The sequence below is a fragment of the Pseudomonas sp. yb_2 genome, from assembly GCF_043103905.1.
GTDB classification, from domain to species: domain Bacteria; phylum Pseudomonadota; class Gammaproteobacteria; order Pseudomonadales; family Pseudomonadaceae; genus Aquipseudomonas; species Aquipseudomonas alloputida.
Genome location: NZ_JBICKH010000080.1, coordinates 1 through 56126 on the forward strand (window position 1 = coordinate 1; position 56126 = coordinate 56126).

53 protein-coding genes and 2 pseudogenes (1 of these 55 running past the window's edge) are annotated in these 56126 nt (G+C 60.5%); 26 read left to right on the forward strand and 29 right to left on the reverse strand.

What is annotated here, in order from left to right:
• Positions 1–336 (forward strand): annotated as a pseudogene (locus ACF8FB_RS22260) (integrase); the annotation flags it as partial.
• Positions 333–620, forward strand: coding sequence for a hypothetical protein (locus tag ACF8FB_RS22265; RefSeq protein ID WP_081741901.1), 288 nt, complete (start codon positions 333–335; stop codon positions 618–620). The pseudogene ACF8FB_RS22260 and the gene ACF8FB_RS22265, both read left to right, overlap by 4 nt.
• A gap of 85 nt (positions 621–705) precedes the next feature.
• Here the strand turns inward: ACF8FB_RS22265 and ACF8FB_RS22270 are convergent, their stop codons facing one another.
• The 8 genes from ACF8FB_RS22270 to ACF8FB_RS22305 form a co-directional block, all read right to left on the reverse strand.
• A complete protein-coding gene (locus tag ACF8FB_RS22270; protein ID WP_027615943.1) occupies positions 706–1287 on the reverse strand; it encodes an SLATT domain-containing protein in 582 nt (193 codons plus the stop codon).
• On the reverse strand, positions 1265–2146 hold the full coding sequence (locus ACF8FB_RS22275) for a hypothetical protein (RefSeq protein WP_392512005.1): 882 nt from the start codon (positions 2144–2146) through the stop codon (positions 1265–1267). Before ACF8FB_RS22275 ends, ACF8FB_RS22270 begins: the two co-directional genes overlap by 23 nt.
• Positions 2147–2221: 75 nt before the next feature.
• A complete protein-coding gene (locus tag ACF8FB_RS22280; protein WP_392512007.1) occupies positions 2222–2770 on the reverse strand; it encodes a hypothetical protein in 549 nt (182 codons plus the stop codon).
• 37 nt (positions 2771–2807) lie between these two features.
• A complete protein-coding gene (locus tag ACF8FB_RS22285) occupies positions 2808–3485 on the reverse strand; it encodes an SLATT domain-containing protein (RefSeq protein WP_392512009.1) in 678 nt (225 codons plus the stop codon).
• A 6-nt stretch (positions 3486–3491) separates the two neighbouring features.
• On the reverse strand, positions 3492–4781 hold the full coding sequence (locus ACF8FB_RS22290) for a nucleotidyltransferase (protein ID WP_392512011.1): 1290 nt from the start codon (positions 4779–4781) through the stop codon (positions 3492–3494).
• Between the two features lie 608 nt (positions 4782–5389).
• Entirely contained in the window at positions 5390–5842 is a 453-nt protein-coding gene (locus tag ACF8FB_RS22295) for a DUF2442 domain-containing protein (protein WP_392512013.1), read from the reverse strand.
• A gap of 50 nt (positions 5843–5892) precedes the next feature.
• The gene (locus ACF8FB_RS22300; RefSeq protein WP_392512015.1) at positions 5893–6057 is read right to left on the reverse strand and encodes a DUF4160 domain-containing protein; all 165 of its coding nucleotides are present in this window, start codon (positions 6055–6057) and stop codon (positions 5893–5895) included.
• Between the two features lie 107 nt (positions 6058–6164).
• Positions 6165–7772: a diguanylate cyclase domain-containing protein gene (locus ACF8FB_RS22305; protein ID WP_392512017.1), complete on the reverse strand. Its 1608-nt coding sequence runs from the start codon at positions 7770–7772 to the stop codon at positions 6165–6167.
• 183 nt (positions 7773–7955) lie between these two features.
• On the opposite strand from ACF8FB_RS22305, the gene ACF8FB_RS22310 reads away from it, so the two are divergent.
• A complete protein-coding gene (locus tag ACF8FB_RS22310) occupies positions 7956–8162 on the forward strand; it encodes a DUF3079 domain-containing protein (RefSeq protein WP_392512019.1) in 207 nt (68 codons plus the stop codon).
• A 149-nt stretch (positions 8163–8311) separates the two neighbouring features.
• Here ACF8FB_RS22310 and ACF8FB_RS22315 read toward each other — a convergent pair whose 3' ends face one another.
• On the reverse strand, positions 8312–10609 hold the full coding sequence (locus ACF8FB_RS22315; RefSeq protein WP_392512021.1) for a TonB-dependent siderophore receptor: 2298 nt from the start codon (positions 10607–10609) through the stop codon (positions 8312–8314).
• 140 nt (positions 10610–10749) lie between these two features.
• On the opposite strand from ACF8FB_RS22315, the gene ACF8FB_RS22320 reads away from it, so the two are divergent.
• From ACF8FB_RS22320 to ACF8FB_RS22330, 3 genes are all read left to right on the forward strand, one after another.
• Positions 10750–11469: a response regulator gene (locus tag ACF8FB_RS22320; protein WP_108191480.1), complete on the forward strand. Its 720-nt coding sequence runs from the start codon at positions 10750–10752 to the stop codon at positions 11467–11469.
• A gap of 1 nt (position 11470) precedes the next feature.
• On the forward strand, positions 11471–12838 hold the full coding sequence (locus ACF8FB_RS22325) for an ATP-binding protein (protein ID WP_392512023.1): 1368 nt from the start codon (positions 11471–11473) through the stop codon (positions 12836–12838).
• A 149-nt stretch (positions 12839–12987) separates the two neighbouring features.
• Entirely contained in the window at positions 12988–14655 is a 1668-nt protein-coding gene (locus ACF8FB_RS22330) for an FMN-binding glutamate synthase family protein (RefSeq protein ID WP_392512025.1), read from the forward strand.
• 30 nt (positions 14656–14685) lie between these two features.
• Here ACF8FB_RS22330 and ACF8FB_RS22335 read toward each other — a convergent pair whose 3' ends face one another.
• Complete coding sequence (locus tag ACF8FB_RS22335) at positions 14686–16005, reverse strand: OprD family porin (protein ID WP_003255784.1); 1320 nt, start codon at positions 16003–16005, stop codon at positions 14686–14688.
• Between the two features lie 474 nt (positions 16006–16479).
• Between ACF8FB_RS22335 and ACF8FB_RS22340 the strand changes: the two genes are divergently transcribed.
• The gene (locus tag ACF8FB_RS22340; RefSeq protein ID WP_392512026.1) at positions 16480–18549 is read left to right on the forward strand and encodes a TonB-dependent receptor; all 2070 of its coding nucleotides are present in this window, start codon (positions 16480–16482) and stop codon (positions 18547–18549) included.
• 133 nt (positions 18550–18682) lie between these two features.
• Here the strand turns inward: ACF8FB_RS22340 and ACF8FB_RS22345 are convergent, their stop codons facing one another.
• Together ACF8FB_RS22345 and aguA are read right to left on the reverse strand one after the other, a co-directional pair.
• Positions 18683–18880 (reverse strand): hypothetical protein, encoded by a 198-nt coding sequence (locus tag ACF8FB_RS22345; RefSeq protein ID WP_011953221.1) that lies wholly within the window; start codon positions 18878–18880, stop codon positions 18683–18685.
• Positions 18881–19072: 192 nt separating this feature from the next.
• Positions 19073–20179, reverse strand: coding sequence for an agmatine deiminase (gene aguA, locus ACF8FB_RS22350; RefSeq protein WP_010951636.1), 1107 nt, complete (start codon positions 20177–20179; stop codon positions 19073–19075).
• 277 nt (positions 20180–20456) lie between these two features.
• Here aguA and rfbC point away from each other — a divergent pair, with 277 nt between their 5' ends.
• The 4 genes from rfbC to ACF8FB_RS22370 are packed head-to-tail and all read left to right on the forward strand — an operon-like array spanning position 20457 to position 24717.
• Complete coding sequence (gene rfbC, locus ACF8FB_RS22355; RefSeq protein WP_104960607.1) at positions 20457–21002, forward strand: dTDP-4-dehydrorhamnose 3,5-epimerase; 546 nt, start codon at positions 20457–20459, stop codon at positions 21000–21002.
• Between the two features lie 42 nt (positions 21003–21044).
• Entirely contained in the window at positions 21045–22859 is a 1815-nt protein-coding gene (locus ACF8FB_RS22360) for an ATP-binding protein (RefSeq protein WP_010951634.1), read from the forward strand.
• Positions 22856–24262, forward strand: a complete 1407-nt coding sequence (locus ACF8FB_RS22365) for a sigma-54 dependent transcriptional regulator (protein WP_010951633.1) — start codon at positions 22856–22858, stop codon at positions 24260–24262. The genes ACF8FB_RS22360 and ACF8FB_RS22365 overlap by 4 nt, the downstream gene beginning before the upstream one ends.
• On the forward strand, positions 24262–24717 hold the full coding sequence (locus tag ACF8FB_RS22370; RefSeq protein WP_392509619.1) for a YiiD C-terminal domain-containing protein: 456 nt from the start codon (positions 24262–24264) through the stop codon (positions 24715–24717). The genes ACF8FB_RS22365 and ACF8FB_RS22370 overlap by 1 nt, the downstream gene beginning before the upstream one ends.
• A 160-nt stretch (positions 24718–24877) precedes the next feature.
• Here the strand turns inward: ACF8FB_RS22370 and cysQ are convergent, their stop codons facing one another.
• Entirely contained in the window at positions 24878–25696 is an 819-nt protein-coding gene (gene cysQ, locus ACF8FB_RS22375) for a 3'(2'),5'-bisphosphate nucleotidase CysQ (RefSeq protein WP_392512029.1), read from the reverse strand.
• Complete coding sequence (gene nudE / locus ACF8FB_RS22380) at positions 25693–26259, reverse strand: ADP compounds hydrolase NudE (protein WP_003255794.1); 567 nt, start codon at positions 26257–26259, stop codon at positions 25693–25695. The genes cysQ and nudE overlap by 4 nt, the downstream gene beginning before the upstream one ends.
• A gap of 64 nt (positions 26260–26323) precedes the next feature.
• Between nudE and yrfG the strand changes: the two genes are divergently transcribed.
• Positions 26324–26986 carry a GMP/IMP nucleotidase gene (yrfG, locus tag ACF8FB_RS22385; RefSeq protein ID WP_010951630.1) on the forward strand — a complete coding sequence of 221 codons (663 nt, stop codon included), beginning with the start codon at positions 26324–26326 and terminating at the stop codon, positions 26984–26986.
• Positions 26987–27036: 50 nt separating this feature from the next.
• On the opposite strand, the gene lysM is transcribed toward yrfG, so the two are convergent.
• Positions 27037–27477, reverse strand: a complete 441-nt coding sequence (lysM, locus tag ACF8FB_RS22390; protein WP_010951629.1) for a peptidoglycan-binding protein LysM — start codon at positions 27475–27477, stop codon at positions 27037–27039.
• Between the two features lie 175 nt (positions 27478–27652).
• Between lysM and fdhD the strand changes: the two genes are divergently transcribed.
• The 3 genes from fdhD to ACF8FB_RS22405 all read left to right on the forward strand — a co-directional run bounded on the left by fdhD (position 27653) and on the right by ACF8FB_RS22405 (position 31513).
• Complete coding sequence (gene fdhD / locus ACF8FB_RS22395; protein WP_010951628.1) at positions 27653–28483, forward strand: formate dehydrogenase accessory sulfurtransferase FdhD; 831 nt, start codon at positions 27653–27655, stop codon at positions 28481–28483.
• 5 nt (positions 28484–28488) lie between these two features.
• Positions 28489–30834, forward strand: coding sequence for an FdhF/YdeP family oxidoreductase (locus ACF8FB_RS22400; RefSeq protein WP_392512031.1), 2346 nt, complete (start codon positions 28489–28491; stop codon positions 30832–30834).
• Between the two features lie 196 nt (positions 30835–31030).
• Positions 31031–31513, forward strand: coding sequence for a glycine zipper domain-containing protein (locus ACF8FB_RS22405; RefSeq protein WP_010951626.1), 483 nt, complete (start codon positions 31031–31033; stop codon positions 31511–31513).
• Positions 31514–31569: 56 nt separating this feature from the next.
• Here the strand turns inward: ACF8FB_RS22405 and ACF8FB_RS22410 are convergent, their stop codons facing one another.
• The 3 genes from ACF8FB_RS22410 to hslO all read right to left on the reverse strand — a co-directional run bounded on the left by ACF8FB_RS22410 (position 31570) and on the right by hslO (position 34779).
• Positions 31570–32010 (reverse strand): thioesterase family protein, encoded by a 441-nt coding sequence (locus ACF8FB_RS22410; protein WP_010951625.1) that lies wholly within the window; start codon positions 32008–32010, stop codon positions 31570–31572.
• A gap of 148 nt (positions 32011–32158) precedes the next feature.
• Complete coding sequence (locus ACF8FB_RS22415; protein ID WP_003255806.1) at positions 32159–33700, reverse strand: phosphoenolpyruvate carboxykinase; 1542 nt, start codon at positions 33698–33700, stop codon at positions 32159–32161.
• Between the two features lie 179 nt (positions 33701–33879).
• Entirely contained in the window at positions 33880–34779 is a 900-nt protein-coding gene (hslO, locus tag ACF8FB_RS22420; protein ID WP_010951624.1) for an Hsp33 family molecular chaperone HslO, read from the reverse strand.
• Between the two features lie 120 nt (positions 34780–34899).
• On the opposite strand from hslO, the gene ACF8FB_RS22425 reads away from it, so the two are divergent.
• Complete coding sequence (locus tag ACF8FB_RS22425) at positions 34900–35694, forward strand: phosphatase PAP2 family protein (RefSeq protein ID WP_392512033.1); 795 nt, start codon at positions 34900–34902, stop codon at positions 35692–35694.
• A 28-nt stretch (positions 35695–35722) separates the two neighbouring features.
• On the opposite strand, the gene ACF8FB_RS22430 is transcribed toward ACF8FB_RS22425, so the two are convergent.
• Positions 35723–36124: an RNA-binding S4 domain-containing protein gene (locus tag ACF8FB_RS22430; protein ID WP_392512035.1), complete on the reverse strand. Its 402-nt coding sequence runs from the start codon at positions 36122–36124 to the stop codon at positions 35723–35725.
• 109 nt (positions 36125–36233) lie between these two features.
• Between ACF8FB_RS22430 and ACF8FB_RS22435 the strand changes: the two genes are divergently transcribed.
• Complete coding sequence (locus tag ACF8FB_RS22435; RefSeq protein ID WP_004576370.1) at positions 36234–36716, forward strand: ATP-dependent zinc protease; 483 nt, start codon at positions 36234–36236, stop codon at positions 36714–36716.
• Positions 36713–37618: a 30S ribosomal protein S6--L-glutamate ligase gene (gene rimK / locus ACF8FB_RS22440; RefSeq protein WP_003255817.1), complete on the forward strand. Its 906-nt coding sequence runs from the start codon at positions 36713–36715 to the stop codon at positions 37616–37618. Before ACF8FB_RS22435 ends, rimK begins: the two co-directional genes overlap by 4 nt.
• Before the next feature lie 97 nt (positions 37619–37715).
• On the opposite strand, the gene ACF8FB_RS22445 is transcribed toward rimK, so the two are convergent.
• A complete protein-coding gene (locus ACF8FB_RS22445; RefSeq protein WP_003255819.1) occupies positions 37716–39029 on the reverse strand; it encodes an ATP-binding protein in 1314 nt (437 codons plus the stop codon).
• Between the two features lie 13 nt (positions 39030–39042).
• Entirely contained in the window at positions 39043–39783 is a 741-nt protein-coding gene (ompR, locus tag ACF8FB_RS22450) for a two-component system response regulator OmpR (RefSeq protein ID WP_003255821.1), read from the reverse strand.
• Positions 39784–40000: 217 nt separating this feature from the next.
• Between ompR and ACF8FB_RS22455 the strand changes: the two genes are divergently transcribed.
• From ACF8FB_RS22455 to ACF8FB_RS22470, 4 genes are all read left to right on the forward strand, one after another.
• On the forward strand, positions 40001–42325 hold the full coding sequence (locus ACF8FB_RS22455) for a Tex family protein (protein ID WP_049588059.1): 2325 nt from the start codon (positions 40001–40003) through the stop codon (positions 42323–42325).
• A complete protein-coding gene (locus tag ACF8FB_RS22460; RefSeq protein ID WP_010951620.1) occupies positions 42325–42708 on the forward strand; it encodes a PaaI family thioesterase in 384 nt (127 codons plus the stop codon). Before ACF8FB_RS22455 ends, ACF8FB_RS22460 begins: the two co-directional genes overlap by 1 nt.
• 138 nt (positions 42709–42846) lie before the next feature.
• Positions 42847–44439: a glutamate--cysteine ligase gene (gshA, locus tag ACF8FB_RS22465; protein ID WP_350298383.1), complete on the forward strand. Its 1593-nt coding sequence runs from the start codon at positions 42847–42849 to the stop codon at positions 44437–44439.
• Entirely contained in the window at positions 44439–45071 is a 633-nt protein-coding gene (locus tag ACF8FB_RS22470) for a TetR/AcrR family transcriptional regulator (RefSeq protein ID WP_010951618.1), read from the forward strand. The genes gshA and ACF8FB_RS22470 overlap by 1 nt, the downstream gene beginning before the upstream one ends.
• A gap of 141 nt (positions 45072–45212) precedes the next feature.
• Here the strand turns inward: ACF8FB_RS22470 and ACF8FB_RS22475 are convergent, their stop codons facing one another.
• The 8 genes from ACF8FB_RS22475 to ACF8FB_RS22510 all read right to left on the reverse strand — a co-directional run bounded on the left by ACF8FB_RS22475 (position 45213) and on the right by ACF8FB_RS22510 (position 52283).
• Complete coding sequence (locus ACF8FB_RS22475) at positions 45213–45428, reverse strand: molybdopterin-binding protein (RefSeq protein WP_003255829.1); 216 nt, start codon at positions 45426–45428, stop codon at positions 45213–45215.
• A 27-nt stretch (positions 45429–45455) separates the two neighbouring features.
• The gene (gene ssuB / locus ACF8FB_RS22480; RefSeq protein WP_392512039.1) at positions 45456–46268 is read right to left on the reverse strand and encodes an aliphatic sulfonates ABC transporter ATP-binding protein; all 813 of its coding nucleotides are present in this window, start codon (positions 46266–46268) and stop codon (positions 45456–45458) included.
• On the reverse strand, positions 46265–47062 hold the full coding sequence (gene ssuC, locus ACF8FB_RS22485) for an aliphatic sulfonate ABC transporter permease SsuC (RefSeq protein WP_392512041.1): 798 nt from the start codon (positions 47060–47062) through the stop codon (positions 46265–46267). The genes ssuB and ssuC overlap by 4 nt, the downstream gene beginning before the upstream one ends.
• 10 nt (positions 47063–47072) lie before the next feature.
• Positions 47073–48221, reverse strand: a complete 1149-nt coding sequence (gene ssuD / locus ACF8FB_RS22490; RefSeq protein ID WP_003255833.1) for an FMNH2-dependent alkanesulfonate monooxygenase — start codon at positions 48219–48221, stop codon at positions 47073–47075.
• A 59-nt stretch (positions 48222–48280) separates the two neighbouring features.
• A complete protein-coding gene (locus ACF8FB_RS22495; RefSeq protein WP_392512043.1) occupies positions 48281–49246 on the reverse strand; it encodes a sulfonate ABC transporter substrate-binding protein in 966 nt (321 codons plus the stop codon).
• 85 nt (positions 49247–49331) lie between these two features.
• Positions 49332–49925 (reverse strand): NADPH-dependent FMN reductase, encoded by a 594-nt coding sequence (gene ssuE / locus ACF8FB_RS22500; protein WP_003255835.1) that lies wholly within the window; start codon positions 49923–49925, stop codon positions 49332–49334.
• A 219-nt stretch (positions 49926–50144) separates the two neighbouring features.
• Positions 50145–50783 (reverse strand): peroxiredoxin, encoded by a 639-nt coding sequence (locus ACF8FB_RS22505; RefSeq protein WP_003255836.1) that lies wholly within the window; start codon positions 50781–50783, stop codon positions 50145–50147.
• A 165-nt stretch (positions 50784–50948) separates the two neighbouring features.
• Positions 50949–52283: an OprD family porin gene (locus ACF8FB_RS22510; RefSeq protein ID WP_010951614.1), complete on the reverse strand. Its 1335-nt coding sequence runs from the start codon at positions 52281–52283 to the stop codon at positions 50949–50951.
• 474 nt (positions 52284–52757) lie between these two features.
• Between ACF8FB_RS22510 and tauA the strand changes: the two genes are divergently transcribed.
• The 4 genes and pseudogenes from tauA to tauD all read left to right on the forward strand — a co-directional run.
• Complete coding sequence (gene tauA, locus ACF8FB_RS22515) at positions 52758–53729, forward strand: taurine ABC transporter substrate-binding protein (RefSeq protein ID WP_020191047.1); 972 nt, start codon at positions 52758–52760, stop codon at positions 53727–53729.
• A gap of 13 nt (positions 53730–53742) precedes the next feature.
• Positions 53743–54531 (forward strand): annotated as a pseudogene (tauB, locus tag ACF8FB_RS22520) (taurine ABC transporter ATP-binding subunit).
• Positions 54528–55367 carry a taurine ABC transporter permease TauC gene (gene tauC, locus ACF8FB_RS22525; protein ID WP_267825298.1) on the forward strand — a complete coding sequence of 280 codons (840 nt, stop codon included), beginning with the start codon at positions 54528–54530 and terminating at the stop codon, positions 55365–55367. The pseudogene tauB and the gene tauC overlap by 4 nt, the downstream one beginning before the upstream one ends.
• 48 nt (positions 55368–55415) lie before the next feature.
• Positions 55416–56126, forward strand: partial view of a taurine dioxygenase gene (gene tauD, locus ACF8FB_RS22530; RefSeq protein WP_392512045.1) — the 5' portion only. Its footprint extends 123 nt past the window's final position; 711 of the gene's 834 nt are visible here — the first part of the coding sequence; the start codon lies at positions 55416–55418; its stop codon lies beyond the right edge, outside the window.

Sequence of the window (56126 nt, forward strand, 5' to 3'; positions counted from 1 at the left end):
GTTCGAGGTGCTATTGAGTTTGCACGGCAAGTGTCGCCTGCAGGTAGCCGCAATCTGATTGCGCCACACGAAAGCTACCTGAGTGTTCTGCAACTAATCATCCGCCCTGCGCGGGACATCCTGCATGCACACAACCTCAAAGGCTTTCATGAGTTACGGGCGGCGTTCGCATGTGAGCGTTATGAGCAAATAACCCAACACCGCGCGCCTGTCAACAGTGGCCAGTGTTACCAGGTAGATAAGAACCTTGATAGTGAGGCCCGGAGGCAAATCAGCCACGAACTGGGACACTGTCGTATAAACGTGGTGTCGGCTTATATAGGAGGCCGAAGATGAGCAAGAATTTCGATATGGAATTATTCCTAACGAGTATTCTGACTGGTTCTCATACCACGCGTCGGCGCCACCTCAAACAAGCTAACGCTATACAAAAAGCGATTTCTGATCGATGGTATCGTGATAATCCTTGGACCTGGCAGCGAAAACACCTTGCGTGGTTTCTAAGCTACCAAGTGGGCCGGCGCGCCAAATCGACGAAATATTACTACCGCCTCACAGTAAATCTGATTACCCTTCGCTTAGGAAAACAGTGGCAGTTCAACGAACCTTCGAAGAGTTAGCAAAACCTTCTGCATTACAATTAATAGCGATTGACCTAGGCTGCCTGCAGCCATACCGAAAGAAAAATATGTTGCCAATATATTGTTATCCTTTCTTAAGTTCTTTCGGAAGAAACGCATCAATCTCCGCGTCTGAGAATGTCATATCTTCGAGTGTCTTCAACGCTTCCTGCGCCTTTTTATAAGCTTGATATGTTGTACTGGGAGCACCTGAGTAAACTGCATGCAATTGCTCCAACAGGTTATCTCTCACCTTTTGTAGAGTTTCAATGGGTTTCTCGCCCATTCGTAGATCCGTGATGAGAGAAAGATATCTTTCCCGGATAATCCAGAGATCAGCGCCTGCCTGTCGATGCTTTTGAGCAAGCTCTCCGAGGTCGTAATTTTTTGTGTAGGCGTTCAATATTAGCAGTATTGTAGAGACAACGATTCCGGCGATCGCTGAAGTTTCACCGCCACCTAACGCTGCTGCAACAAAGCCGCCGGTTGTTATAGCGGATAGGACAATCTGCCAAAACTTGATGTTGGAAAGTCGGCTCAATAGGATGTCTGCACACTTCTCATGTGTTTTATGAGAGTACACAACACGTCCATAGCACTCGCGTAATTGCCCCTCCAGGATCGCTCTTGAGTCTAGAGAGTCATTAGTCTGGGAATGAAGTTCCAAATATTTCTCTCCATTTTTGCTTCGCTGACCACTCACGCTTGGGAGTAGCAAGTTCATGTTCTATTGCCTCGCGTGCAAGATTGTAGCACCTAGTGGCTTTCCATTGAAACAATCCTTTGCCGTAAACGTGCTGCCCGCTTCCGGGCGCCTTCCAATACTCCTTGCTACTATCTTGATTTGACATGAAGTAAAAAAAGTCTCGACACATAAAGTCGTAATAAAAATACGATTTATCCTTATACTGCCAATTATCAATAAATTGATAAGCAAGCGTATCAATTAGCATACCACTAATTGGTACTTGCCACTTTCTTTTCCATGACCGCATCATTCGACAAAGTAGGACCAGATTTCCGTTGCAAACTCCATTTCTCGTCCTTATCGCAGAAATCTCTGGCTTTGGATTAGTAACCCGCCAACATCCCCCACCGTTCGCATCGGGGTAGGTAAAGCTGTCATCATCATTGATAAACGCGGGCAATACTTCGAATGTTATTCCATCAGTAAATGGGACAAGTATCACCTGACCATCGCCCCTGATACTTGTAGTAGAATATGTTTTCTCAATAGACCTCTTTACCGCCTGAAGCAGAGAGGATTGACCGTTTCCAGCATAGTTGTTGTACTGCTGATAAACTGAATATGGAAGTTGAAAAAGCACATCCAGATCACTGATACCCTGGATCGCAGTGTTTCGCCCGTACGACCCCAGATAGAGTCCGTGAGCAACATCGGACGTAGTATTCCAAAACTCTGTATTTAAACGACGAGTAATGGCCTTATAACGGCTAGGAATAGTACCTGAATCTTGCACTCTAATATTGTAACAGAAGGTGCTAAACCACTCTGCCAGTGCCATAAGAACCCCCTAATCAATACTTAAATACAACCTTTCCGGGCCACCAGCGAATAAGCCAAAATTTAAACACCCAAACTAATTACTCTTTATATTTCGAGCCAGATTGAAGGCCATGATGACATAAGACGTTGCATCTTCCTCACTTAAATTAAGCTCTTCCGCATGAGCTGCCTTGTTGCGAAGGCTTCGAAGTTTCCTGTATATATCCAGCTGCTTATCATCGATGACTTTGCACTGATGTAGGTACTCTCCCAAATTCGGGAAATTACGCACTGCTTCGCTAGGCGACTGACTCCAAAATGAACTAGCAACCTCTGCTGCCGCTGTTTCAACATCAATCCAAGCTTCCATAATTGCCGCACGCGTAGACAGGGACACCAAGTCCAATGCTTTGGAGGTAGTAGCGGATAGATCCTCTTTTTGTGGTGAATACAGAACAGGTGATTCAGTCTTTAAGGCAAGTACCTCTTGTGAAAACTCAAGCTCGAGTTCTTTATATTTAAGCTTTCTCATTAGAGGAACAAGCCCCACTAATGGTTTTCGCAATAGGCAAGCCAAAATGATTATTGCCCCAGGCCAAGCTAAAGCTTTAATTATCTCTGATATAAAGGTAAATTCGTCCATACTCTCTCGAGACCTAAGCCAGTTTTGACCACTAGAATTAACTTATACCCTCGCACAACCAGCAGAAGCCACGATCAGCAGAAGCCACGATTAATGTATAAATTCCGTACGAACCAACATTCATACAAAGCAAAAGCAGATTCGATCTAAATACTACAACCAATAGAGCCAGCACTACTACAACACACCAGAACATAAATGACAGTGGTATCTTATCCCTCAACAGCCGAAAATGCTTTTTCTCATCGACCCAATCTATCTGATATTGCCAGAAGAATTTGTAATGGGCATACCAGTCGCTAAACAAAATCTGTTTACTAATGGCAGCACTATAGTACTCATCTTTCAACACTGAAAGCCTTTCACGGTAAGGCATGAGAGGCTCGCCGCCTAGCGCTTCAACTTCTCTATACAAATCCCTTAGAGACTCGTATATACGCGTTAGTTTTATCGCCGTTATTTCATATTCTTTTTTCTTGTGGTCATAAAATGAAATATATAAGCCAATCACACCTAACACTAGCAATGACGCTGACGGGATTTTTGTTCCTAACTCATCCCAAATCAGTGCAAATATACCAATAGCCATAGAGAAAAAGCTGATAAGACCAGGAACCTTATCTACTATGTCGAATGTTGCCCAATGTTTTCTACCGCCGAAGCCAACATTATATCCAGTATCTGCGATAATCTTTAATAGAGCGTCCTTATTCATATTTGCTTACTCAATAGGGACATGAATTCTATCTTTTGCAACGACCACATTGTTTTTTACTATGTAGCACTCTACAATGTGGTCGCCAGAAAAACTAGTATGTTCTTCTATCTTCCTCAAACCAGAATCTTGGACAATCTGCCCACGAACACAATCTCTACGTTTCGCTTCATCACCTCGATTCAAGACCTTCCAATACACTTCGTAGTCACCCGCCGTGTCATTTTCCACGATGTAGAACTTCAAAGTCTTTTTGGGGCTGAGCTTGAATCTGTTCAATAGCATGTTGCGAAGTGAGTCTGGGCGATACCCATTCTGCGTTACCTCGCAGTCGATTCTAAGCTTAGCTCGAACATCAATAGAATAACTATCCTCTACGAACTCTTCTGTACGTCTATAATCCTGTTCATAAGTACTAGCCTCCGCCTTCTCCACGACAACAGCTGCAGGAAATTGGCGTCCATAGATTTTTTGCCACTTTGCATTTTCTGTATCTTTACCGTTATCTTCAATAGCCTTCAAGCATAAGTCATAGGCTTTACCTGCAGCCTTTTGAAACTTTTCTTTAACCTTAACACGTTGCCCACTTCCAAGAGCGGCATAGTACTCTTTATCAGGCTGATCTGCCAAAAACTTAAAAAAGTCCCTACTCATCCAATCATAGTAGAGATAGCTTTTTTCTTTGTAGTCATCATTCGATTTGATAAAATTATGAGCTAGTGTGTCGATTAGTAACCCGCCCATACCTACACCGTGTTTATTTTTCCATGCTCTAGCCATTTTGCAAAGTCGGCGGAGGTTATGATTATAATCCTCATTAACCGCTTTCATGGCATCCATTTCTTCACGGGGCTTTGTGGTTTTCCAGCTTCCTCCATTTCTTGTATCTGGATATAGATAACTCCCATCATCTTGTTTAAATACGGGCTGCACCTCCACATGGAAGTTTATATACAACACCCTCACCACAGGGCTATCTACGAAAATATCAGTCCTTGGATATCGGGCTTTTATAGCATTCTTTGTATCCTGCAGAAGTTTAGATTGCCCGCCATCTTTATAATCCTGCCACTTTCCAGCAGGCATAATATAGAGCATATCTAAATCAGAAATCCCCTTAATCGCTGTCCATCTACCGTAGGATCCGACCCGAAGATTATTAGCTGTACTGGATTCAGAATCCCTAAACTCTTTATTTAGCGCTAGAGTTATTTCACCATATCGACTACTGATCTGTTCATCGTTGGATACTTTTATATTATCCAAAAAGTTTTTAAATTTATCTGCAATGCTCATTTTTCATCCCTGAATTTAGGCCTTGGCCGAATGCTACTGAATGGCCATCATCGTGTCTATTTCTTTATATGCAGACGTGCAAAAGGGCTGTGTAGAGGCTAATTACTCCCTTACGAAAATCTTAAAGCTCCAAGGAATCACGGCCACCACCGCTCGGCGCGCCAATTAGAGCTTTTCTGACTCTGTATAGGTATGGCGTTGGATATTACGAGGACTGCGCTACAAACCACTGCGCCAAGATGGAATAAAGGCTGCGGGTATTTTATGAGGTACCATCACGAACCATCAGTATTAATTCATTAAAAAACAATCGGTTAGGTTACGATTCGACTCCTGGTGCCGCACCCTACGCAGTAAAAAAAAGGGCTCACCGAAAGGTGGGCCTTTTCGGCTTTCAGCTACGGCGTTCCCAAAGGTGTTCCGGCACCCCCCTCCGTGATGGTTTGCGTTCCGCCTGTTCTCCAACGTCGCGCAGAGAAGTGGATTCGCCAGTAAGTCGCGTCTGCTGTGGGAGCAGGCTTGCGCCGCGATGGGCCGCAAAGCGGCCCTGGCAATCTCAGACCGGAACAGCGAAACCTCAGCCCTCCCACAAGCGTCAGAAAGCCCTATCAGGCGGCTCTTTGCTCCAAGCTCTCCCACCCCAGGCATGCCAGCGCCAATGTGCGTGGTACCGCTTCACGACCACTGCTGTAGCGGCTGATGCTGCGGGCGCTGACTCCCAGCGCTTCAGCAGCCTGGTCGAGCGTCATCCGGTGCCGCAAGCGCCAGCGAATGAAAACTCGGGTGTTTTCATCAGGTGCGTTTTGGGCAAGCGCATCCAGTAGCAGGGTGTCCGCACCAATCTGAATATCCAGCGCTGGCCACTCCACCGACCATCCTCCGTCGCCCAATACGACGCCTTCAAACGCTTTTCGCTTGGACAGTGGCGCCAACCCAGGATACGTCTTGAGCGCATCGCTCATATCCAGGGTGAAATGCTGACCACTGGTAAAGGTAAGCTCAAGGCTGGCGCCCGATCGGGGCTGTACCCCCTTCAGACGGGGACGTTTCATCGATGCCATTTCATCCACTCCTACAAATCGGCCTGATGGGCCGCGACCCAGGCCAGGGCTTATTGCACCACTTTCGCAGGTGCCCTGCCTTGGCTAACAGTCACAGATTCCAGACTGATCACCACATCCACCCCACCGCCCGTAAGGTGAACGTGGGGTGGTAGATGATCCCTTTCCCTTGGCTCGATGTGGTACTTGTCGCGAAATCGGTATTTGGTAGACATGGCATGATCGTATCGCCAATTTGGCGATACGGTAACCGACCGGCTGTGAAGTTACCCAGAGAACTCTCACCGAAAGGTGGGTGCCGTTATGCCCGCCCGCACCCCCCTCAAACCGTCCGCAACCCCCGCCGCACCTCTTTATCGGCATACATCAACTGATCCGCCGCTTTAAGCGCGGCCTGCAGCGAAGTCGCAGCGGGATCAACACTCGTAATACCAAAACTCGCACCCGCATAATCGAACCGGCAATCGTCAAACTCGTAGCTACCAATCAGCAGCGGCACCAGCCGTCTGCGCATCGCTGCGGCAGTTTTGGCCATTTCGTCCGGGTGGACCGAAGCGGTCAAGCCGATCACAACGAACTCGTCACCACCCCAGCGCCCAAGTTCATCCGTTGCCCGCAACCCGCCCTGCAAGCGCCGGCTGCCTTCGATCAGGAACTTGTCCCCCACCTCGTGCCCGTAGGTGTCGTTGATCGCCTTGAATTCGTCGAGGTCGATAAATGCCACCAGCACCCCCTGCCCCGTTCGCTTCGCCAACGCGAAATGCCGATGCAAGGCAGCCAGGATCGCACGCCGGTTCTTTAACCCGGTCAGCGCGTCATAGTTGGCTGCATAGCGTTCTTCCTGGCGGTGCAATAGCATCTGCCCGGCCACACGGCTGGAGAGCAAGATCAAGATCAACCCGAGCGCTGCCACAGAGGCGCCGGTCCAGTAGTACTGCTGACGCATCGGCTGCAGGTGATCAAGCTTTGCCAGCGTCAGCAGCTGATATTGCGCGTCGTTCAGGGGCTGGCGATGCACCAGATAAGGGTGCCCGTCAATGAGCCATTGATTGGCCTGAGCCGCGGCTGCCACAGCGCGGATATCCATGGGCTCGCCCGGCTCTTCGTCGCCATCCAGAGGCCTGCGAATATCGGGCGGGAGCAGTGCCGCCACGTTACGCAGCATGAAGGGTTCGCTGGAAGCGGTGGTCACACGGCCCTGACGGTTCACAATCAAGGCAATGTGACGCCCTGTCAGGTAAAGGGCGATGTCCGGGGCATCGAACTTGACCGTGACAGAGCCGAGTGGCTTGCCGTCAGCATCGTCGATGCGGCTGGCTACGAAATAGGAGGGGGTTTTGTTCAGGCGGGCAATGCCGAACATTTCACCACTGCCAGTGCGCAATGCGTCGAGGAGGTAGGCCCTGCCCGTATAGATCTGGCCAACGATGCTGAATGACTCCGCCCAGTTGCTGGCCGTCACCGTATCGTGTGAGAGGTTGTTCATGTAGATACGGGCATAGTGAAGATCACTGGCCAATCTATCCATGAAATCACCCACGCTTCGCACCAGCGGGTCACGGGTGAACTTCGAAGCGCGCTCCTCACGCGTGAGTGCCGCGAAACCGGGCGGATCATGGCGATATCGGGCAGCGAGTTGGATCACCTCGCTTTGACGGGCCACCATGTTGGCCACGCTGGCCATCTCGGTGAACAGGCGGTCTACCACACGCCCCGTAATCTGAGCCTCGTATTCGGTGCCTGCCGCCAGGTTGTCGAGTTCTTCTGCTGTAAGGCGCTGCACTATCCACCCGCCCAGGCTTGCCACAAGTACCAACCAGACGACCACAACGCCCAGCGTCACCCGACGCACGATGGATGGAATGTCCCTGCGCTGCCGCCGTTGCGACGGATCGTAACTCACGCCGCGCTTACCGGTTGAATGGGGCACCAAAGCAACTCCTTTTGCGATACAGCAATGTGCATCATCGACCCTGCGATACCCCGCCAAGGCGAGGCTCGCTAGATTGTAAGACATTCACCTCAGTTGATCGCCAATGGATTGATGGCGGTCAAACGGCGGGCTGGGCGAGGGGTTTACGTTCAGAACAGGCAGCCCTGAGGGAGGATGAGCATGGCCAAGAGATTCCCCACAAACCCTCGCCACCCCGAGCGTATCTGCTGGGGTTGCGACCTGTACTGCCCTGCCAAGGCGCTAGCCTGTGGCAATGGCGCAGACCGGACCATGCATCCGGTGGAGCTGTTTGGCGAGGATTGGGATAGCTTCGAGGGCCAGTTGGAGAAGCCGGTTGATCCAGGGCAAGCGGCAGAGCCCAAGTAAGAAAGGGCCGCTTGGCGGCCCAGCGCTGGTTCTGTGGGAGCGGGCGTGCCCGCGAAGCTGGCGATGCGGTTGCAGGCACCGGCTGCGCCGGTGTTCGCGGGTGAACCCGCTCCTACAGGTACAGCGCCAGGCCTTGTGGAAGGGCTTGATCAGAACGCGGTGCTTACCGTCAACGACAGGTTACGCGGGTCGCCATAAATCGCCCCGGCATAGAACCCGTACTGGCTGTAGTAGTGCTTGTCGAACAGGTTGTTGGCGTGGAGGCTGACGCTGGTGTCGTCGGTCAGCTGGTACTTGGCCATGGCATTCCAGATGGCATAACCGGACCAGTTCACGTCAGTGGCACCATTGCTCACACCGTTAGTAGGCTGGCCAGCAGGGCTGGAGATGGCGCGGATGTTGGTCTGCGCAGTCACGCCGGCGCCCAGGGTCAGGCGGTCGAGCGGGCCGCTCAGGCGGTAGGTGGTGGAGGCCTTGAACAAGTGCGACGGGTCGCTGCGGCCGTCGCTGTCGACGCGGCGAAAGTGCAGGTAGGTGTAACCGGCGTAGACGTTCCAGTTGGGGGTCAGGGCGCCTGCGACTTCCAGGTCGATACCATCGGTTTCCTGCCCGGAGCCGGCCTTGTAGGCGCTGCCGCCAGTCGGGGTGGTCAGGTCGCCGTCCAACACGGCCTTGTTTTCCTGCTTGGTGCGGAAGTACGCCGCCGAGGCGTTCAGGCGGCCATCGAACCACTCACCCTTGATACCTGTCTCGTAGCTTTGCCCACGAATCGGCTCGACCTTGCTGCCGCTGCTGGTTTCAGACGTTTGCGGCGTGAAGATATCGGTGTAGCTGGCGTATACCGAGTAGTTGACATTGAGGTCATACACCGCGCCCAGGTAAGGGGTGACGATGCCGTTTTCTTCCTGGCTGCTGCGCTCGCCGGCTACGCTGCGGGTGACCGAGGAATAGTTGCTGGTGCGCACGCCAACGATCACCGACAATGGGTCGGTGATGCTCAGGCGGGTGGCGGCGTACATGCCCTGCAGGCGGGTGGTGGTCTTGCTGTGAAGGCCGGTGCGCGAGGCAATGAGGTCGTAGTCGTCATCCACGCCATTGTGCCAGTCGGTCACCGGGAAGCCGTTGTTGGCGCGGAACTGGCAACCCAGTGCAGGCGCGCTGGTCATGCCGTCGCCGACCATGGTGCAGGTGTACTGGGGCGACCAGCCGACGGTGCGGCTGTCGTTGTAGCCGACCATCGCCTGGTGGGTGCGGCCGAACAGCTGGAACGGGCCAGACAGGTCGATCTGCGCCGACTGCTGGGTGGTGTCGCTGGAGCTGTGCAAACCATTCAGTACTGCGCCGCTGCCGTCCTGGTCCCAATAGCCGCCGTAGCTGCCGCGCCCGGCCGAATTCACCTTGGCAAGGCCGCGATGGTTCAGGGCTTCGGTGGTGGCCTGGGCGGCTTTCAGGTCCAGGGTCCAGTCGTTGTCGAAGCGATGCTCGAGCGAACCGAACGCAGTGCGGGTGGTGTACTCGCCAAAGCTCCAGCTGGGCACCAGGTTGGTGCTGCGCGGCAAGTCGGTCTTGCTGCCGTCGCGGTACCAGATCGGGATGTTCGCGCCCCAGCCGCCACCCACAACCTTGTTGTACTCATACTGGTAACCGGCGCCCAGGGTGGTGGCGTCGTCCAGGTCGAACTCGAAATTGGCCAACGCGGCGCGGGAACGTTCGGACTGGTTGTCGCGGAACGAGTTGGCATCCTGCTGGGACATCACGAAGCGCGAACGCAGGCGGCCATCTTCGGACAGCGGCAGGTTCAAGTCAGCACCCAGACGACGCTTGTCCCAGCTGCCATAAGTGGCATAAGCGCTGCCGCCGAAGGTTTTGGTCGGTGCCTTGCGGATCAGGTTGACGGTGGCCGAGGGGTCGCCGGTGCCGCCCAGCAGGCCGTTGGCGCCGCGCACGATGTCGATGCGTTCGTACAGGTCCATGTTCAGCGCATTGCCGCTGCCACTGAAATCGGAGCCGCCCTGGGTCTGCAGGCCATCAACCTTCCAGTTGCTGATCGAGTAACCACGCGCGCGGTAGTCGGTGCGCCCACCCACCTCGGACTTGTTGGCCGTTACGCCTGGGGCGGTTTCCAATGCCTGCTCGATGGTGTGGATGTCGCGGTCATCCATCTGCTGGCGGGTGATGGTGGTAACCGATTGCGGCGTCTGCCGTGGTGTCAGTGCCAGGCCAGTGGAGCTGCGGGTGCTCTCGACCGTATAGCCCAACTGGCCGGCATCGTCGGCAGGCAGTACTGCGCTGTCTTCGATCTGTGTGGCGTCGAGTTCAAGGGCTTTACCGTCGGCAGCCACTGCACCACCGCTGATGGCGACGGCGACGCAGAAGGCCAGCGGCTTGAGGCAATTGCCACTTTGACTGAAGGGGATGAACACTGGCGTGATGCTTTGGGGATTCATTTGGGAAGGCTTCGTATTTGCAGATGATTTTTTGTTAGGATTCTAGGGATCAGCCCTCCGGGCTCCAGACCCGACATGTACGGGGATGTAATTGAACGTAACGAGCGCCGCCGGCCCTCACCTAACAGGTGTTTTTCTGCATGAGCACGACCCTGCTGGTTGTCGATGATGACGACGAGATCCGCGAACTTCTTTGTGATTACCTGACCGATGCCGGCTACAACGTGCTGGCGGCAGCAGACGGTCAACAGATGCGTGACCAGCTGGCCCGGCACAAAGTGGAGCTGGTGGTGCTCGACCTGATGCTGCCGGGTGAGGACGGCCTTAGCCTGTGCAGGCAGTTGCAGGCCACACCTGGGTTGGCAGTGATCATGCTGTCAGCCAAGGGCAGCACGCTGGACCGCATCATCGGTCTGGAAGTAGGCGCCGACGACTATCTGGCCAAGCCCTTCGAACCACGCGAACTGATCGCCCGGATCAAAGCCGTACTGCGTCGTCCGCAACGCCTGGGCACCTCTGCCGAAGAACCTATGGTGGACGCCCAGCTGTTCGCAGGCTTTCGCCTGGAACACGTCAAGCGCCTGCTCACCCGCCCGGATGGCGAGACCCTGACCCTGCCGCGCTCCGACTACCGCGTGCTGCGCGAACTGCTGGAAGCCAACAACCGAGTGGTCTCCCGTGACCAACTGACCCGCAGCGCGTTCGGCCGCGATCACCTGCCCGACGACCGTTCGGTGGACATGTGTGTCAGCCGCCTGCGCCAGCAGCTGCGCCGGGCGCCGGCGGGCACCGCGCAAATCCTGACCATCCGCAACGAAGGCTACCTGCTGAGTCTCGCCCCCCTCGCGGCCGGTGCCTGACATGCGCTGGTTTCACCGGCTATGGCCCCGCACCTTGTTTGGTCAACTGCTGCTGATCATGGTCAGTGGCACGCTGGTGATCCAGTTGATGTCGAGCAGCATCTGGTTCGATGTGCGTTTCGCTCAGGCGCTAGAGGTGCCCGTGCGACTGGTTGCTGCACGCAGCGCCCCCCTGATTGCCCAGGCCGACTGCCACGGCGGTACGCTGCAGGCGCCAGCCCACTACCAGCTTCACTGCGTCGAAAGCCTGCCTGCGCAAGAGCATGACGAGCGCCGCGGGCACAGGCGGGTCGAGCTGTTGTTGCAGCAGGCCCTGAAGTACGAGCTGGGGCATGCCCAGGACGTGCGCCTGATGAACGTGCAACTCACCGACGAACTGGGCCAGCCGATCGTCTGGCGCAGCCTGTTCGGCCTGCGCACGGCCCAGGCGCATATCCAGTTCGCGGTGCCGCTGGCCGATGGCCACTGGCTGACCGTTGCGGGCCAGGAACTGCAGGGCTGGAGCGGCGAGTCGGCCTGGGTGCTGATCAGCGATTACCTGCTGCGGGTGTATGCGCTGCGCATCGTCGCGGTGTTGCTGGTGTGCCTGGTTGCCGTGCGCCTGTGCCTGCGCCCGTTGCGGCGCCTGGCCGATGCCGCACGCGGCCTGGGCAGCAACCTCGAGCAGCCTCCCCTGGCGCTGGATGGTCCGGAGGAAGTGCGCCAGGCGGCGCAGGCGTTCAACGCGATGCAGCAGCGGCTGATTGCCATGGTCAACGACAAGGCCTACTTCCTGGCCGCCGTGTCTCATGACCTGCGCACCCCACTGACCCGCATGCGCCTGCGACTGGAGCGCTTACCCGATGACGAACACCGCCAGCGCCTGCAGCAGAACATCACGCAGATGGACAATATGATCGGTCAGGTTCTGGATTACCTGCGTGCCGGAGAGCAGCAGAACTTGCAGCAGGTGGACCTGGACCGGCTGGTGACGCGCCAGTGTGCGGACCTGGCGACTGACCAGGAACCACTGCCGGTGCACGGCCGGGTGAACAGCCTGCGGGGGGATGCCCTGCTGCTGCAGCGCTGCCTGCAGAACTTGTTGGTCAATGCGTTGCGTTATGCCAAGGATGTTTCTGTCACGCTGGAGCGGACCACCACAGGAGTGTTCATCCACATCGACGACCGTGGACCAGGCATTTCGCCAGCGCTGCTGCCGACCATCACCGACCCGTTCGTGCGCGGTGAGGGATCGCGTAACCAGGCATCCGGCGGATATGGGCTGGGGCTGAGCATTGCCCAGCGGATCGCCGCCAGCCATGGGGGTGAGCTGATATTGTCGAACCGTGAGAGCGGTGGATTGCGGGTCAGCATACTGCTGCCTGGCTAACGCGATCTTCTGTGGGAGCAGCCCCACACCATAGGACTGCGCAGGCCAGGGAATTCGCAATCAGGTAACAGACTTTTACCGATTACCCAGGTTTTCCGTCCCCTGCGTTTGCCTATCCTAGGCCCGGTCATCCTGCCTGCGATGGACCCATGAAACACTCTCTTCCCAGCCGCTACGCCTGCCTCGTACTCTGCCTTGTCTTCACTTTCGCCAGCCTGCCCCTGCTGGCCCAACACGCCTGGCTGTGGCCGGTAACGCTGATCACCGCGCTGCTCAGCCTGGTCGGTCTGAATGACCTGCGCCAAAGCCACCATGCGGTGCGACGCAACTACCCGATCCTGGGCAATATCCGTTACCTGATCGAAACCATCCGCCCGGAAATCCGCCAGTACCTGATCGAAGGTGACGACGACAAGCTGCCGTTCTCCCGCTCGCAACGCTCGCTGGTCTACGCCCGCGCCAAGAACGAAAGCGCCGAGAAAGCGTTCGGCACGCTCAACGACGCCTACAAACCTGGTTTCGAATTCATCAGCCATTCCATGGTACCGGTGGCCACGCCAGACCCTGCATCGTTCCGCATTGCCATCGGCGGGCCGCAATGCCGAATGCCCTACTCGGCCTCGATCTTCAACATCTCGGCGATGAGTTTCGGCGCCCTCAGCGCCAACGCCATCGCCGCGCTCAACCGCGGCGCGCGCATGGGCCGGTTTGCCCATGACACTGGCGAAGGCAGCATCAGCCCGTACCATCGTGAACACGGCGGCGATCTGATCTGGGAAATTGGCAGCGGCTACTTCGGCTGCCGCACCGAGGACGGTCGTTTCGATCCACAGCGCTTCGCCGAACAGGCCCGCTCGGCACAGGTGAAGATGATCGAGATCAAGCTCAGCCAGGGCGCCAAGCCTGGCCACGGCGGCATTTTACCGGGGCACAAGGTCAGCCCCGAAATTGCCGAGACCCGTGGCGTACGCGCAGGCGAGGACTGCATTTCGCCGGCGGCGCACAGCGCCTTCCGCACACCGGTCGAGCTGCTGCAGTTCGTAGCCGGCCTGCGCGAGCTTTCGGGTGGCAAGCCCGTTGGCTTCAAGTTCTGCCTGGGCCACCCTTGGGAATTCATGGGCATTGCCAAGGCCATGCTCGCCACCGGCATCACCCCTGACTTCATCGTTGTCGACGGCAAGGAAGGCGGCACCGGCGCGGCACCTCGCGAGTTCAGCGACAACATGGGCGTGCCGATGCGCGAAGGCCTGATGTTCGTGCACAACACGTTGGTCGGCCTGAACCTGCGCTCCAGCATCCGCATTGGCGCGGCGGGCAAGATCGTCAGCGCCTTCGACATTGCCAGCGTATTGGCCATCGGCGCTGACTGGGTCAATTCGGCACGCGGTTTCATGTTTGCCATTGGCTGCATTCAGTCGCAGAGCTGCCACACCAACAAGTGCCCGACCGGCGTGGCGACCCAAGACCCTCTGCGCCAGCGCGCTCTGGTGGTGCCAGACAAGGCCGAGCGGGTAGCCAGCTTCCACCGCAACACACTGCACGCTCTGGCCGAGATGCTGGCTGCCGCAGGCCTGGAGCACCCTTCGGAGCTCAAGCCCAAACACCTGGCACGGCGCGTCAGCCCCAGCGAAATCGGGTTGTTTTCAGACTTGCACACATTCCTCAAACCAGGTGAGTTACTCAGTGGCTCGATCGAAAGCGAGTTTTATGCGCGGATGTGGCGGATGGCGCGTAGCGACAGCTTTGCACCGGAGACCGTAAGCCCAGCGCCGGCTCAAACAGTAACCGTTCGCCGAAAAGAAACAGCCCCGGCATAGGCCGGGGCTGTTCGATACATCAGATCAGAATCAGAAGATGCTGATCGGGTACTCGACGAATACGCGGACTTCGTTGCCGTCGTCGTTGTAACCGTTCTGCTGCACGGCGTTGTTGGTACGCAAGAACGAGCTACGCAGCTTGATCGACAGGTCCTTGGCCGGGCCGTCCTGCACCACGTAACGGATCTGGTTGAAGATCTCGCGCTCTTTACCTTCGCCGAAGCCTTGCGGGTTGGCGACGTTGCGGGTGTTGATGTTGTCACCCACCACGTAAGCCAGCTTGTAGGTCAGGCCCGGAATGCCGTAGGCACCGAAGTCCAGGCCGTAGCCCAGTTGCCAGGAGCGCTCGTCTTCGGCGTTGAAGTCGGACCAGTACGAGTTGGCCAGGTAGATGGTGGAACCACCGTCACCCACGCCGCCGGCGTTCTGGTAGAAGCCGTAGTTGTAGCCCGTGCTGCCAGTGCTGCGCTGGTGAGCGAGGGTGAACGAGTGCGCACCGTACGCGTAGGTGGCTGCAAGACTCCAGATGGTGTTGGAGTCGCCGTTCAGGCCTGCGGCTTTTACGTACTTGTTGTTGATGTCCGACTTGTAGCCGTTGAAGTCCAGGGTCAGGGACTGGTCGCTGGCGATCGGGAAGACGTAGTTCAAGCCCAGGTAGTGCTTCTTCATCACATCTTCGTTGTCGGCGGTGTACAGCGAAGCGGTGAAGTTGTCGGTGAACTTGTAGCTGCCACCTAAGACGTTGATCGACTTCAGGCCACCACCATCACGGCGCTCGGCGCTCTTGCGCGCTTCCTGGGTGAAGCGGCCGGCGTTCAGTTCCAGGCCCTGGATCTCTTTGGAGGTGATCAGGGTGCCGGTGAAGCTTTCTGGCAGCAGACGTGCATCGTCGTACTGCAGCACTGGCAGTGCTGGCATCTGGTCACCGTACTTCAGCACGGTGTTGGAAATGCGGAATTTCACAGCAGCACCACCACGCGCCAGGTTGTGCGGCGAGCTGGCGTTGCCTTCGGCATTGGTGGTTTCGTGCGGCTTGAAGAAGTCGACGCCGCCACCACCGTTGTGGCCTTTGCCGCCATCCAGGCGCACGGCGTACAGGCCGAATGCGTCTACACCGACGCCAACGGTGCCTTGGGTGAAACCGGAGGAGAAGTTGGCGATGAACGCCTGGCCCCATTCGATCTGGTCGTCGGTGCCATGCTTCTTGTCACGGTTGATGTAGGCGTTGCGCAGAAGGACGTTGGCGTGACTGTCCTCGATGAAGCCCTTGCTGTCAGCCTGGTCATTGGCCTGAGCCTGGGTCGCGGCGATCATCGCCAGGGCGACCAGGCTGATCCTGGTTTTCAACATGTTGTTTTCCTTATTTCTTAATCAAAAACGCGCTGCAATATGACGCCAGGAACCAACGCCCCTTCGTAGGTTCGACGCTATGCGGATCCAGCCGGGTGGGCCGACCGGTAATTTCACGGCGGCCCTTGGCAGCAGCTTGGCCAATACCATGGCCAGCAGGCGTTGGCCGAATCCTAGCCGTGTGCGATTACAAATGTCAAAAAGTCGTGAAATGCAGGTTGATATAACCGAAATTACCGGCCTGTCTGGTGCATTTCCATGCAGGTTTGCGCTATCAGCGGGCAATTTATGTTGTGTAGGAAATTGCCATTTGATCGAACGGACAATTTCCTGGGAGCAGGCAGAGCGTGGCCGCAGAGGCTGTTACAAACGGACACATATGTAAAGACAAGCCTTTACAAATACCCAAGCAGGAGTAAATAGCAAGCATTACCATTCGCACCTAATTTTCAACTGTCCGGTTTGAATGTGCCCATGCTTGTACCCTGCCGTCTTTCACCCCTGACGCTTGGCCTGTCGCTGCTTTTCAGCGCCAGCCTGGCCAGTGCCGCCACCACCACACTGCCGGAGTCGTCGGTTACCGCCGACAGCGAACGCGAGAAGGACAACCCGCGGGTCAAGGAGGTGAGCACCGCAACCCGCACCTCGACGCCCGTGCGTTATGTGCCGCAGGCCATCGATACGGTGAAAACCTCCAATGTGCTGGATTACGGCAGCAACACGCTGGGCAAGGCGCTGGAGGGTATCCCCAACGTCAGCAGCGGCGCCGACACCCGTTTTGACAGCGTACGCATCCGCGGCTTCGAGGCCAGCAACGACTTCTACCTGGACGGTATCCGCGACGACAGCCAGTACATCCGCGACCTGCACAACATCGAGCGGGTCGAAGTGCTGAAGGGGCCTGCAGCGGTACTGTATGGCCGTGGCAGCCAGGGCGGCATCGTCAACAGGGTCAGCAAGGCACCGGAGCCGGGTCGCCGCTCGACCATCGAAGCGCAGGCCGGCAGCGAAGACCTGCGCAGCCTGTATGCCGACCTCAGCGCCGACCCCAGCGACACGGTCAGCCTGCGCCTGAACATGGGCAACCAGGACAACAACAGCTTTCGCGAGGGTATCGACGGCAGCCGCCAACTGTTCGCCCCGTCGATCAGCTGGCAGATCACCCCCGACCTGAACTGGCTGGTGCAGTATGAATACAGCCGCTACAACCGCACACCAGACCGCGGCATCCCGAGTGTCAACGGCCGCCCGGCAGACGTCAGCCGCAGCGCCACCTACGGCGACCATCGCGACTACATTGACGACCGCGCCCAGTCGCTGCGCTCGCGTCTGAACTACCAGCTGAACGAAACCTGGCAGCTGCGCCACACCCTGGGCCTGTTCAAACTCGACAGCGAGTTCGACAACACCTATGTCACGGGCTACAACGCCGGCACCAATACCTTGACCCGCCAACGCTGGCAGCAGGACCTGAACACCCGCAACCTGTTCAACAACCTGGAGGCCGAGGGCGACTTCGACACCTTGGGCCTTGAACACAAGCTGCTGCTGGGCCTGGAGTTCGGCAACCAGCGGCGCGATCCGCTGCTATACAGCGCCGGCAGCCAGAGCCTGCCAGGCCTGGGCAAACCCAGCCAGCCACACAATGGTACGTTGGCGGTATCGAGCTACAACCACACCGTGGTCGACAGCCGCGGGGTCTATCTGCAGGACCAGATTCGCCTGAACGATCAGTGGCAGGTTCTCGCCGGCGTACGCTTTGACCAGTTCGAAGTGGAAACCACCAACAAGGATGGCTTGCGCGAACCGCAGGACAGCAACAGCACCAGCCCACGCCTGGGCGTGGTCTACACGCCATGGCGCGACCATTCGTTCTACGCCTCGTGGAGCAAGACTTTCTCACCGGTGGGTGGCGGCTTGATCGGCATCACCCCAGGGGCACAGGGCAACACCAATAAAACCGACCCGGAAGAGACCCGGCAGAAAGAAATAGGCGTAAAGAGCGACTGGTTGGATCAGCGCCTGACCACCACCCTGGCCATCTACGAGCTGGAACTTTACAACCGCCGCACCCGCGACCCAAACGACCCGAACATCATCTTGCTCAGCGGCATGCAGCGTTCACGCGGCATCGAGCTGACTGCCACCGGCAACATCGTCGGCAACTGGTATGTACGCGGCGGCATTGGCCTGCAGGATGCGATCATCGTCAAGGACAATAACGGCCAGGAAGGCAACCGCATCAATGACGTGGCCAAGCGCAATGGCAGCCTGTTCGTGACCTGGAAGCCAGAATTGGGGTGGTACGCCGAAACCGGGCTGACACTGGTGGGCGAGCGTTATGCGGACAACCAGAACACCACGGTATTACCAGGGTATGGCCGTTGGGATGCACTGGCGGGGTATCGGACCCATGACTGGGATGTGCGGGCGGCATTGAGCAACATTGCTGACAAGACCTACTACAGCTCGGCGACCAGTGCGGCGCAGATCCAGGCGGGCGATCCGCGTAGCCTTGTGGTGACGGGTAGCTACAGTTTCTGATCGTTGTTGACTGTACTGGCCTCTTCGCGGGCGCGCCCGCTCCCACAGGTGTTTCACAGGTTTCGAGCCATGTGGTGACTCTGTGGGAGCGGGCATGCCCGCGAAGAGGCCGGTACAAGTAATACCGATCCGATCAGTGCCACACCGCCATCAGCGCCTGCATCTCTGCTTCGCTGATCAACCCTTGGGGGTATCGCCCGGCAAGCAGACGTCGTGGGTCGGTCGTCCTGACCCTGATGCTTCCATGGTGTTTCAACCGCTTCGCCAAAAGCCTGAGCGATTGGCGATCAACTGCCGATGGGCGCAAAGCCGACTCACTTGCTGCGTTCATGTCCACACGTACTCCCTGGCCCGTGAGCGGCTAATTTACGTAGGTATTGTTACAGATCAGAGGCGCGGCCTGACCGTGCCATCTCGCTATCTGCTTGAAAAACAATACAAAACGTATGCCAGCTCGGCCTCCGGGCGTCGCCCGCGCAAAAAAGAGGCCCGTCACATGACGGGCCTCTCATTCATTACGGGCTCAGCGCTTGACCGGCGCCGGCTGCTGTTGGGTCAGGCAGTGAATGTTGCCGCCACCCAAGAGCAGCTCGCGGCCCGGGATCATCACCACCTCATGGTCGGGGAAGATCCTTGCCAGGATCGCTCTGGCTTCAGCATCTGCCGGGTCGTCGAAGCTTGGGGCAATGATGCCACCGTTGACGATCAGGAAGTTCACGTACGAACCCGCCAGGCGCACCGACGGGTCACGCTCCTGGCTGCCGGCGACCTGGTCGACACCGGCGCACTCTTCGGCAGTGGCAAACAGCGGGCCCGGGATCGGCATCTTGTGCACGATGAACTCGCGGCCCTTGGCGTCGCGGGTGTTCTTCAGCACATCCATGGCCGCGTGGCAGCGCGCATAGTTGGGGTCGTTGGAATCATCGGTCCAGGCCAGTAACACTTCACCCGGGCGCACGTAACAGCAGAAGTTGTCGACGTGACCGTCAGTTTCGTCGTTGTACAGGCCATCGGGCAGCCATACCACGGTGTCGACCGCCAAGTGATCTCGCAGCACCGCTTCGATCTGCTCGCGGCTCAGGTGCGGGTTGCGGTTGCGGTTGAGCAGGCATTCCTCAGTGGTGATCACGGTGCCTTCACCGTCTACGTGGATCGAACCACCTTCAAGCACAAAGCCTTCGGTCTGGTAGCGCTGGCAGCGCTCCATTTCCAGCACCTTGGCGGCCAGTTCCTCGTCGCGGTTCCAGGGTGCGTACAGGCCGCCATCGAAGCCGCCCCAGGCATTGAAGCCCCAATCTACACCGCGCACTTCGCCATGGTCGTTGATGACGAAGGTAGGGCCGGTATCACGCACCCAGGCATCGTCGTTGCTGATTTCAACCACACGAATGTTCGGCTGGTCGAGTTGGCGCCGGGCGTTCTCGTACTGGCCGGCGGAGACCGCGACGGTTACAGGTTCGAAACGGGCAATGGCCTTGGCCAGGGTTACGTGGGCAGCCTGCGCCGGCTTGCCGCCCAGGCGCCAGTTGTCCGGGCGCTCCGGCCAGACCATCCATACCTGAGTTTGCGGGGCCCACTCGGCGGGCATGTGGAAACCATCGGCACGGGGCGTGGAGTTGAGGGTTTTCATGGGTGACCTCTGTGATGGCCCTGAGCCGGGTATGCTGGGGCGTTTGTCAATTTATAACCGATATATATCGATATTTGAAGCCTGAAAATCGAAGAATAGCGCGCCATTCGGCGAATTTAAATCGATAACAATCGACACCTGTCAGCGCTGGTCTGGTGAAAGGAACGGCCTGCTGTCTACCATAGCCACACCTTATGCATCCTGTTACAGCTACGCGCGGAAATTTCCGGCAAGGCCGACTAGGGTCAATACTTGAACGACGGGCCAGCGAGCCGCTATGAACATCATCCCTACAGCAATCCCTGAAGTACTGATCATCGAGCCGAAGGTGTTCGCTGACAGCCGTGGTTTTTTCTTCGAGGCCTTCAACGCCCGTGAGTTCTCAGAGCAAACCGGCGTGAACGTGGCGTTCGTCCAGGACAACCACTCGCGCTCCATCAAGGGCGTGCTCCGTGGGCTGCACTACCAGGTGGCAAACACCCAGGGCAAGCTGGTGCGCGTGGTGCACGGGGAAATCCGCGATATCGCCGTGGACGTGCGCAAAAGCTCGCCAACATTCGGTAAATGGGTCGCGGTGCACCTGTCAGCCGACAACCATCGCCAGCTGTGGATTCCGCCTGGCTTCGCCCACGGTTTTGCGGTGATGAGTGAATCGGCAGAGTTCCTCTACAAGACCACCGACTACTACAACCCTGGCGCCGACCGCTGTATCCGCTGGGACGACCCGCAACTGGCCATCGACTGGGGGCTGCAGCAGCCACCGCTGTTATCGGACAAGGACAAGGTGGGCCTGCCATTGGCAGAGGCGGAAGTGCTGCCTTAACTAGCGCATAATTGCGTCAGACTTTTCTGGCGCATTTACCTGATGATTGCAAAGCCCACGCCCCCACGCCGTCCCCGCTGGCGCAGCCTGGCCCTGCTGGCGCTGATCTTGGCCCCATTACTATGGCCCCTGCATCACTTGGCCGAACGCTATTACCAGGAAGAACTGGCCTCGCAGAACCGCCAGACCCTCGACCTGTATGTCGCCAACCTGCTCGGCACCCTGCACCGTTACGAGACCTTGCCGCAAATTCTCGGCGACTTGCCAGCGCTGCGTGGCGTGCTGGCCGACCCTTTCCGCCTGGAAGCGGTGACCAACGCCAACCGCCTGCTCAAGGACATCGTGCAGAAGACCGGTGCCGAGGTGATGTACCTGATGGACGTCAGCGGCAACACCTTGGCCGCCTCGAACTGGGACAAGCACGACAGCTTCGTCGGCCGAAACTTCGCCTTCCGCCCTTACTTCAACGAAGCCATGGCCGGCCACCTTGGCCGCTTCTTCGGCCAGGGCACCACCTCGGCCAAGCGCGGCTACTTCTTTGCCGCGGCCGTGCGCGACCGCGAGCGGATCGTCGGCGTGCTGGTGGTCAAAGTCGATCTCGACCACACCGAAACCCTGTGGGGCCGTACGCCCGAGCAGCTGTTGCTGACCGATCACAATGGCGTGGTCATCCTGACTTCGCGGCCCGACTGGCGCTTCCGTGCTACCCGCACGCTGACCGACGCCGAGCGCCAGGCCATCATCGCCATCCAGCCCTATCCGACCCAGGCCCCACAGCCGCTGGTTCTCAACCCGCAGGCCTGGATCACCCAGACCCGCGACATCAAGGAAACTGGTTGGCAAGTCAGCATCCTCGCCCCGCGCACGCTGGTTGATCGCTCGGTGCAGACGGTAATGGCCATCGGTGCCGGTACGCTGCTGGTACTGATGTTGCTGGCAGGCCTGGTGATGCAACGGCGGCGCCATTACATCGACCGCATCGACTTCGAAGCCCGTGGCCGCCAGGAACTGGAAAAGCGCGTGGCCGAACGTACCGCCGACCTTGAAGGCCTGAACACCCGCCTGAAAAATGCCGTGCTGGAGCGCGAAAACGCTCAGCAGGAGGCAGTGCGCGCACAGGACGAACTGGTGCAGGCCGGCAAGCTGTCGGTGCTCGGCACCATGTCGGCCAGTATCAGCCATGAGTTGAACCAGCCCCTGGCCGCCATCCGCAGCTACGCAGAAAACGCCGAGATCCTGCTCGACCACCAACGTACCGAAGACGCCCGCGGCAACCTCAAGCTGATCGGCGAGCTGACCGGGCGCATGGCCTCGATCATTGCCCACCTGCGTGCCTTCGCCCGTCGTGACCGTCATGCCCCGGAGAGCGTGGCCCTGCAGCCGGCTCTGGACGATGCCCTGGCGCTGCTGGCCAAGCGCCGCCGGGCGATGGCCGTAGAGCTGATCCGCGACCTGCCGGAAGCCACCTTGTGGGTTCAGGCCGGCGAAACCCGCCTGCGCCAAGTGCTAGGCAACCTGCTGGCCAATGCCCTCGACGCCCTGACCGAAAAAGCCAACCCGCGCCGCCTGTGGCTAAGTGCCGAGCAGCGTGATGACTGCGTCTACCTGTACATCCGTGACAACGGCCCCGGTTTCAGCCGCCAGGCCCTGGAGCACGCCAAGGAGCCGTTCTTCACCACCAAGACCCGCACCCAGGGCCTGGGCCTGGGGCTGGCCATCTGTGAAAGCCTGATGCGCGCCCTGGGCGGTGAACTGCTGCTGGCCAACCACCCGGAAGGTGGCGCAATGCTGACTCTCCAGCTGCGGGTGGCCGCATCTGGCGCTACTTTGCCCAATTCGGAGGACCCCTCGGCATGACCACCGAGACACTGATCGACAGCCGAGCCCAGGTCATCCTGGTGGACGATGACCCCCACCTGCGCCAAGCCTTGAGCCAGACCCTGGACCTGGCCGGGCTCAAGGTAGTCGCGCTGGCCGAAGCCCAAGGCCTGGCCGAGCGTATCGAGGCCGACTGGCCCGGCGTGGTGGTCAGCGACATCCGCATGCCGGGCATCGATGGCCTGCAGTTGCTGGAACAACTGCACGGCCGCGACAGCGAACTGCCGGTGCTGCTGATTACCGGCCATGGCGATGTGCCGCTGGCGGTGCAGGCGATGCGCGCCGGGGCTTATGACTTCCTGGAAAAACCCTTTGCCACAGACGCCCTGCTCGACAGCGTGCGCCGCGCCCTGGCTTTGCGCCGGCTGGTGCTGGACAACCGTAGCCTGCGTCTGGCACTGAGCGACCGCCAGCAACTGGCAACCCGCCTGGTCGGCCATTCACCGGCCATGCTGCGCCTGCGCGAGCAGATCGGCGCTTTGGCCGGCACCCGCGCCGACGTGTTGATTCTGGGCGAAACCGGCGCCGGCAAAGAGGTGGTGGCCCGCGCGCTGCACGACCTGTCCAGCCGCAGCGAAGGGCCGTTCGTGGCGATCAACGCCGGCGCGCTGGCCGAATCGGTGGTCGAAAGCGAACTGTTCGGCCACGAGCCCGGTGCGTTCACCGGCGCGCAGAAACGCCGTATCGGCAAGTTCGAATTTGCCAACGGCGGCACGCTGTTCCTCGACGAAATCGAGAGCATGAGCCTGGATGTACAGGTGAAGTTGCTGCGCATGCTGCAGGAGCGAGTGGTCGAACGCCTGGGCGGCAACCAGTTGATCCCGCTGGACATCCGCATCATAGCCGCGACCAAGGAAGACCTGCGTCAGTCTGCCGACCAAGGGCGTTTCCGCGCAGACCTGTATTACCGCCTGAACGTGGCGCCGCTGCGTATTCCGCCACTGCGTGAACGCGGCGACGACATATTGGTGTTGTTCCAGCATTTCGCCGATGCTGCCAGCCAACGTCATGGCCTGTCGCCGCATGCGCTGCAACCCGCGCAACGCGCCCTGCTGCTGCGTCATGACTGGCCAGGCAACGTCCGCGAGCTACAGAACGCCGCCGAGCGTTTCGCCCTTGGCCTGGAGCTGGCACTGGATGGCCAGGCACCCTCGGCAGCAGCCCCGGCAGCGCCCATGCTCAGCGGCAACCTCAGCGAACAGGTCGAGCAATTCGAACGTTCGCTGATCGCCGCCGAACTGGCCCAGCCACACGGCTCCATGCGGAGCCTGGCCGAAGCACTGGGTATCCCCCGCAAAACCCTGCATGACAAGCTGCGCAAGCATGGCTTGAACTTCGACGGCGGCAGCGGCGGGCATGACGATCAAGAGGACAACCGTTAATGAGCACCGATAGCCAGTACCTGCAGTCTGTACTGCACAGCGACATCCCCCTGACCCGCGAAATGGGCCTGGAAGTGATCGATTGGCAGCAGCACACCCTGCGCCTGCAACTGCCGCTGGCGGCCAACGTCAACCACAAAAGCACCATGTTCGGCGGCAGCCTGTACTGCGCAGCAGTGCTGGTGGGTTGGGGCTGGCTGCACCTGCGCCTGCGTGAACTGGGGATCGATGACGGGCATATCGTCATCCAGGAAGGGCAGATCAGCTACCCGTTGCCAGTGACCGGCACGGCGGTGGCGCGTTGTTCCGCGCCAGACGAGAAAACCTGGGAGCGGTTCCTGACCCTGTACCAGCGGCGTGGGCGGGCACGGTTGACGTTGGAGACCACGGTGAGCAATGACGGCAGTGACGAGCCGGCGGTGAGGTTCAGCGGCCAGTACGTTCTGCACCGCTAGCCCAGCAGCCGCTGAAAGCAACTGCGCTGCACAAAACCCAAAGGCTGGCGCAAAACCTGTGGGAGCGGGCAGGCCCGCGAACACCGGCGAAGCCGGTGCCCCGCACCGCGGTGCCTGCTTCGCGGGCTCGCCCGCTCCCACAGGGTAGGGTGAGACTCCGTCAAATCAGGTTCAGGAAGGCCTGGCGCCATGCAGCATTGGCAGGCAATGCCAGGAAATGCGGATTGAGCAGCGACTCGCGCGGCGGATACCGGAACGGCAAGCCATCCAGCCCGATCACTTCGCCACCGGCCCCCTCCACCACACCCTGCGCCGCAGCAGTGTCCCACTGCGAAGTCGGCGCCAGGCGCGGATAACAATCGGCGCTGCCCTCGGCCAACAGGCAGAACTTCAACGAGCTGCCGATATTGGCCAGCTCCAGCTCGCCCACCGCAGCCCCAAGGCCGGCCAACAGCGCTTCCTGCTCCGGGCTGGAATGCCGACGGCTGGCCACCACGGTAAAACGCTCGCCCTGCGCGGGTGCGTTGCGTACTTGGATCAGCTGGGCTGCCTCACCGGCATCTGCACGCCAGGCCCCCATGCCGCGTCCACCAAAATAGCAGCGCCCATTGGTGGGCATCGACACCACGCCAAACACCACCTCGCCGTTCTCGATCAGGGCGATGTTGACCGTGAACTCTTCACTGCCGGCAATGAATTCCTTGGTGCCATCCAGCGGATCGACCAGCCACCAGCGGCTCCAGTTTTGCCGCTCGGCCAGCGCAATATTGCAGTCCTCTTCGGACAGCACCGGAATCTGCGGCGCCAGCGCCAGCAGACCATCGGCGATTACCCGGTGCGCGGCTAGGTCGGCGGCGGTAACCGGCGAATCGTCGGCCTTGTTGGTTACCGCGACATCGGCGCGCCAGAATGGCAGGATCGCCTCGCCTGCCGTCAGCGCCAGCTTGACCACTTCGTGCATCAGTTGCAGGTCGTTCATAGCTCCAGCAACCCCCGCTGAATCAGCAGGTCACGGGCCAGGTACAGAGCCGCCAGGGCGCGGCCCTCGGTGAACTGCGGATGCATGGCCAAGGCCGACAACTCACGCAGGTTGACCTTGTCGACCCGCATCGGCTCAGGCTCGTCGCCTTCCAGGCGCTCTTCGTACAGGTCGCTGGCCAGCACCACCTGAATCTTCTGGCTCATGTAGCCCGGCGACAACGACAGTTCCGTCAGGTGCTCCAGCTGGCGTGCGCCAAAACCGGCTTCTTCCTTGAGCTCCCGGTCGGCTGCCGCCAGCACGTCTTCGCCCGGCTCGATCAGGCCCTTGGGCAACGACAGCTCGTATTCATCGGTGCCACCGCAGTATTCCTCCACCAGCACGGCGTGCTCGGCATCGAGCATGGCCACGATCATCACCGCGCCGTAGCCGTTACCCCGGCCCACCAGGCGCTCATAGGTGCGCTCGGCACCATTGCTGAAGCGCAGCTGTACGGCTTCGACGCGGAACAGGCGGCTACTGGCGACAATTTCGCGGCTGAGTACGGTGGGTTTCTGGCGCATGGGGCGGCTCCTTGGCGTGAACGGGTTACTATACCGTGGCTTGCCGACTGATCGAGAGTTTCCCATGCCTGTTCTTCCCTGGTCTGCCATCGATACCGTCCTGCTGGACATGGATGGCACCCTGCTCGACCTGCATTACGACAACCGCTTCTGGCTGGACCACCTGCCCCAGCGCTATGCCGAGCTGCACGGTGTAAGCCGGGCCATGGCCGAAATGGAGCTGCAACCGCTGTTCGAACGCAATGCCGGCACATTGAACTGGTACTGCCTGGACTTCTGGAGCCGCGAGCTACGCCTGCCCATTCGCGAGCTGAAGCGGGAAATTGCCGACCTGATTGCCCTGCGCCCGGATGCCGATACCTTCCTGGCGGCGATTCGCCAGGCTGGCAAGCGTGTCGTGATGATCACCAATGCCCACCGTGACTCGCTGTCTCTGAAGCTGGAGCGGGTGGAGCTGGCACCATACTTCGAGCGGCTGATCAGCTCGCACGACTATGGCTACGCGAAGGAAAGCCCGCAGTTTTGGGATGCCCTGCAGGCGGATATCGGCTTCGAACCGGAACGCAGCCTGTTCATCGATGACACGCTGGCGATTCTGCGCAGTGCACGGCGGTTTGGTGTGGGGCACTTGCTGGCGGTGCGCCAGCCGGATAGCAAAGCAGGGCCGCGGGATACTGAAGAGTTTGCGGCGGTCGAGGATTACCGGGAGTTACTGGTAGGCCTGTAAGGCCCCATTCGCGGGCGCGCCCGCGAAGAGGCCTGTACAGACTTCAGCGATCAGTCAGGAATACGCAGCACCTGCCCCGGATAGATCTTGTCCGGGTGCTTGAGCATCGGCTTGTTGGCCTCGAAAATCTTGTTGTACTGATTGGCATTGCCATACACGACCATGGCAATGGCTGAAAGTGTGTCGCCCGATTTCACTGTGACGAACCTTGCCGCCTGGACTACCGGTCCGGTCACGGTGATCTGGTCCTCGACACTGGCCACGCCGCTGATGTTGCCCGCCGCCAGGATGATCTTCTCCTTCTCTTCCTGGCTGGCCACTTCACCCTTGAGGATGATCTTGTCTCCTTCTACAGTGGCGGTGATGTTGGGGTTGCCCAGGCCAACAGCTTCCACGTGTTTCTTTAGCTGCTCCTCGGCATTGGCGTTGCCAGGGGTCAGCAGGTCGATCAACTTCTCGCCGGCTTCCTTCACGAAACTGAACAGGCTCATTGCGCTCTCCTTGTTGACGAAACCTTGGACACAGGAGTCTAGGTCAGCTTTACCACTTCCGCCCTGCGCGACCAATCGACGCGGTCTATCAAGGCATAGACCCTAGCGATTAGACGCCGCCGGCCCACGCGCCTAGGCTTGTGCTATCAGAAAGCCGCCGGTATTCAGCGCCCCGATGAACAGCAAGCCTCCGGTCTGCGCGGCCTCATCGCCCTTGTCCATGCCCGCCGCCAGCAACACCTACGACTACGTCCAGCTCAGCGACGCCAAACGCGACAGCACCCCGCTGGCCGAGGAAGTGGCCCTGGCCATTGTCTATAACGGCCTCAACCAGGCAGTGATGCTGGTCAGCCCTACCGATCTGGAAGACTTCGCCGTCGGTTTCAGCGTCGGCAGCGGCATTGTCGAAGGCACCGCAGAAATCTACGACCTCAAGCTCTCCGGCAGCGGCTCGGCACTGTACGCCGACCTGGAAATCTCCAGCCGGGCGTTCTGGAACCTGAAAAACCAGCGCCGCCAACTGGCCGGCACCAGTGGTTGCGGCCTGTGTGGGGTCGAGGCACTGGAGCAGGCACTGCCGGATCTGGCCGTGTTGCCGGGTGCGCCCCTGCCCCCGGCCCAGTGGCTGGTCGGCCTGCGCGAGCGCATCGACGCCTTCCAGCCACTGGGCCAGCATTGCGGTGCCGTGCATGCAGCATTGTTCATGGACCGCCAAGGCGAACTGCTGCTTGGCCGCGAAGACATCGGCCGGCACAACGCCCTCGACAAACTGATCGGCGCCCTGCTGCGACAACGCATCGACACCCAGGGTGGCCTGGCCATCGTCACCAGCCGCTGCAGCCTCGAGCTGATCCAGAAAGTACTGCGTGCCGGCATCCAGACCCTGGTCAGCCTGTCGGCGCCCACCGGCCTTGCCCTGCAATGGGCGCGCAAGCACAACCTCAACCTTATCCACTTGCCCAAGCACAGCGCACCGCGGGTCTACAGCCCAGCGGCGGAGTCGTAACAGTCGTGACCTCGTACCAACAACTTCCGGACGACACCCCAGCCTCCCCCCCTCGCTACAAGCCCTACCACGGCCCCGCCGGCGGTTGGGGCGCACTGCGTAGCGTGGCCAAGGCCTGGGTCGGCAGCGATAATGCGCTGAAGAACATTCGCGCCCTGCTCAAGACCAACCAGAACGGCGGTTTCGACTGCCCCGGCTGCGCCTGGGGGGACTCCCCGGAAAGCGGCATGGTCAAGTTCTGCGAGAACGGCGCCAAGGCGGTGAACTGGGAAGCTACCAAGCGCCGTGTCGATGCAGCCTTCTTCGCCCGTTACAGCGTCACCTCGCTGCTGCAGCAGAGCGACTACTGGCTGGAGTACCAAGGGCGCCTGACCGAACCGATGGTCTACGACGCACCCAGCGACCGTTACCTGCCGATCAGCTGGGATGCCGCCTTCGCCCTGATCGCCCGCGAACTGAACAAGCTGGCCAACCCTGACCAGGCCGAATTCTATACCTCGGGACGTGCCAGCAACGAAGCGGCGTACCTGTACCAACTGTTCGTGCGCGCCTACGGCACCAACAACTTCCCTGACTGCTCGAACATGTGCCATGAGGCCAGCGGCGTGGCGTTGGGGCAAAGCGTCGGGGTCGGCAAGGGTACAGTCACCTTCGACGACTTCGAGCACGCCGACGCCATTTTTGTCTGGGGCCAGAACCCCGGCACCAATCACCCGCGCATGCTCGACCCACTGCGTGATGCGGTAAAGCGTGGCGCCCAGGTGGTGTGCATCAACCCGCTCAAGGAGCGTGGTCTGGAGCGCTTCCAGCACCCCCAGAACCCACTGGAAATGCTGACCAACAGTGACCGCCCGACCAACACCGCCTTCTTCCGCCCGGCCCTGGGTGGCGACATGGCGATGCTGCGCGGCATGGCCAAGTTCGTCCTGCAATGGGAACGCGAAGCCCAGGCCAACGGCGAACCGGCCGTGTTCGACCACGCCTTTATCGCCGAACATGGCCATGGCGTCGATGAGTACCTGGCCGTGGTGGACGCCACGCCGTGGTCGCACATCCAGGCACAGTCCGGCCTGACCTTGGCCGATATCGAACTGGCCGCGCGCATGTACTGCCAGGGCAAGCGTGTGATCATGTGCTGGGCGATGGGCATCACCCAACACCGTCATTCGGTGCCGACCATTCAGGAAATCGTCAACCTGCAGATGCTGCGTGGCAACATCGGCGTGCCCGGCGCCGGCCTGTGCCCGGTGCGTGGCCACAGCAACGTGCAGGGTGACCGCACCATGGGCATCAACGAGCGCCCGCCAGAGGCGCTGCTGGATGCCATCGAAAAGCGCTTTGGCTTCCCTGTGCCGCGGCGCAATGGCCATAACACCGTCGAAGCCATTCATGCGATGCTCGATGGCCGGGCCAAGGTTTTCATCGGCTTGGGCGGCAACTTCGCCCAAGCCACACCCGACACCGAGCGTACCGCCCAGGCGCTGCGCAACTGCGAGCTGACCGTGCACATCAGCACCAAGCTCAACCGTAGCCACCTGGTCCATGGCAAGCAGGCACTGATCCTGCCATGCCTGGGCCGCACCGACATCGACCTGCAGGCCGACGGGCCGCAGGCAGTCACGGTGGAAGACTCGTTCAGCATGGTCCACGCCTCCAACGGCCAGCTCAAGCCGCTGTCGACGCAAATGCGCTCGGAGCCTGCGGTGATCGCCGGCATCGCTGCCGCCACGCTGGGCAAACAACCGGTGGACTGGCACTGGCTGGTGGCCGACTACGACCGCATCCGCGACCTGATCGGCGACACCATTCCCGGTTTCAGCGGCTTTAACCAGCGCCTGCGTAATCCGGGCGGCTTCTATCTGGGCAACAGCGCGGCCAGCCGCGAATGGGCGACCAGCACCGGCCGCGCCAACTTCAAGGCCAACCTGCTGCCCGACACGCTGCTTGACGAACGCGTACGCGCCAGCGGCCAGTTGCCAGACCTGATCATGCAATCGATGCGCTCGCACGATCAGTACAACACCACTATCTACGGCCTGGACGACCGCTACCGCGGTGTGCGCGGGCAGCGCGAGGTGCTGTTCGCCAACGAAGCCGACATCATCCGCCTGGGCTTCAAGCCGGGGCAGAAGGTCGACATCGTTTCGCTGTGGGGGGATGAACATGTGCGCCGGGTGCAAGGCTTTACCCTGCTGGCCTTCGACATACCTGCCGGGCAGGCGGCGGCGTATTACCCGGAGGTGAACCCGCTGGTGCCGCTGGAGAGCATTGGCGTTGGTAGCCATACGCCAACATCGAAGTTTATTGCCATCAAGCTGGAGCGTGCGCGCGAGGACGGGCGCATCCTGTAAAAATGAAAAAAGCCCTGTTCCGTGGCGGCTCAGGGCTTTGTCATAAAGGACTCAGACAGCTTAAAAACGATAAAGTTTCATAGTAAATACAGCAAGTTAGAGAATTGTGTACAACTCGTGTTACTCGTCGGATTTCCGTTGCCAGCCACGCCTCTTAGCCTCAAATTCGCCTCGTCATCCCTATGAGGCTCTCTTGATGAAGAAGTACTCCTCGATTCTGTTGTTGTCTTTCAGCTTGCTCAGCGGCGTTGCCATGGCAGGCGGCACCACCGAGGCCGGCATTGGCGGCGCATTGGGTGGGGTACTGGGCTCTGTCGTGGGCAACTCCATCGGTGGCAGCACCGGCGGCGCCATTGGTGCCGGTCTGGGCGGTGCAGCAGGTGGCGCCCTGGGCGCAGACAAACGCCAGCGTGGTGAGGCCGCTATCGGCGGCGCGCTGGGCGCTGCAGGTGGTAACGTGGTCGGTCGCTCCGTGGGCGGCACCACGGGTAGCTACATTGGCGCGGCAGCCGGCGGTGGTGCCGGTGGTGCGCTGGGTAACTACCTGGGCAAAGAGGCCGACAAAGACGATTACCGCGATGGCCGCCGCTATCGTCGCGGCTACGACGACGACCGTCGTCACTGGGACCGTGGTCACCATTATGGCCACCGCAAGCACAAGCGCCACTGGCGCGACTAACGCCTGAGGGCCCTGCCCCCGGCAACAAAAGCCCCGCCCCTGCCAGCGGGGCTTTTTTATGCCTGCCGCTCCAGCACGAGGCCGGACAGGATCACCTGCAGCGCCTCTGGCAACGCCACAGGCCGGCCACTGGCGCGCTCGATGAACACCTGCACCACCGTGCCTGCCGCGCATGCGTCCGATTCGCCCGGACGGTACAGCGCCAGCCGGTACTCTACCGTGCTGCCCGCCAGACGCGTCACTCCCAACCCCACTTCCAACAAGTCCGGGAAGCCCGGTAGCGCGTAGAAATCCGCAGCTGAACTGACTACGAAGGCGGCCAGTTCACCGTGCCGCAGGTCCAGTTCAGCCTGCTCGACGAGAAACGCCTGGATCGCGGTTTCGAAAAAACCGTGCACCGTTGCACCGGCGATGTGGCCGTTCAGGTCGTTGTCCTGGGGGCGGGTAAGGATCGGGTGGAAGTGGGAGAAGGCAGTGCGCTGAGGGGCTTCGGTCATCTGGCTGGCTCTTGTCTTCGCAATGGATGCTGACAGTGAAACAGAAAAACCAGATTTTCGCTGCCTATGCGGGCCCCTTCGCGGGCAAGCCCTAACCCACAAAAAAGCCGCCCCTGGGGGCGGCTTTCTCGTTGCGGCTGAGCTCGGCTTACAGCTGCGGGCCAGCGGCCTTGATGGCGTCGGAAACTTCGAACTTCTTGAAGTTTTCGATGAACAGCTTGGCCAGACCTTTGGCAGCCTCGTCGTAGGCCGCTTTGTCAGCCCAGTTGGTGCGCGGGTTGAGCAGTTCGGTTTCAACGCCCGGAACGGCCTTCGGCACGTCCAGGTTGATGATGTCCAGGTGCTCGGTTTCGGCACCGACCAGTGCGCCGCTCTGGATTGCAGCGATCACGGCACGGGTGGTGGGGATGCTGAAGCGCTTGCCAACGCCGTAGCCACCACCGGTCCAGCCGGTGTTGACCAGGTAGACCTTGGAGTTGAAGCCGTTGATACGCTTGATCAGCAGCTCGGCGTACTCGCCAGCCGGACGCGGGAAGAACGGTGCGCCGAAGCAGGTGGAGAAGGTCGACTTGATGCCGCCGCCAGAACCCATTTCAGTGGAACCGACCAGCGCGGTGTAGCCGGACAGGAAGTGGTAGGCCGCCTGCTCGTTGTTCAGGATCGAAACCGGAGGCAGAACACCTGTCAGGTCGCAGGTGAGGAAGATCACTGCATTAGGCTCGCCGCCCAGGTTCGCTTCCGAACGCTTGGCAACGTGCTCCAGCGGGTAGGCCGCACGGCTGTTCTGAGTCAGGCTGACATCGGTGTAGTCGGCGTGCTTGTTGGCGTCGAGAACGACGTTTTCCAGTACTGCGCCGTGCTTGATGGCTTTCCAGATGACCGGCTCGTTCTTCTCGGACAGGTCGATGCACTTGGCGTAGCAGCCGCCTTCCATGTTGAAGACAACGCCTTCGCCCCAACCGTGCTCGTCGTCACCGATCAGGTAACGGCTTTCGTCAGCCGAAAGGGTAGTCTTGCCAGTGCCGGACAGGCCGAAGAACAAGGTCACATCGCCTTCTTCGCCGATGTTGGCCGCGCAGTGCATAGGCAGTACGTCGGCAGCCGGCAGCAGGAAGTTCTGCACCGAGAACATGGCTTTCTTCATTTCGCCGGCGTAGCGCATGCCAGCGATCAGCACTTTCTTCTGAGCGAAGTTGATGATCACGCAACCGTCGGAGTTGGTGCCGTCACGCTCAGGCTCGCACACGAAGTTGGCGACGTTGAGGATCTGCCACTGGTCGCGGCCAGCCGGGTTGAACTGCTCCGGGTTGATGAACAGGCAACGACCGAACAGGTTCTGCCAGGCAGTCTGGGTGGTCATCTTCACCGGCAGGTAGTGCTCGGCTGCGGCCCCTACGTGAACATAGGAAACGAAGTGATCCTGGGCGTTGTTGAACGCCTCGACGCGAGCCCACAGGGCATCGAACTTGTCGGCCGGGAACTTGCGGTTGATCGGGCCCCAGGAAATGGCGTCCTGGGTGGAAGGTTCTTCGACGATGAAACGGTCAGCCGGCGAACGGCCGGTACGGTGACCAGTCTCCACGACCAGTGCGCCAGTATCGGCTAGTACGCCTTCACCGCGTTGCAGCGCTTCTTTTACCAGCTCATCGACGCTCAGGTCGGTGTACACGGTGTTGTTGGCTTGCGTCATGAGATACCCCATCCGGCCCGAGGCCGAGTGCTCCAAACGTTTTGTAGTTGTCTTGAAAAAACTACTACAGCGAAAAAAGTGGCCGGATTATGCCAGAAACGCCCAAAAAAAGTAGGCCCCTCCTGTCAGAACTGCGCTTTTGCGCAATTCGACAGGAGATTATCCTGTGATTTAACGTTTCAGTGACGAGTTTCTGAGGCCACGTCAGTACCGCCACCCGCAAACAATTGCGCCACATCGCTGGCATCGAAGAAGTAGCGCTCGTTGCAGAACTGGCAATCGATCTCTACCGTCCCGCCACATTCGTCCACCAGCGCCTTGGCGTCGTGCTCGCCCAGACTGACCAGCGCATTGCCGGAGCGTTCCCGCGAACAGCTGCAATTGAAGCGCAGTGGCTGGATATCGAACAGGCGCACGGCGTCTTCGTGATACAGGCGGTGCAGCAGTGTTTCGTTGCCCTCTGTCCACTCTTCAGGCTTGAGTGTCTTGGCCAGGGCGACCACATGCTGCCAGCTGTCTTCGCGCTCTTCATCATCCGGCTGGCGATCACGTGGCAGTTGCTGCAGCAATAGCCCACGGGCCTTGCCGCCTTGGGCATTGAGCCAGAAACGGGTATTGAGCTGCTGCGACTGGACGAAGTAGTTGGTGAAACATTCAGACAGGTTGGCGCCATCGAGGTCGACGGTCCCCTGGTAGCGCTGGCCCTTGACCGGGTCGATGGTCAGGGTCAGGTGGCCGTCGGGCATCAGCTGCGACAGGGTGGCACCAGCCGGAATCTGGTCCGCTTCGTAGCGGGCCATGCCACGAATCTCGCGCTCACTGGAACATTCCACCATCAGCAGCGGAATCGGCCCGGCCGAACGCGCCTGCAGAATCAGCAGGCCATCGAACTTCATTGCACCCACCAGCAAGGCGGTGGCGGCCATCAACTCGCCGAGCAGCACCTGGACCGGCTGGGGGTACTCATGACGCGCCAACACCGCGGCGTAGCTGTCATCGAGAGACACCCACTCGCCGCGCACATCGCGCTCGTCGAAGATGAAACGTTGGGTGAAATCGGTATCAGGCAAATCGCTCATAGGTTTCGGCTATCTAAAAAATGATGACAAAATGGTTACAAGGGTTGTCGAAAACCGGCGAGAACCCGTGACAGAGCGCTTACAAGGCGCTCCGATTCCTGTTTGCAATAGAGGTATTTTATGGACAATCGACCACTGTTCCAAGCAAGGTGGTCCTGGGGGCCATTGGCAGCCTGTACGCTGCTTCCCATCGCTCTACTGTGTTTCTGGTTATGGCCTTTTGGCCAGATCCTGTGCCTGACTTTCGACGAGTGGCTGTTCCGCAGCCTGAACGCGCCGCTGGCCGATAGCACCACATGGCGCTACATCTGGACCATCGGCAGCCTACGCCCGTTCGACATCGTCGTCGGCCTGATCCTGCTGGCAGTGCTCATTCGTGGTGACTGGGTGTTCAAGGCTGCTCAGGTTCGCCAGGCATTCTTCGGCTTTCTGGTCACGCTACTCCTCTTAGTGGTGATTCGCGCGCTGTTTTCCAAGTGGGTGGATGCAGCCGGGTGGCAACACAAGAGTCCCTCGATGATCTTCGACGACGTCGTGCACCTGAGTGACTATTACCCGAACCTGGAGGCTGCCTGGGAACTCAAGGACCGCTCCAGCAAGAGTTTCCCGGGTGATCACGCCTCGGTGCTGCTGATCTGGGCGCTGTTCATGAGCGTGTTCAGCCGCGGCCTTGCGCAATACCTGATGGTCTGGGGCCTCGCAGCGCTGTTCATGCTGCCGCGCCTGGTGGCCGGTGCCCATTGGGGGCAGGACGACTACATCGGCGGCTTGCTGATGGCCGTACTGGCGCTGGGCTGGAGCTACTACACGCCGCTGGCGGCCAAAGGCAGCGAGGCGTTGATGCGCTGGACAGCGCCGTTGTTCAAGCTGCTGTCCACGTTACCGTTGGTCGGACGAATGGCGGTGTTGCGCTAGATTTTTTGGGGCTGCGCAGCAGCCCCATTCAATCGTAACTTCCATGCAGCTGGTGAATCTGCCGCCGCTGCTTCTTGGTCGGCCGGCCATCGGTGGTCACGCCCATGGCCCCGGCCTTACGCATTTCAGCCGCCTGTTCACGGCGACGCACACTTTCTTCGTTTTCCTCGTACAACGCCTGCGCCTCTGGGGCACCACGACGCACCACCGACAGCGCCTTCACCACCACCGTGCGCTCATCGAAGCCGGTACGCAGCACGAACTCGTCGCCCACCCGCGGTTCCTTGCCCGGCTTGCATCGCTCGCCCCGGCAATGCACCTTGCCACTCTCGATCGCCGCCTTGGCCAGCGCTCGCGTCTTGTAGAAGCGCGCCGCCCACAGCCATTTGTCCAGGCGAACCTTGTCGTCGTCTTCGGCTTTTTGTGCCATCCCGTTACCTCGGATTCTGTCTTTCATCGAACTGTACTACCTTCACATACGGATGCAAAAAGTCCCCGCCGTGCTTAAAGTTCACCACCTCATTCGCAGGGTGCGCTTCGTGAAGACATTTGACCATTTGACTGTGATCGGCCTGCGCGAGTGGGTCGCCCTGCCTGACCTCGGCGTGGCCGGGCTGCGCGCCAAGATCGACACCGGTGCCAGCACGTCGAGCCTGCATGCCACCGAAGTGGAACCCTTCGAGCGCGACGGCCAGCCCTGGGTTCGCTTCACTGCGCACCTGGGCTCGGTGGTGCAGTTGCGCCACCGCCGCTGCGAGGCACCGTTGGTGACGATGAAAACCATCAAGAGCTCCAACGGCCACGCCCAGACCCGCTACGTCATCCGCACGTCACTGGCGCTGGGTGATGGTGTGTGGGAGGTGGAGTTCACCCTGGCCTGCCGCAAGAACATGCGCTACCGCCTGTTGCTTGGCTCCAAGGCCCTGATACACGGCCAGCTGGTGGTGAACCCAGGCCTGAAATACGTACAAGATAAACCGGCCTTCCCGGCCACCCTTTCCCCTGTCACAGGTGCTGCATGAAGATCGCTGTGCTGTCGCGCAATCCGCGTCTGTATTCCACCCGCCGCCTGGTCGAAGCCGGTACCCAGCGTGGCCACGAAATGGTGGTGATCGATACCCTGCGGGCCTACATGAACATTGCCAGCCACAAGCCGCAGATCCACTACCGCGGCAAGCCGCTGGAAGGCTTCGATGCCGTGATCCCGCGCATAGGTGCTTCGGTTACGTTCTATGGCTGCGCGGTGCTGCGCCAATTCGAAATGATGGGCGTATACCCGCTCAACGAGTCGGTAGCCATTGCCCGTTCGCGCGACAAGCTGCGCTCGTTGCAGCTGTTGTCGCGGCGCGGCATAGGCCTGCCGATCACCGGTTTCGCCCACTCGCCGGACGATATCCCCGACCTGATCCAGATGGTCAACGGTGCCCCGCTGGTGATCAAGGTACTGGAAGGCACCCAGGGTATTGGCGTGGTGCTGTGCGAAACGCCCCAGGCGGCCGAGTCGGTGATCGAAGCGTTCATGGGCCTCAAGCAGAACATCATGGTGCAGGAGTACATCAAGGAGGCCGGTGGCGCAGATATCCGATGCTTCGTGGTAGGCGACAAAGTAATTGCCTCGATGAAGCGTCAGGCCAAACCGGGCGAGTTCCGCTCCAACCTGCACCGGGGTGGCGTCGCCAGCCTGATAAAAATCACCCCAGAAGAGCGCATCACCGCCATCCGGGCGGCCAAGGTGATGGGGTTGAGCGTGGCGGGTGTGGATATCCTGCGCTCCAACCACGGGCCTTTGGTGATGGAGGTAAACTCGTCGCCAGGGCTGGAGGGCATCGAGGTCACCACCGGCAAGAACGTCGCCGGGATGATCATCGAGCACCTGGAGAAGAATGGCGGGCCCAATCAGACCCGGACCAAGGGCAAAGGCTGATTCAAGCCTCTACCCGCCGCTTCGCGGCCAAGCCGCTGCCACAGGTACTGCGCAATCCCTGTAAGTGCGGCTTTAGCCGTGAAGAGGCCAGTGAGCCTCACACAGCATTACGCGGCAGCAGCAGCCCCAGCGGCAACCTGACCCGCGCCTCGATCCCGCCGCCAGACCGGTTACGCAACTCCACGTTCCCGCCATGTTGCGCAGCAATCCGCTTGACGATCGCCAGCCCCAGCCCGGTGCCCTTGCCGCCCCGTGCCCGGTCACCGCGAATGAACGGGTTGAAGATGGTTTCCAGCTCCGACTCGTCAATACCGGTGCCCCGGTCCAGCACACTGAGCACCACATACGGCGCACTCTCGTCACCTGACACATAGGCAGCCACCTCGACCCCCTTGCCAGCATGGTGCAGGGCGTTGCCGATCAGGTTGCCCAGCATGCGCTTGAGCGAAACCCGGCGCAGCGGGAACGGTGGAATCGGCTCCAGGCACAGGCGCACACGCTCTTCCGGCTGGTTGTACGGAGCCACCACCTCACGCACCAGGTCAGCAAGGTCGACCTCTTCCACCGGCTCGTCACGGCCATCGCGGATGAAGGCCAGGAACTGATCGAGAATCGCGTCCATGTCCTCGATATCGCGAACCATGTCATCGCTCAGCTCGTTGTCGCTGTTCAGCAAGGACAGCGACAGACGCAGGCGCGTCAGAGGCGTGCGCAAGTCGTGGGAAACCCCGGCCAGCATCAACTCACGCTCGCGCCCGGCCTGCTCGACATCCTCGGCCATCTGGTTGAACGCCTTGTACACCTCGGTCATCTCGCTGGGGGTATCGCTGATCGGCAGGCGCACACTGCGCCCCTGGCCAAGCTGGCGGGCGGCGAACACCAAGCGTTTGAGCGGCTGGTTGAGCTGACGTACAAAAATCCACGCCGAGGCGGTGGACAACAAGCCAATGGCCAGGAACCAGCCCAGCACGTTCCAGATCTTCTGCCCACGCAATGGGTGCGGGTACAGCGGCACTTTCAGCCAACCCGGCCCCAGGCTTGGCGCATTGACCCACAACGCGGGCGGTGCATGGATGCGCAGCCGCACTTCGGTGTCGTCACCCAGCTCGGCCTGCATCTGCCGTTGGTAGATCTCACTGTAGGGCCAATGCTGCTCGCCTTCGGGCACACCCGAGCCGGTCACCCGGATAAGACCTGCCGCCTCGGCGATCTTGTCGCGGTTTTCTTCGTCGGCGGCCCAATAGGCGCGCAAGGTCAGCGCCACACCATGGCTGTACTGACGGTCGACCAGCACGTCCTCGTTCATCAGCAGGTAGACCAGGGTCAGCGCCTTGGAGAACAGAACGACGATCAACACCAGCCACAGGGTGCGGGCGAAGAAACTTTGCGGAAACCAGAGCGGTGTTTTCATCGACGTCCAGGCATCATTTTCCGGCGTTTCCGTCCGGTACGAACACGTAGCCCACGCCCCAGACGGTCTGGATGTAACGCGGCTTGGACGGGTCCGGCTCGATCATGCGACGCAGGCGTGAGATCTGCACATCGATGGAGCGCTCCAGCGCATCCCATTCGCGGCCGCGCGCCAGGTTCATCAGCTTGTCGCGGGTCAACGGCTCGCGGGCGTGCATCACCAGAGCCTTGAGCACAGCGAACTCGCCGGTGGTGAGCATGTGCACTTCGTTGCCACGCTTGAGCTCGCGGGTGGCCAGCGACAGCTCATAGTCGCCGAAGGTGACCGACTCGTCCTCGCTGCCCGGCGCACCCGGCACGCTCGGCGCCTGACGACGCAACACCGCCTTGACCCGGGCCATCAGTTCGTCCGGGTTGAACGGCTTGCCCAGGTAGTCGTCGGCGCCCAGCTCCAGGCCCTTGATGCGGCTGAGCTCGTCGCCCTTGGCGGTCAGCATGATGATCGGGATCTGGTTGTTCTGCTGGCGCAGGCGCTTGCAGGCGGACAGGCCATCCTCGCCTGGCAGCATCAGGTCGAGCACCACCAGGTTGAACACCTCGCGCTGCAGCAGGCGATCCATCTGCTCGGTGTTGGGCACCGCACGGGCACGGTAGCCCTTGCTGGTGAAGAAACGTTCCAGCAGGCTGCTAAGCCCCGGATCGTCGTCGACGATGAGAATCTTGTCACCTTCAGCGGTGTTTGGCGTGCCGGTCATGAATAACTCCTCTGATATCGCCGCGCATTATGGCGTAGCCATTGCTGCACGTTGCGTGAGCATTGTTAGCAGATTTTTCCCCCGGCGCCAGTTCCGGCTGGCCGGGCGCCATCACCGCAAGCCGTTTGCGATGGGTATAATGCGCGGCTTTCATCCAGCGCCGCCGGGCAAAAAGCCCACAGGCGACCCCCGTATTCACAAATGTCAGGTGGTTTACATGGACAGCATCAACAGCCGTATCGCCGAGGAACTGGGCGTACGCCCGCAGCAGGTCGAGGCGGCCGTGAGCCTGTTGGACGAAGGCTCGACCGTGCCCTTCATCGCCCGCTATCGCAAGGAAGTGACCGGTAGCCTTGACGACACTCAGTTGCGCCACCTGGAAGAGCGCCTGCGCTACCTGCGCGAACTCGACGAGCGCCGCGCCAGCATCCTTTCCAGCATCGAGGAACAGGGCAAGCTGACCCCGGAACTGGCCCGCGAGATCAAGCTGGCCGACACCAAGACCCGCCTCGAAGACCTGTACCTGCCGTACAAGCAGAAGCGCCGCACCAAGGGCCAGATCGCCCTGGAAGCCGGCCTTGGCGAACTGGCCGATGGCCTGTTCAACGACCCGACCCTGGCCCCGGAAAGCGAAGCCGCACGCTTCGTCAACGCCGAAAAGGGCGTGGCCGACGTCAAGGCCGCGCTGGAAGGCGCCAAGTACATCCTGATGGAGCGCTTTGCCGAAGACGCCGCCCTGCTCGACAAGCTGCGCAGCTACCTCAAGCAGGAAGCCGTGCTCAGCGCCCGCGTCGTGGCCGGCAAGGAAGAAGAAGGCGCCAAGTTCCGCGACTACTTCGCTCATGACGAGCTGCTGCGTACTGCGCCATCGCACCGTGCCCTGGCGATCTTCCGCGGGCGCAACGAAGGCGTGTTGAGCGTCTCGCTGAAGGTCGGCGAAGAACTGCCCGGCACCCTGCACCCATGCGAGCTGATGATCGGCAACCACGTCGGCATCGAGAACCGCAGCCGGCCGGCCGACAAGTGGCTGGGTGAAGTGGTGCGCTGGACCTGGAAGGTCAAGCTGTACACCCACCTGGAAACCGACCTGTTCGGCGAGCTGCGCGACAGTGCCGAAGGCGAGGCGATCAATGTGTTCGCCCACAACCTGCATGACCTGCTGCTGGCCGCCCCGGCCGGCCCCCGCGCCACCCTGGGCTTCGACCCGGGCCTGCGCACCGGCTGCAAGATCGCCGTGGTCGACGCAACCGGCAAACTGCTGGACCACACCACGGTCTACCCGCACGCGCCGAAGAACGACTGGGACCGCACCATTTCCATCATGGCCGCACTGTGCGCCAAACACTCGGTGGAGCTGATCGCCATTGGCAACGGTACCGCCAGCCGCGAAAGCGACAAGCTGGTGACCGAGTTGGTCAAGAAATATCCCGCCCTGAAAATCACCAAGATCATGGTTTCCGAAGCCGGCGCTTCGGTGTACTCGGCATCGGAATTGGCCGCCCGCGAGTTCCCGGACCTGGACGTGTCGATCCGCGGCGCCGTGTCGATCGCCCGACGCCTGCAGGATCCGCTGGCCGAACTGGTGAAGATCGATCCGAAATCCATCGGTGTCGGCCAGTACCAGCACGACGTGTCCCAACTGAAACTGGCACGTGGCCTGGACGCGGTAGTCGAGGACTGTGTGAACGCCGTGGGCGTGGACGTGAACACCGCTTCGGTGGCGCTGCTGACGCGCATCTCCGGCCTCAATGCCACCCTGGCACAGAACATCGTCGCCCACCGCGATGCCAATGGTCCGTTTGCCACCCGGGCAGCGTTGAAAAAGGTCAGCCGCCTGGGTGAGAAAACCTTCGAGCAGGCCGCCGGCTTCCTGCGCGTGATGAACGGCGACAACCCGCTGGACGCCTCTGCGGTGCACCCTGAGGCCTATCCACTGGTGCAGCGCATTGCTGCCGATACCGACCGCGACATCCGCTCGCTGATTGGTGACAGCAGCTTCCTCAAGCGCCTGGACCCGAAAAAGTTCACCGACGAAACCTTCGGCCTGCCAACCGTTACCGACATCCTGCAAGAGCTGGACAAGCCAGGCCGCGACCCGCGTCCGGAGTTCAAGACCGCCACCTTCCAGGACGGCGTCGAAGACCTCAAGGACCTGGAACCGGGCATGATCCTCGAAGGCGTGGTGACCAACGTTACCAACTTCGGCGCCTTCGTCGACATCGGCGTGCACCAGGACGGCCTGGTGCATATCTCGGCGCTGTCGGAGAAATTCGTCAAAGACCCGCGTGAGGCGGTCAAGGCCGGCGATGTGGTCAAGGTCAAGGTCATGGAAGTGGACATCCCGCGCAAACGCGTCGGCCTGTCCATGCGCATGAGCGACACCCCGGGCGAGAAGGTCGAAGGCAACCGCGGTGGAAATCGTGGCAATGGCGGCAATCGCCAGCAGCAGGCACCGCGTCAGCGCGAAACCGCCACCGCAGCCCCGGCCAACAACGCCATGGCCGCCCTGTTCGCCAACGCCAAGCAACTGAAGAAGAAGTAATGGACGTACCTCGCGAATACGTCGAAAGCGCCTTCAGCCAGCTGCTGGGCTGCCGCCTGCAACACCTGGACAGCGGTGTTGCCGAGGTAGCCCTGGCGCTCGAGCCCCAGTTGCGCAACCGTGGCCAGAAGCTGCACGGCGGGGCGATCTTCAGCCTGGTGGACATCGCCATGGGCCTGGCCTGCTCGGCCAGCCATGGCTTTGACCAGCAAAGCGTCACCATCGAGTGCAAGATCAACTACATGCGTGCCGTCAGCGACGGCGAAGTGCTGTGCACCGCCCGTGTGCTGCACGCCGGGCGGCGCACCCTGGTGGTCGACGCCGACGTAGTTCAGGGCGACAAGCTGGTGGCCAAAGCGCAAGGAACCTTCGCGGTTCTCTAGCTCACCAAGCAGTATCTGCGGTATTTTCAGCAGTGCGCTGGCACTGCTGGAACCGCGTAAACCAGGCGACAACGCCAGTTCCTTTCTTCCTACCCTTGTAGACCGTTATCTCTACCCCCATATTGGGGCGACTGACGCGTGAAGGAATACATCTTGAGCGAACTCCTCAACCGCCGCCTGAGCCTGCTCGGCGCCAATCTCCCCCTGCTCAAGCAGTGCCTGCACGGTATTGAGCGCGAATGCCTGCGCGTGACCGATGAAGGTCGCCTGGCCCAGACCCCGCATCCGGAAGCACTGGGATCGGCGCTGACCAACGAGCAGATCACCACCGATTATTCCGAGTCGCTGCTGGAGTTCATCACCCCAGCGCTGGCCGACCCGGCCAAGGTGCTCGAAAGCCTCGAAGAGACCCACCGTTTCGTCTACAGCAAGCTGGGCGACGAATACCTGTGGAGCCCGTCGATGCCGTGCACGCTGCCGGCCGAGGAGGATATCCCGATCGCCGAGTACGGCAGCTCGAACATCGGCAAGCTCAAACACGTCTACCGCAAGGGCCTGGCCCTGCGTTACGGCCGCACCATGCAGTGCATCGCCGGTATTCATTACAATTTCTCGCTGCCCGAAGCGCTTTGGCCACTGCTGCGCGAAGCCGAAGGCAGTACGGAAAATGACCGCGACTACCAGTCGTCGGCCTACATCGCGCTGATTCGTAACTTCCGCCGCTACAGCTGGCTGCTGATGTACCTGTTCGGCGCCTCGCCGGCCCTGGACAAAGGCTTCCTGCGTGGCCGCCCGCACCAGCTCGAAGAGCTGGATGCCGAAACCCTGTTCCTGCCTTATGCCACCAGCCTGCGCATGAGCGACCTGGGTTACCAGAGCAACGCCCAGGCCGGCCTTACGCCCTGCTACAACAACCTGGCCAGCTACACCGACAGCCTGCGCAAGGCCGTGGGCACGCCCTACCCGCCTTACGTTGAAATCGGCACGCATGTGGATGGCGAGTGGGTTCAGCTGAACACCAACATTCTGCAGATCGAAAACGAGTACTACTCGAACATCCGCCCCAAGCGTGTTACCTACACCGGCGAGCGGCCGATCCAGGCCCTGACCTCGCGGGGTGTGCAGTATGTGGAAGTGCGCTGCCTGGACATCAACCCGTTCCTGCCGGTCGGTATCGACCTGACCGAGGCGCGCTTCCTCGACGCATTCCTGCTGTTCTGCGCGCTGGAAGAAAGCCCGCAACTGGACAACGGTGAGTGCGGCCAGTGCACCAGCAACTTCCTGACCGTGGTCAAGGAAGGCCGTCGTCCGGGCCTGGAGTTGCACCGCAATGGCCAGCCGATCAGCCTGAAAGACTGGGCCAGCGAGCTGATCGGGCGTATCCGCCAATTGGCCAATCTGCTCGACCAGGCGCAAGGCTCTGATGAGCACGCCAAGGCCCTGGATGCGCAGCAGGCCAAGGTCGACGACACCTCGCTGACCCCGTCGGCCCAGGTGCTGGCACGCATGACCGAGCATGACGAGAGCTTCGTCCAGTTCTCGCTGCGCCAGAGCCGTGTGCATGCCGAGACTTTCCGCGAGCAACCGCTGAGCAACGAAAAGCAGCAAGCATTCGAGACGCTGGCCCGCGAGTCGCTCGCCAGGCAGTCCGAGCTGGAGCAAAACGAAGTCGGTGACTTCGACCTGTTCGTCGGCGCCTACCAGGCCAGCATCCTGGCAATCAGCAGTTGATGAACCGCACCACCACCCCGCGCAAACCACGCGCCAGCAGCCAGGCCAGGATCGAGGCGATCCTGGCGGCTGCGCGTGAGCTGTTGGCCGAACAAGGGGTGGCAGCACTTTCTATCTACAGCGTGGCCGAGCGGGCGCAGATTCCGCCTTCGTCGGTGTATCACTTTTTCGCCAGCGTGCCGGCCTTGCTGGAGGCACTTACTGCAGATGTGCACCGGGCGTTTCGCGAAGCCCTGAGCGCTCCGATCGACAGCAGCGCGTTCAGCACCTGGCACGAACTGTCACGGCTGATCGAACAACGCATGCTTGATATCTATCACGAGGATGCGGCGGCGCGGCAGTTGATCCTGGCGCAGCATGGCCTGAGCGAGGTAGTGCAGGCCGACCGGCAGCACGACATGGAACTGGGCGACTTGATGCACAAGTTGTTCGACCAGCATTTTCACCTGCCGGTGATGCCACCGGATGTGGATGTGTTTGCCCTGGCCATGGAGTTGAGCGACCGGGTGTATGCACGGTCGGTGCAGCTGCACGAGGCGATCACCCCGCGCATGGCCGAGGAAGGCAAGCGGGTGTTCGAAGCGTATCTGGGGTTGTATCTGCCGCCGTTTCTGGCCAAGCGTTCCAGCTGAGAAATCTGGGGCCGCTTGGCGGCCCTTCGCGGGCAAGCCCGCTCCCACAGAGCCCGCGCGCACCCTGGAGCTTGCGAGTACCTGTGGGAGCGGGCGTGCCGGCGAAGGGCTGCAAAGCAGCCCCAATATCGACCCGCCGCATCACAGCTTGGCGATAGACACTTCGGTCGACTTCACAAAGGCAATCACTTCACTGCCCACCTGCAACTCCAGCTCCCGCACGGAACGGGTGGTAATCACCGAAGTGACGATACCCGAAGCCGTCTGCACGTCGATTTCCGACAGTACCGGGCCTTCGAGGATTTCTTTCACAGTACCTTTGAACTGGTTGCGAACGTTGATGGCTTTGATAGTCATGGTTTGTTTCCTTTTGGCTTCTGGGATTCAATGCGCCCAGCGCAGTTGCGTGGGCAGAGGGGCTACAGGATCCGGCTCGGGCGCAGTGCCCGGGGTGGACAGAACACGGTTGAGCACTTCGCTTTCCAGCGCGGCCAGACGGTGCGAACCACGCGCCCGGGGCCGTGCCAGGTCAACAGTGAGGTCGAGCCCGACCTCGCCGTGCTCGATCAGGATCACCCGGTCAGCCACGGCAACCGCCTCGCTGACGTCGTGGGTGACCAGCAGCACAGTGAAGCCGTGCTGACGCCACAGGCGTTCGATCAGTTGCTGCATCTCGATACGGGTCAACGCATCCAGCGCCCCCAGCGGCTCGTCCAGCAGCAGCAGGCGGGGCTGATGAATCAAGGCTCGGGCCAAAGCCACGCGCTGCTTCTGGCCTCCCGAGAGCGCTGCCGGCCATTCGTTGGCGCGGTCGGCCAGGCCAACCGCATCCAAGGCCTCCAGCGCACGCGGGCGCCAGTCGCCAGACAGCCCAAGGCCAACGTTGTCGATCACCTTCTTCCACGGCAGCAGCCGCGCGTCCTGGAACATCAGGCGGGTTTCTTCACGGGCCTCTTCCAGCGGCGCGGCACCGGCCAGCAGCTGCCCGGCGGTGGGCTGGTCCAGCCCGGCCAGCAGCCGCAGCAAAGTGCTCTTGCCGCAGCCGCTGCGGCCGACAATGGCCACGAACTGGCCGGCCGGGATGTGCAGGTCGATACCCTTCAAAACTTCGCGCTGGCCAAAGGTCTTGCGCAGGCCCTTGGAGGCCAGCGGGGTGCCACGCAGCAGGCGTGGCGGCTGTTCCTTGAGCACGGTCATGCGCCCTCCTTCCTGGCAACTTGATAGGCCGGGTGCCAGCGCAGCCACACACGCTCCAGGCCTCGGGCCGCAAGGTCGGCAAGCTTGCCGAGCACGGCATACAGGACGATGGCCAGCACTACCACGTCGGTCTGAAGAAATTCGCGAGCATTCATTGCCAGGTAACCGATGCCGGCGTTGGCCGAAATGGTTTCGGCAACAATCAGGGTCAGCCACATGAAGCCAAGGGCGAAACGCACACCCACCAGGATCGAAGGCAGCGCCCCCGGCAGGATCACCTGGCGGAACAGGCCGAAGCCGGACAAACCGTAACTGCGCGCCATTTCCACCAACGCTGGGTCGACGTTACGGATGCCGTGGTAGGTGTTCAGGTAGATCGGGAACAACGTGCCCAGCGCGACAAGAAAGATCTTTGCCGATTCGTCGATACCGAACCACAGGATCACCAACGGGATCAGCGCGAGGTGGGGCACGTTGCGGATCATCTGTACCGAGCTGTCGAGCAGGCGTTCGCCCCAGTTCGACAGGCCAGTGATGAAGCCCAATACCAGGCCGATGCTGCCGCCGATGACAAAGCCCAGGCCTGCACGCCAGCCGCTGATGGCCAGGTGGGTCCAGATTTCGCCGCTGCGCACCAGCTCGACGCCAGCGCTTACCACTGCGCTAGGTGCCGGCAGGATACGCGTCGACAGCCAGCCAGCGCTGACGGCCAGTTGCCATGTTGCCAACAGCAGCACCGGCAGCGCCCACGGCGCCAGGCGCTGGGTCAGGTTGGAGGAAGTTGCACGACTCATGGCCAGGCCCTCAGCTCTGCGACACAGATTTGGGCAGGATGTCGTTGGCCACCATCTCGCCGAACGGGCTTACATAACCTCCGGCTTTCGGCTGCTCTGGGCGCTGCACATCCAGGTGCGGGAACAGCAGCTCCGCCACGCGGTAAGACTCTTCCAGGTGTGGATAACCCGAGAAGATGAAGGTATCGATGCCCAAGTCGGCATATTCCTTGACGCGTGCTGCCACGGTAGGGCCGTCGCCCACCAGCGCGGTACCCGCGCCGCCCCGTACCAGGCCAACACCTGCCCACAGGTTGGGGCTGACTTCCAGGTTGTCGCGGTTGCCGCCGTGCAGGGCGGCCATGCGTTGCTGGCCCACCGAGTCGAAACGCGCCAGTGAGGCCTGGGCGCGGGAGATGGTGTCATCGTCCAGGTGCGAGATCAGGCGCTCGGCGGCGGCCCAAGCCTCTTCGTTGGTTTCCCGCACGATCACGTGCAAGCGGATACCGAAGCGTACTTCGCGCCCTTGAGCAGCCGCTTTTTCGCGCACCTGTGCGATCTTCTCGGCAACAGCTGCCGGTGGCTCGCCCCAGGTCAGGTACAGCTCGACCTGTTCGGCCGCCAGGTCCTGGGCGGCCTCGGACGAGCCGCCGAAATAAAGCGGTGGGCGTGGTTGCTGAATCGGTGGGTAGAGCAGCTTGGCGCCCTTTACCTGGATGTGCTTACCGTCGTAATCGACGTTTTCGCCTTCCAGCACCTTGCGCCAGATACGGGTGAACTCGACCGAAGCTTCGTAGCGCTCCTGGTGGTTCAGGTGCAGGCCATCACCCGCCAGCTCGTCCGGATCACCACCGGTCACCAGGTTGAATAGCGCACGGCCATTGGACAAGCGATCGAGGGTGGCCGCCTGGCGTGCTGCCACGGTCGGCGAAATGATGCCCGGGCGCAGGGCTACGAGGAACTTCAGGCGCTGGGTCACGGGGATCAGCGACGCGGCCACCAGCCAGGAGTCCTCGCAGGAACGCCCGGTCGGGATCAGCACCCCACCAAAACCAAGGCGGTCAGCAGCCTGCGCGATCTGCTGCAGGTAACCGTGGTCGACCGCACGTGCGCCTTCGGAAGTGCCCAGGTACTTGCCGTCACCGTGGGTGGGGAGGAACCAGAAAATGTTAAGGCTCATTGGAGTCGTCTCCTCAAGGGTGGCTCTAGCCGGAGCGGCGCCCCGGCACTGGCAGTCAATCAAGGCGCGCTAGCGACTTTGACAGGGGGTGTCCAGATCACGTCCTTGATGCTCAGCGGCTTGGGTATCAGCTTGAGCGCCTGGAAGGTGTCGGCGATCTTCTGTTGCGCGGCCACCACCTCTGGGGTCAGCGGCGCAGCGCCGTAGCCTTGGCGTTTGACCGAGGTCAGGGTGATGTCGGCAGGCAGGCCGAGCAGCGGGGCAACCTGGTCGGTCACTTCCTGCGGGTTGGCCTGGGACCACTCACCCACAGCGCGCACTTCCTCGATCACGGTGTTGATCACCGCTGGGTGCTGTGTCGCATAGTTGCGGGTGGCGAGGTAGAACTGGTGGTTGTCGACCAGGCCCTTGCCGTCACGCAGGGTGCGCGCTTGCAGCTGCTGCTCGGCGGCGGCCTGGTAGGGGTCCCAGATCACCCAGGCATCCACGCTGCCGCGCTCGAAGGCGGCGCGGGCGTCGGCCGGCGGCAGGTAGACAGGCTGGATGTCGCTGTACTTGAGGCCGGCGTCTTCCAGGGCGCGGACCAGCAGGTAGTGCACGTTGGAGCCTTTGTTGAGGACGACCTTTTTACCCTTGAGGTCCTTCACCGACTGGATCGGCGAGCCCTTGGGCACCAGGATAGCTTCGCTGTGCGGCGCTGGCGGCTCGTAGGCCACGTAGAGCAGGTCGGCGCCAGCGGCCTGAGCGAACACAGGAGGGGTCTCGCCGGTTACGCCGAAATCGATGGAACCGACGTTCAGCCCTTCAAGCAGCTGCGGGCCGCCGGGGAATTCGGTCCATTGCACCTGTACACCCTGCTCGGCCAGGCGCTTCTCCAGCGTGCCCTTGGCCTTGAGCAGCACCAAGGTGCCGTATTTCTGGTAACCGATACGCAGGCTCTCGGCCTGGGCTTGGGTAATGGCGCCGAAGGACACAGCCGCCGCAAACAGGGCGACCAGACCACGACGCAAGAAGACTGTGCGCATGGCGCTCTCCTGTGCGAATGGGGTTCGGGTTGCACCTGCTTGCCTCGTTAACGGGCGAGTAAGGTGGTGAAGCGGGTAATGCCGTTCAGATGCTCCAGCGAGCGCTGATCAGACGTTCGTTCAATACGCCGGGGGCCACGGGGCGCGGCCGACGGGCCAGGGCAACGTGGAAGGTTTCCAGCGAGTCGTGCAGGCGTTCTTCCAGCGCCTGTACCAACTGCGCGGGCTTTGTACCTTCTGCGTAAGCCACCTGGCTGTCGTCGGCAAAGATCCCTTGCAGGGTCTCTTGTGCCTTGAGTGCCGACAGCACCGGCTTCAATGCGTAATCCACCGCCAGCATATGGGCGATGCTGCCGCCAGTGGCGATGGGCAACACGATCTTGTGGGCCAGGGCGCGCTCGGGCAGCAGGTCAAGCAAGGTTTTCAGAGCGCCGGAAAACGAAGCCTTGTACACCGGCGTGGAGACGATCAGGCCATCGGCCTGGGCCACCAGCTGCTGAAAGTGTTGCACATGCGGGCTGTCGAAACGGGCATGCAGCAGGTCTTCGGCGGGAAAGTCACGCACCTGGAACGTCACCACTTCAACGCCGCGATCCTGCAGCCACTGGCGCGAACGCTCGAGCAGCACGCCGGAGCGTGAACGGAGACTTGGGCTACCACCGATTGAGACGACCAGCATTGCTGCGCTTCCTTGTGTTCTGTTGGAGGTGACATTAACAGCTGCTACATATATCTATAAATCATATTTTTTCATTTGTTTATTCCATTATTGTCTTTATCCACGAGGGCCTCTTCGCGGGCGCGCCCGCTCCCACAGGTTTTTTGCAGGCATAAAAAAGGGCCGTCGAAACGGCCCGAAAATCCCTGCTTGGCTAAGAGCAATGCAACGAGGAATCCATTAACGATTGGGCTGAGGGGTCAGGCGCAGATAGGGTTTGACCGCCCGGTAACCTTTGGGGAAGCGCTGCTTGATCTCCTCCTCATCCTTGAGCGAAGGCACGATCACCACTTCGTCGCCGTCCTGCCAGTTACCGGGTGTGGCGACCTTGTGGTTGTCGGTCAGCTGCAGCGAGTCGATCACCCGCAGAATTTCGTTGAAGTTGCGCCCGGTACTGGCCGGGTAGGTAATGGTCAGGCGCACCTTTTTATTCGGGTCGATGATGAACAGCGAGCGCACGGTCAGGGTGTCGCTGGCGTTCGGGTGGATCAGGTCGTAAAGGTCGGACACCTTGCGGTCAGCGTCAGCAATGATCGGGAAGTTGACCACGGTATTCTGTGTTTCGTTGATGTCATCGATCCACTTGTGATGCGAGTCGACCGGGTCCACCGACAGGGCGATGGCCTTGACCCCGCGCTTGGCAAACTCGTCCTTCAGCTTGGCGGTCAGGCCCAACTCGGTGGTGCACACCGGGGTGAAGTCGGCCGGGTGAGAGAACAACACCCCCCAGCTGTTGCCCAGCCACTCGTGGAAGCGGATCTTGCCTTCGCTGGAATCCTGTTCGAAATCGGGGGCGATATCACCGAGTTTGAGGCTCATGGGCTGCGGCTCCTGGGCTAGGTTCTGTACCTTATGGGTTCAATGTGCCTGCAATCGGTTAAAAACAAAAAGAATAAATAACAATTTATTTATAACCAAAATACATATAAATCTGCAGGCACAAAAAAGCCTCGCATCAGGCGAGGCTTCTTTTTCAGCTACGGCTTACAGGAAGTTGTAAGTGTAGTTCACGATGAAGCGAGTCTGGTCTTTGTCCAGGGCGCTTTCGCCGCTACCACGGTAGACACCTTGACGCAGGCTGAAGCCCAGGCCTTTGAGAGTGCCTTCCTGAAGGGTGTAGTCGACGCGGGCGTCACGTTCCCATTCGTTGTAGGTGCCGTCACCCGACCTGTTGCGAACATCATCACCACGCAGGTAGGACACCGAAGCCTTCAGGCCTGGAACACCCAGAGCCGCAAAGTCATAGGAGTACTGACCAAAGGTTGTATTCTCACCGGCGCGGGCAAACTGGTTGATCATGCTATCGGTGAACAGGTAGAAGCTCGCGCCGCCGTTACCTTCCAGAGAGGAAGTGGAGCCGTCTTTACGGACGCTACCTTGGTTCAGCCAGACGAAACCACCATCATCACCCACTTGCTGGTGACCGAGCATCAGCGCATGGCCACCCAGGGTGTAGGTGAACATGGCGCTCCAGGTCTTGTTGTCGACCTCGCCCGAGTTCTTCGCGTAGCCACCGTTGTTGTCGAAGGCATAGCCAGTCTGGCCATTCTTGCCGTCGCTGCTGCTGTCGAAGTAGCGCAGGTCAGTCTTGAACGACTGGTTGTCGGCAATCTTGAATACGTGGGTCGCACCCAGGAAGTGCTGCTTGTAGAAGTCTTCCAGGTTCGAGTAGTAGTACTGCAGAGTCAGGTCTGGGGTGAGCTTGTAATCACCGCCGGCGAACTGGAACTTGTTGCTGTCGCGGAAGGCGCCGGAAACGGAGAGACCGGTACGGTTGCTCGAAGCACGACCCATGGCGTGGGTCAGTTGACCCGCGTTGATGGTCAGGTTGTCGATTTCCTTCGACTGGAGTGTGCCACCCTCGAAGGTCTGCGGAAGCAGACGGCCATCGTTGGAGACCAGGATCGGCAGCATAGGCGCCAGGGCGCTACCGTAGTGGACCTCGGTTTTGGAGAAGCGAGCCTTGGCGTTACCACCAATGCGTGCCCAGTCGTGGACTGCCGAACCATCGGAGTCACTCGGGAAGAACGTGTTGTTGGCATCTGGACGGCTACCACGGCCACCATCCAGGTGAATGCCCCACAGCGCTTGAACATCAACACCAAAACCTACGGTGCCTTGAGTGAAGCCAGACAGGTAGTCGAGCTTGAAACCCTGACCACTTTCTTTCTGGTCAATACCGCTTTCGCGGTTGTCATCGTTGAAGTACATGGTGCGCGAGCTGAGCGACAGCTTGCTGTCCTCAACGAAACCGGCAGCGCCTGCTTGTTGGGCGAGAACCCCCAGTGCCACGGCCAGAGCCAGGCTGGACTTGTACATGTTTTGCTCCTCTACGTTCTAATTTTTGTGTATCTCTGGCGGAGGGGTCTGATGCCCCGCTCACCGGGATGGGCGATTTAGTCCCAAAGCGTGACCGTTAAGTCAATCGTTTCTAAACGTTTCGCGACTTTGGTCTAAGACGCCACCTGCGCTACAGGATAATGACAATCCTATAAATCCAAAATGACTGTTTTATGAATTTGTAAGACTTTTAAGGAATATATTAGAAACCTTTACTGCCATCCGTTGTAGCAGAGAAGATTTTAATACCTTTTGGTTATTTGCAAACGTTTGCTCATAACCTAATGCCAAATCGTTCTATAGGGTCTTGCAGGCACCTCTGGCTTCGTCACGGGTCATGGCTTTAAAGCGTTTGGCTCCTAAGCTAATGCAAAAAAGTTATTTATTTTAATTTTCTTAGATCATTTAGCCTTCTCGTTATCCAACACGACTTGCCTGACGAGAGGTTCAACCATGATCCCGCACGCTCCGCTGCGCCTGTTCGCCGCCCTGACCCTCGCCAGCACCAGCTGGTTGGCCCAGGCAGCCGACCTGACAGTGGCCTACCAGACCACTGTCGACCCGGCCAAAGTGGCGCAGGTCGATGGCGACTACGAAAAAGCCAGCAAGGCCAGCATCGACTGGCGCAAGTTCGACAACGGCGCAGACGTGATCACTGCGGTGGCCAGCGGCGACGTGCAGATCGGCTACCTGGGTTCCAGCCCGCTGGCCGCTGCCGCCACCCGCAAGCTGCCGGTTGAAACCTTCCTCATCGCCACCCAGATTGGCGCGGGTGAAGCGTTGGTGGCCCGTGACAGCATCAAGTCGCCGCAAGACCTGATCGGCAAGAAGGTCGCCGTCCCGTTCGTATCCACCGGCCATTACAGCCTGCTGGCCGCACTGAAAAGCTGGAATATCGACCCTTCCAAGGTACAGATTCTCAACCTGGCGCCGCCGGCCATCATTGCCGCCTGGAAGCGCGGCGACATCGATGCGACCTACGTGTGGGACCCGGCCCTGGGCGTGGCCAAGGAAAACGGCAAGGTACTGATTACCTCCGGTGAACTGGCCCAGAAAGGCGCGCCTACCTTCGATGCCTGGATCGTGCGCAAGGACTTCGCCGAGAAACACCCTGATGTGGTCAAGGCCTTTGCCAAAGTCACCCTCGATGCCTACGCCGACTACCGCAAGGACCCAAAAGCCTGGCTGGCCGACAAGGGCAACGTAGACAAGCTGGTGAAGCTGTCCGGTGCCAAGGCCAGCGACATCCCGGTGCTGCTGGAGGGCAACGTCTACCCGCTGGCCGCTGACCAGGCCCACGCCCTTGGCGCGCCGACCACCCAGGCGCTGACGGACACCGCCAACTTCCTCAAGCAGCAAGGCAAAGTCGAAGCAGTGCTGCCGGACTACTCACCGTACGTCAGCGCCAAGTTCCTTCCAAACTGATCCGGAGCCCGTCATGGCCTTGCTCGAGCTGGAGCGCATCAGCGCACAGTACCCAGGCGCCAGCACCCCGGTGCTGGCCGACATCAACCTGAGCCTGGGGCCACGCCAACTGCTGGTGGCCCTGGGGCCTTCCGGCAGCGGCAAGACCTCACTGCTCAACCTGATCGCCGGCTTCGTCGCCCCCAGTGGCGGTCACATCACCCTCGATGGTGTGCCGGTGCAGGGCCCCGGTGCAGAACGCGGCGTGGTGTTCCAGGACGATGCCCTGCTGCCATGGCAGAACGTGCTGGGCAACGTCGCCTTCGGCCTCGAACTGGCCGGCGTACCCCGCGCCCAGCGTGAGGCCAAGGCCCGCGAAATGCTCACCCTGGTCGACCTCGATGGCTTCGGCGAACGGCGTATCTGGCAATTGTCCGGTGGCCAGAAGCAGCGCGTGGGCCTCGCCCGGGCGCTGGCGGCTGACCCTCGGGTATTGCTGATGGATGAACCGTTCGGTGCCCTCGATGCCTTCACACGTGAGCAGATGCAAGAGCTGCTATTGCAAGTTTGGCAACGCACCGCCAAGCCGGTGTTCCTGATTACCCACGACATCGAAGAAGCGGTGTTCCTCGCCAGCGAACTGGTACTGCTGGCGCCCAACCCGGGACGCGTAGTGGAACGCCTGCAGCTGAACTTCGGCCAGCGCTATGCCGCTGGCGAATAGGCCCGGGCCATCAAGTCCGATCCAGCCTTCATCGAAACCCGCGAGCATGTGCTGGCGCGGGTGTTTTCCCAACGCCAAAGCCTGCAGGAGCGCGCATGAGCAGCCTGGACCTGCCGGTCGCCGGCAAACACGACGCCCAAACCCGGCCAGCCGCCACGCTACGCCGCCCACTGTCCACCCGCTGGATCAGCACCCTGACCCTGGCCAGCCTGCTACTGGTCTGGTGGCTGGTGACGGCTGCCGGTTGGGTAGAGCCCCTGTTCCTGCCCTCGCCCGGTGACATCCTGGCCAAGGCATGGGCCTTGCTGACCCAAGGCTACATGGATGCCAGCCTGTGGCAGCACCTGGGCGCAAGCCTGGGCCGCATCGGCCTGGCGCTGGTGGCTGCGACCCTGACCGCAATACCAGTCGGCATCGCCATCGGCTACAACCGCGTGGCCCGCGGCATTCTCGACCCGCTGATCGAGTTCTACCGGCCCATCCCGCCGCTGGCCTACCTGCCACTGATCGTCATCTGGTGCGGTATCGGCGAGTTGTCGAAAGTGCTGCTGATCTACCTGGCAATCTTCGCCCCCATCGCCATTGCCACAGCCACCGGTGTGCGCACGGTAGACCCGGCCAAGCTGCGGGCGGCGCAGTCGCTGGGCGCAACCAAGGCCCAACTGATCCGCCACGTCATTTTGCCCAGTGCTTTGCCTGACATCCTTACCGGCATCCGCATTGGCCTGGGGGTCGGCTGGTCGACCCTGGTGGCCGCCGAACTGATCGCCGCCACCAGCGGCCTGGGCTTCATGGTGCAGTCGGCGGCGCAGTTTCTGGTCACTGACGTGGTGGTGCTGGGCATCCTGCTGATCGCCCTGATCGCCTTCGCTCTGGAAATGAGCCTGCGTGCCCTGCAACGCAAGCTGGTGCCCTGGCATGGGCAGATTCACTGAACTCCATTGTCCACGCCAGCACACTGGCGCCCGATTGAAGAGACCGACATGAGCCTGACCATCACTCCCCTAAGCCCAGCACTCGGCGCCCAGATCAGCGGCGTGGACATCAGCCGCGATATTAGCGCAGAAGAGCGCGATGCCATCGAACAGGCACTGCTCCAGCACCAGGTGCTGTTCCTCCGTGACCAGCCGATCAACCCGGAACAGCAGGCGCGCTTTGCCGCACGCTTCGGCGACCTGCACATCCACCCGATTTACCCCAACGTGCCAGACACCCCACAGGTGCTGGTGCTCGACACGGCGGTTACCGATGTGCGCGACAACGCCGTGTGGCACACCGACGTGACCTTTTTGCCGACCCCGGCACTGGGCGCGGTACTCAGCGCCAAGCAATTGCCTGCTTACGGTGGTGATACCCTTTGGGCCAGCGGCATTGCGGCCTTCGAGGCCTTGTCGGCGCCGCTGCGTGAAATGCTGGACGGGCTGACCGCTACCCACGACTTCACCAAGTCGTTCCCGCTGGAGCGCTTTGGCACCACGCCGCAAGACCTGGCGCGCTGGGAGGCTACCCGGCGCAACAACCCGCCGCTGTCGCACCCGGTGGTGCGCACGTATCCAGTGAGCGGGCGCAAGGCGTTGTTCGTCAATGAAGGGTTCACTACACGCATCAATGAACTGAGCGAACTGGAAAGCGATGCGCTGCTGAGGCTGCTGTTCGCCCATGCGACGCGACCGGAGTTCAGCATTCGCTGGCGT

Excerpts from the sequence above, each read along its gene's own strand:
- cysQ (WP_392512029.1), bottom strand. The coding sequence starts at position 25,696 with ATGAACGACCTGCAACTGATGCACGAAGTGGTCAAGCTGGCGCTGACG.
- ssuE (WP_003255835.1), bottom strand. The coding sequence starts at position 49,925 with ATGCTGGTCGTCTCAATCGGTGGTAGCCCAAGTCTCCGTTCACGCTCC.
- ACF8FB_RS22405 (WP_010951626.1), top strand. The coding sequence starts at position 31,031 with ATGAAGAAGTACTCCTCGATTCTGTTGTTGTCTTTCAGCTTGCTCAGC.
- lysM (WP_010951629.1), bottom strand. The coding sequence starts at position 27,477 with ATGAGCCTGTTCAGTTTCGTGAAGGAAGCCGGCGAGAAGTTGATCGAC.
- rimK (WP_003255817.1), top strand. The coding sequence starts at position 36,713 with ATGAAGATCGCTGTGCTGTCGCGCAATCCGCGTCTGTATTCCACCCGC.
- ssuB (WP_392512039.1), bottom strand. The coding sequence starts at position 46,268 with ATGACCGTGCTCAAGGAACAGCCGCCACGCCTGCTGCGTGGCACCCCG.
- ACF8FB_RS22505 (WP_003255836.1), bottom strand. The coding sequence starts at position 50,783 with ATGAGCCTCAAACTCGGTGATATCGCCCCCGATTTCGAACAGGATTCC.
- ACF8FB_RS22290 (WP_392512011.1), bottom strand. The coding sequence starts at position 4,781 with ATGAGCATTGCAGATAAATTTAAAAACTTTTTGGATAATATAAAAGTA.
- tauC (WP_267825298.1), top strand. The coding sequence starts at position 54,528 with ATGAGCAGCCTGGACCTGCCGGTCGCCGGCAAACACGACGCCCAAACC.
- ACF8FB_RS22265 (WP_081741901.1), top strand. The coding sequence starts at position 333 with ATGAGCAAGAATTTCGATATGGAATTATTCCTAACGAGTATTCTGACT.
- ACF8FB_RS22445 (WP_003255819.1), bottom strand. The coding sequence starts at position 39,029 with ATGAAAACACCGCTCTGGTTTCCGCAAAGTTTCTTCGCCCGCACCCTG.
- ACF8FB_RS22370 (WP_392509619.1), top strand. The coding sequence starts at position 24,262 with ATGAGCACCGATAGCCAGTACCTGCAGTCTGTACTGCACAGCGACATC.
- ompR (WP_003255821.1), bottom strand. The coding sequence starts at position 39,783 with ATGACCGGCACGCCAAACACCGCTGAAGGTGACAAGATTCTCATCGTC.
- ACF8FB_RS22325 (WP_392512023.1), top strand. The coding sequence starts at position 11,471 with ATGCGCTGGTTTCACCGGCTATGGCCCCGCACCTTGTTTGGTCAACTG.
- ACF8FB_RS22280 (WP_392512007.1), bottom strand. The coding sequence starts at position 2,770 with ATGGACGAATTTACCTTTATATCAGAGATAATTAAAGCTTTAGCTTGG.
- yrfG (WP_010951630.1), top strand. The coding sequence starts at position 26,324 with ATGCCTGTTCTTCCCTGGTCTGCCATCGATACCGTCCTGCTGGACATG.
- ACF8FB_RS22455 (WP_049588059.1), top strand. The coding sequence starts at position 40,001 with ATGGACAGCATCAACAGCCGTATCGCCGAGGAACTGGGCGTACGCCCG.
- ssuD (WP_003255833.1), bottom strand. The coding sequence starts at position 48,221 with ATGAGCCTTAACATTTTCTGGTTCCTCCCCACCCACGGTGACGGCAAG.
- ACF8FB_RS22285 (WP_392512009.1), bottom strand. The coding sequence starts at position 3,485 with ATGAATAAGGACGCTCTATTAAAGATTATCGCAGATACTGGATATAAT.
- fdhD (WP_010951628.1), top strand. The coding sequence starts at position 27,653 with ATGAACAGCAAGCCTCCGGTCTGCGCGGCCTCATCGCCCTTGTCCATG.
- ACF8FB_RS22415 (WP_003255806.1), bottom strand. The coding sequence starts at position 33,700 with ATGACGCAAGCCAACAACACCGTGTACACCGACCTGAGCGTCGATGAG.
- nudE (WP_003255794.1), bottom strand. The coding sequence starts at position 26,259 with ATGCGCCAGAAACCCACCGTACTCAGCCGCGAAATTGTCGCCAGTAGC.
- ACF8FB_RS22335 (WP_003255784.1), bottom strand. The coding sequence starts at position 16,005 with ATGTTGAAAACCAGGATCAGCCTGGTCGCCCTGGCGATGATCGCCGCG.
- ACF8FB_RS22430 (WP_392512035.1), bottom strand. The coding sequence starts at position 36,124 with ATGGCACAAAAAGCCGAAGACGACGACAAGGTTCGCCTGGACAAATGG.
- rfbC (WP_104960607.1), top strand. The coding sequence starts at position 20,457 with ATGAACATCATCCCTACAGCAATCCCTGAAGTACTGATCATCGAGCCG.
- ACF8FB_RS22345 (WP_011953221.1), bottom strand. The coding sequence starts at position 18,880 with ATGAACGCAGCAAGTGAGTCGGCTTTGCGCCCATCGGCAGTTGATCGC.
- ACF8FB_RS22410 (WP_010951625.1), bottom strand. The coding sequence starts at position 32,010 with ATGACCGAAGCCCCTCAGCGCACTGCCTTCTCCCACTTCCACCCGATC.
- hslO (WP_010951624.1), bottom strand. The coding sequence starts at position 34,779 with ATGAGCGATTTGCCTGATACCGATTTCACCCAACGTTTCATCTTCGAC.
- ACF8FB_RS22320 (WP_108191480.1), top strand. The coding sequence starts at position 10,750 with ATGAGCACGACCCTGCTGGTTGTCGATGATGACGACGAGATCCGCGAA.
- ACF8FB_RS22425 (WP_392512033.1), top strand. The coding sequence starts at position 34,900 with ATGGACAATCGACCACTGTTCCAAGCAAGGTGGTCCTGGGGGCCATTG.
- ACF8FB_RS22365 (WP_010951633.1), top strand. The coding sequence starts at position 22,856 with ATGACCACCGAGACACTGATCGACAGCCGAGCCCAGGTCATCCTGGTG.
- ACF8FB_RS22475 (WP_003255829.1), bottom strand. The coding sequence starts at position 45,428 with ATGACTATCAAAGCCATCAACGTTCGCAACCAGTTCAAAGGTACTGTG.
- aguA (WP_010951636.1), bottom strand. The coding sequence starts at position 20,179 with ATGAAAACCCTCAACTCCACGCCCCGTGCCGATGGTTTCCACATGCCC.
- ACF8FB_RS22315 (WP_392512021.1), bottom strand. The coding sequence starts at position 10,609 with ATGAATCCCCAAAGCATCACGCCAGTGTTCATCCCCTTCAGTCAAAGT.
- ACF8FB_RS22330 (WP_392512025.1), top strand. The coding sequence starts at position 12,988 with ATGAAACACTCTCTTCCCAGCCGCTACGCCTGCCTCGTACTCTGCCTT.
- ACF8FB_RS22300 (WP_392512015.1), bottom strand. The coding sequence starts at position 6,057 with ATGTCTACCAAATACCGATTTCGCGACAAGTACCACATCGAGCCAAGG.
- ssuC (WP_392512041.1), bottom strand. The coding sequence starts at position 47,062 with ATGAGTCGTGCAACTTCCTCCAACCTGACCCAGCGCCTGGCGCCGTGG.
- tauA (WP_020191047.1), top strand. The coding sequence starts at position 52,758 with ATGATCCCGCACGCTCCGCTGCGCCTGTTCGCCGCCCTGACCCTCGCC.
- ACF8FB_RS22310 (WP_392512019.1), top strand. The coding sequence starts at position 7,956 with ATGGCCAAGAGATTCCCCACAAACCCTCGCCACCCCGAGCGTATCTGC.
- ACF8FB_RS22360 (WP_010951634.1), top strand. The coding sequence starts at position 21,045 with ATGATTGCAAAGCCCACGCCCCCACGCCGTCCCCGCTGGCGCAGCCTG.
- ACF8FB_RS22510 (WP_010951614.1), bottom strand. The coding sequence starts at position 52,283 with ATGTACAAGTCCAGCCTGGCTCTGGCCGTGGCACTGGGGGTTCTCGCC.
- ACF8FB_RS22460 (WP_010951620.1), top strand. The coding sequence starts at position 42,325 with ATGGACGTACCTCGCGAATACGTCGAAAGCGCCTTCAGCCAGCTGCTG.
- ACF8FB_RS22495 (WP_392512043.1), bottom strand. The coding sequence starts at position 49,246 with ATGCGCACAGTCTTCTTGCGTCGTGGTCTGGTCGCCCTGTTTGCGGCG.
- ACF8FB_RS22470 (WP_010951618.1), top strand. The coding sequence starts at position 44,439 with ATGAACCGCACCACCACCCCGCGCAAACCACGCGCCAGCAGCCAGGCC.
- ACF8FB_RS22295 (WP_392512013.1), bottom strand. The coding sequence starts at position 5,842 with ATGGCATCGATGAAACGTCCCCGTCTGAAGGGGGTACAGCCCCGATCG.
- ACF8FB_RS22275 (WP_392512005.1), bottom strand. The coding sequence starts at position 2,146 with ATGGCACTGGCAGAGTGGTTTAGCACCTTCTGTTACAATATTAGAGTG.
- ACF8FB_RS22340 (WP_392512026.1), top strand. The coding sequence starts at position 16,480 with ATGCTTGTACCCTGCCGTCTTTCACCCCTGACGCTTGGCCTGTCGCTG.